Origin of the sequence: Pedobacter insulae (assembly GCF_900113525.1) — a bacterium.
Taxonomy (GTDB): Bacteria; Bacteroidota; Bacteroidia; order Sphingobacteriales; family Sphingobacteriaceae; genus Pedobacter; species Pedobacter insulae.
The window spans coordinates 1-57671 of sequence record NZ_FOPP01000001.1; the positions used below are offsets into that span (position 1 = coordinate 1).

Consider the following 57671-nt stretch of genomic DNA (forward strand, 5'->3'; position numbering starts at 1 on the left):
CGATGGTTCCATCGGGCCCCTCGTCTATCGTTAGGTTTTGAAAGGCAACGGCTCTTTTACTGGGAAGTTCTACAGGGAAAACGTACATCGTATGGCCATTTGCCTTAATCACTTTGATGCTGTCGGTAGCGATGCTGAAACCAAGGTAGGTTTGGTCAGTATGGATGGACATTTTTTTTGACTTCGAGGACAAAGCGGTCATGAACTCCTGCTTTAAATTGCCGAGCGCACTGAGGTTGGCTTTTTTCTGGAACTGGGCCAGGTTGATGATTTCAACTTTTGGGCCGTTTTTATAGTTGAGCATCTCCTTCTTGCGGGCGGGGTCTATTTCTTCCCCGCCGGAGATTTCCTTTTTACAGGAATAAACGAATAGAAATAGCGCAAAAGACATTAGGATTAACCTTAAACTAAATTTTGTAAGGGGGGGGGGTAAATAATTTATTCATAGAGCAGTTGTTGCGGGTTTGATAAAGATATAAAAACTACGAATAAAAACAAGACTTAAAGGAGCATAAAAATAGCTACTTTTACTTGTTGTGTATTAAGTTGATTAACCAATATTACATTATTACTGAAAATGGGAAAACTAGTAGAAGAATTTAATAACTATCGTACAAAAATGAACGATAGGATTATGGAAACATCCAATACCAATATCAAGCGCTTTTTTGCGCTAGATACCACGACTTATGCAGACGGGGCATTAGATGTGAAAACTAAGGAAATGTTGGGCTTAGTTGCTTCGATGGTATTAAGATGTGATGATTGCATTAAATATCATTTAGAGAAATGCTATACGGAAGGGGTTAATCAGGCCGAAATAAATGAAGTATTCATGATTGCCAACTTAGTAGGAGGGTCTATTGTCATTCCGCATTATCGAAGAGCAGTTGAATATTGGGATGAGCTTTCAGCAAGTTAATCCGACTAAATTTTTATAAAATATGAACCAAGACTTAGTACAACGCTGCCATTGGTGCGGATCAGACCCGCTTTATGTGAAATATCACGACGAAGAGTGGGGCAAACCTGTTTTTGACGATAAAGTTCTGTTTGAGTTTTTGATTTTAGAAGGGGCACAGGCAGGACTAAGTTGGATTACAATTTTACGGAGGCGGGAAGGGTATAGAAATGCTTTCGAAGATTTTAACGTGGAAAAGGTAGCGGCGCTAACACCTGATGATGTAGAACGGTTAATGCTTGACGAAGGAATTATCCGCAATCGTCTTAAAATTAATGCTGCAATTAAAAATGCACAGCTATTTATCGCTGTTCAAAAGGAATTCGGCTCTTTTGCCGATTTTATCTGGAGCTTTATCCCTAATAAAAAACCCATTATAAATGATTTCAAGAACGGGGGAACGCCTGCACGGACTGAAATTTCTGATACGATTGCCAAAGTCATGAAAAAGCGAGGCTTCAAATTCTTTGGAACCACCATTTGCTACGCTTTTATGCAAGCCACAGGGATGGTAAACGATCATGTAATTGGCTGTGTAGCCCGGTAGGACTTGCTACTTATGCGCTTCGGAATTGCCATATCATTTCTATACCCATCCTATACCTATCCTATAGTTCCGCTATACCTTTTCTATAGTGATTGTATAGCTGTAGGTATAGAAAAGCTATGCAAAAAGTATAGAAACACTATGCCAGGTACCTCGCAATCCCGAAGAGAGTCAATAGCAGTGTCATGCTCAAGCTGACATTTAGTGACAATCGATGACATTCGGTGCCAAAATGCTAATAATTCTCTTGATCTCGATAGATTTGTTAACAGGTACCCATCGATTGTTCTTTGAAAGTTGATTTAAAAATTTAAGGTTTACTGGCGTTGTAAGATTTAATAAATGCGATTAGATTAAGATCCGTAAACTCTTCGCTAGCTTTTATGCGTTCGGCAAGGTCTTCATCATTTGTTAACTTTTGTAATAGGATATTTTTTACAGCTGCAGTGTTTCCTAAAAGTACCTCTTGCATGGGACCGGACCCTGGTTTTTCGATAAAATAAAATACTTTGCCATTTGTAGGGCTAACGATCGGATCGTTATTGCTGCGGCCACCGCCACCCCCTATACTTATGCCTCCGCCTAAACCGCCACCAAAGCCTCCACTTCCCATACCAACACCGAAAGTTGGCCTCACTTTTACCCTTGCCGGCTGCGGTTGCTCGTTTGCTTTCTTATCACCAAGTGAATATAAATTTACTGTGCCAGCTTCAATTAATTTAAAAAAACGATTTTCTGCCTTTTTTTTCACTAGTATGGGTTTGCTTACATAGGTTTCGCCATTCCATACAAAGGATTGGATATCTTTTGCTTGGTATTGCACAATTGTTTGATCATCTTGCTGTAAGGCTACCGAACTGTAATTTGTACCTTTAATGATTCCACGCACAAAATTACCTTCACTTATTAAAACCGCATCCTGGGCGTAGGAACCAAAGAAAAGAAGAGAGAGAAAAATAAATAATAGTAACCGTTTCATATAAACAAATAACGGAAAATATTTGGTCTTGTTGTATATTTACATCTAACCCCGTTATAGGGCTTTGTAATTATTAAAATCTGTATAGTCGCATGAACAACAAAAAACTTTTTCTTTTAGATGGAATGGCACTTATTTATAGGGCGCATTTTGCATTGAGTAAAAATCCTCGTTTTACATCGAGTGGAGTAAATACCTCTGCTGTAATGGGCTTTGCCAATACCCTAATGGAGGTGCTTAAAAAGGAAAAACCCAGTCATATTGCCGTTGTATTTGATACCGAGGCCCCTACAGAACGGCATACAGATTTTGAAGCGTACAAAGCACATCGGGAAGCAATGCCTGAGGATTTAGCGACTGCCTTGCCTTATGTATTTCGATTAATTGAAGGCTTTAATATCCCGGTTATTACCGTAGATGGCTATGAGGCCGACGATATTATCGGGACTTTGGCAAAAGAAGGAGAAAAGGAAGGCTTTACAGTATTTTGCATGACCCCGGATAAAGATTTTGCCCAACTGGTGTCTGATAACATCTTCATTTATAAGCCGGCAAGAATGGGTAACGAGATGGAGATTTTAGGAGTTAAAGAGGTGTTGGCAAAATGGGAAATTGAACGGGTAGACCAGGTAATCGATATTTTAGGTCTTTGGGGGGATGCGGTAGATAATATCCCGGGTATTCCGGGTGTGGGAGAAAAAACAGCTAAATTGCTTATAAAGCAATATGGCAGTGTAGAGAATATTATTGCTAACTCACATGAGTTAAAAGGCAAGCAAAGAGAGAATATTGAAAACTTTGCCCAGCAAGGCCTGGTTTCTAAAAAATTGGCAACGATTATTTTAAATGTCCCGATTGCTTTTGACGAAGCAGCGCTGGTAGTTGAAGAGCCAAGCCGTGAATTGTTGGAGCCGCTGTTTGCAGAACTGGAATTTAGAACAATTGGAAAGCGTGTTTTTGGAGAAGACTTTAGTGTGAACGACGCGAAGACAAGCGCCAGTCAGCAAAAGGATTTATTCGGTAATAACGTGCCTGCTAAAGAAGTAACTAATGCACAGCCGTCTTTGTTCGATACACCAATTGACGCCAAAAATATTACCAATACCGCACATGAATATTTTTTAATTGACACCGCGGAAAAGAGGAAAGCACTAATCGACGTCTTACTAAAGCAAACGCGCATTTCATTCGATACTGAAACCACAGGGACTGATGCTAATCAGGCTGATTTAGTGGGATTGTCTTTTTCGATCAAGCCAGGAGAAGGTTATTACATTCCATTGCCCGAAGATAGAGCGATTACGCAAGGTATTTTAGAGGAATTTAGGGTGGTGTTGGAATCAGCGCATATTTTAAAGATTGGTCAGAATATTAAGTATGACATGTTGGTGCTCAAGTGGTACGATATTCAAGTAAAAGGGCAACTTTTTGACACGATGTTGGCGCACTATTTAATAGACCCGGATACCAGGCACAACATGGATGTATTATCGGAGAATTATTTAGGTTATACACCAATCTCGATCACAACCTTAATTGGTGCAAAAGGGAAGAACCAAGGGACTATGCGGGATGTGCCAGTAGAATTGGTAGTTGATTATGCGGCAGAAGACGCAGATATTACCCTTCAGCTTGCCAATGTTTTTGAACCGATGCTGAGCGAGCGAAACGCGAATAAACTTGCGGAAGAGATGGAGAACCCACTCATTTATGTCCTGGCAGAGATGGAGAAAGAAGGGGTTAAAATAGACATCGAAACATTAAATGCCTATTCTATCGAATTGCAGACCGAAATAAGCAAGGCGGAAGCTAGTGTTTATGAGAAAGCGGGATTAAAATTTAATTTGGCTTCCCCGAAACAACTTGGAGAAGTGCTTTTCGATCATTTGAAATTAGATCCTAAAGCAAAAAAAACAAAAACAGGTCAGTATCAAACCGGCGAAGATGTGTTGACTTTGCTAGCGCATAAAAGCGACATCGTTAAGGATATTCTTGATTTTAGGCAATTACAAAAGTTAAAGTCCACTTACGTGGATGCGCTCCCTTTGATGGTTAATCCTAAAACCGGTCGTGTGCATACCAGCTTTAATCAGGCCGTTGCCGCAACAGGGAGGTTGAGTTCTAATAATCCTAATCTTCAAAATATTCCCATTCGTACAGAACGTGGAAGAGAAGTTCGTAAAGCTTTTATTCCAAGGGATGAAGATCACGTATTACTATCCGCAGATTATTCGCAAATAGAACTGCGCATTATTGCGGAAATTAGTAACGAAGAAAATATGCTCGATGCCTTTAATAATGGTATAGACATTCACACGGCTACTGCAGCTAAAGTATATGGAATAGGAATTGAGGAAGTTGATGCAACACAGCGTAGAAATGCCAAAGCCGTAAATTTTGGCATTATATACGGACAATCGGCCTTTGGCTTATCTCAAAACCTAAATATCCCCAGAAAAGAAGCCGCAGAAATTATTGAGCAATATTTCACGCAGTATCCGGGTATAAAAAGATATATGAGCGATACCATGAATTTTGCCAGAGAAAATGGATTTGTTGAAACAATTATGGGCAGAAGAAGGTATTTAAGAGATATTAACTCAGCAAATATGACAGTTCGGGGCTTTGCAGAGCGGAATGCTATCAACGCACCTATTCAAGGATCGGCAGCCGATTTAATTAAAATTGCGATGATTAATATCCATAAGGACATGATTGCCCAAAAGTTAAACTCGAAAATGACCATGCAGGTGCACGATGAGCTTGTTTTCGACGTTTTAAAGACAGAAATTGATCAAATGAAAGCGATTATTACTCACCGAATGAAATCAGCCATTAAAACCCAGGTGCCGATTGAAATTGAGATTGGGCAGGGCAATAATTGGTTGGCCGCACATTAAAACATAGACACGATGAAAAGAACCTTTTTATTATTGTTTTTCTTGTTTAACCTGCATATAGCCTATGCACAACAGGTAGATAACTACCGGCAAGATACGACTACCTTGTATCAAAGAACCAAAGGTTTTTACTCCGATCCGATGCGCTCCAAGTGGAAGCAGGAACTGAAGCAAGAGGGTGACGCATGGGTGCTTAGCCTATATAATAGAAAGAAAGTGTTACAAGAGAAGATTACTTTTACAGATCAGAACCTAGAGGAACGAAGAGGACCCTATGCTTTTTATAAAAATGGCCATATAAAGGAAGAAGGCAATTATGACAAAGGCTATAAACACGGGGAATGGAAATATTATGACGCCAACGCGCAACTAGCTGAAAAAGTAACTTATAGTTGGGATAAATTACATGGAGCGAGTGTAACGTACTGGGATAATGGGCAGTTAAAGGCGAGTAAAAATTATGTAAAGGGAATAAAAGTGGGAGAGTGTAAATTTTACTATAAGGACGGAAAAATAGCGCTGAATGAGGTTTATGATGAAAATGGAAGCCTAGTAACGGGAGCTTATTTTGACGAGCATGGCAAGGCAGTTGGCGCAGCTTATGTAAACAAAGTGTTTGACTAAGTATTACGGGCAAGTAGTTACCCTATTATAATCTGCTTCGGTAAAAGGTATTGCGTCATTGCGAGGTACGAAGCAATCTCACATTAGATTGCTTCGTACCTCGCAATGACGGGTTGTTACAAACTAATCGTTTCGCCAATAGCCGGTAATAACAATTGTTTTTGTGCCCTTTTAAAACTTTCTATAGCCAGCTTTGAGTCAATTTCAATTACCGGAAAAGTATCATAGTGTACGCCAATAATTTTGCTGCAATTTATATAGTCTGCTGCAATAACGGCATCATCAATATCCATAGTATAGTTGCCGCCTATCGGTAAAATAGCATAGTCTAATTTATAAAGATCTGCCAGCAATTTCATTTCTAAAGTTAAGCCCGTATCTCCTGCAAAATAAATTTGTTTGTTGTCTAGCTCCAAAACAAATCCTGCAGGGTTTCCACCGTAGCTGCCATCTGGTAAGCCTGCAGAGTGGGTTGCCCAAACCATTCTTACCGTTCCAAAATCAAATTTAAATTTCCCGAAGTTCATCGGGTGAACGTTTTCGATGCCTTGCTTCGTTACCCAGGCAATTACTTCAGGAATAGCAATAATGGTTGCCTTGGTTTGTTTTGCCAAGCTAACTAAATCGCCCACATGATCACCGTGACCATGACTAACCAAAATGTAGTCGGCCTCGATTTTTGTAAGATCTATCTCCTTTGCCAAGGGGTTTTCCGAAATAAAAGGGTCAAACAATAATTTTGTGGTTTCAGTTTCTATCAGGAAACTGGATTGACCATAATAAGTATATTTCATTTTTTATCCTCCGAACATCCCGCCTAAACCACCAAGCATGTCTTTTGTAGCAGCCTGCATTTCAGTAGCACTAACCTGATCGGCCTGTGCCAGCGCCTTATTAACGGCTGTTAGTAAAAGTTCTTCCAACTCCTCTCTATCGGCCTGTTTGTAAAACTCTTCGTCAATCTCTATCGCTGTTATCGCCTTATTCCCTGTAGAAGTTACCTTGATTGCTCCGCCTTCTACTTCTCCAAAAACAGCTATAGTATCTAATCTCTTTTTTATCTCAGCGGCCATGCCTTGCGCGGCCATTAATTTATCGAACATAGTTTTTACTTTTAGATTTAATTAAACAAATTTATAAAATACTAAATCAATTATGTTTTTTTCTTGGCTTTGCTCTTTCGTACTGTTTCGGCCATGGGATGTCGTCTCCCAAATCGAATGCCGCATGGAGCGGAAAATAAGGGTCTCTCAAGAATTCTCTCGCCATAAATATTAAATCAGCTTCCCCATTTTGCAAAATGGCTTCGGCCTGTTGGGCATTGGTAATCAAGCCTACAGCACCAGTTAGTATTTTTGCTTCGGCTTTAATGGCAGTGGCAAATTGTACCTGATAACCCGCTGAAATAGGAATTTGTTGAGCTAAGGTTAAACCCCCGGAAGAAGTATCGATGAGATCGACACCCATGACCTTCAACAATTTGGCTAATTCGACAGACTCGGCGGCAGACCAGCCACCCTCTGCCCAATCGGTTGCCGAGATGCGCACAAAGAGCGGATTTTCTTTCGGCCAGACTTCTTGTACAGTCCCAACGGTTTCTAACAGCAGCCTAATCCTGTTTTCAAATGCCCCACCGTATTCGTCGGTTCTATGATTGCTAAGAGGTGATAAAAACTGATGCAGCAGATAGCCGTGTGCGGCATGGATTTCAACAACTTTAAAGCCAGCCTTAATGGCCCTTTGAGTGGCCAATTTAAAGTCGGCCTTTACTTTTGCAATACCTTTGCCATCTAAAGAAATTGGCGTTTTATCTGTAGGATTAAAGGGTTCGGCACTTGCTGATACCGGATCCCAACCCCCATTTGAGTTGTCGAGCTGTAATGGGTTTTGCCAGGGAATGTCAAAACTGGCTTTACGCCCGGCATGTGCTAATTGAATACCAGCAACCGAACCATTTTCATGGATAAAATCTGTGATCTCCTTTAATTTTAGGATATGCTCATCATCCCAAATACCTAAATCTGCAATAGAAATTCTTCCTTCAGGAGAAACGGCAGTAGCCTCCATCACCACGAGACCGGCACCGCCAACCGCACGGCTGCCCAAGTGAACTAAATGCCAGTTGTTGGCAAAACCATTAATTGCCGAATATTCACACATAGGTGAAACCGCAATTCGGTTCTTGAGCGTGATATTTTTTATAGACAACGGTGTAAAAAGTAAAGACATAGTTTAAAATTTTTACAAGTTAACATGCTCTTTTAAGATTTGTTCGAGATAATGGAAATCCAAACAAAACAATGACAAGACGCTAATTCATTTTGGCAGATTTCATTAGCGCCGCATTAAATTTTAAGATCAGTTTATATAGATTTTCATAAGCCGTAAGCGGTAAGGTTACAGCCTTGTCATCTACATCATGGTACGCACTAATCCCTCCCTGCGTATATAAAAAGAAAGCCGGAACGCCTTTCTCGGTGAAGAAGTAGTGGTCACTATTGGCAGCTTTGCCTCTTGGATTTATTTTAGATAAAAACTTATTTTCATCGTTTATCTCGTTTAAAAGTCTAAACGCACTTGGATACTGCGTTGCGTTAACAACCGTTGCGCCTGTATCACCAGTTCCTACCAGATCTAAATTAAGTAGAAACCTTATGTGAGACAGCTCAAACAATGGCTGCTCGGTGAAATATTTCGATCCTATCAGACCCGCCTCTTCGGCAGCAAAGCAGATAAAGGCAATGGTATAAGACTGCGGATTTTTTGCATAATGTTTGGCCAGATTTAACAGTAAAGAAACGCCGCTTGCATTGTCATTAGCTCCCGGAAAATAAACATCTTTTCCCATGCCCCCCAAATGATCATAGTGGGCGGTGACTACCAGTATTGAATCCGGATGTTCAGTTCCTTTAACCAACCCACAAACATTAGCGGCTTTAAATTGAGGGATGAATTCGTTTTCAATTGCGATCTCAAAATTCTTCGGAACTTCCTTAAGCGCGCCTTTTTGAATGTATACTTCCGTAAAATCTTCTACTTTGGTGGCTACAGACCAGGTAAGTTTGGGTTGGAACGTTAGGATTAGTTTTTGCTCCTGTGCCAGAAAATGTAAGCTATCTCTTTCAATCAATTCTCCCTTACCTTTCAGTCCCGTACTAGCTGGGTGAACAATAAAGTCTTTGCCCGGAGTGAGGGTTCTCCCATTTATCTTCAGCTTCATTTCATTCGGAAAGGAATTTACGGGGAAGGTAAATTGTTGTTTATTGACAGCAGTTAACCCCAGCGCTTTAAATTCTTTTTCCAGGAAATCGGCTGTTTTTGCCATGCCATTTTTCGTATACCCTCTTCCCCAAAAATCAGGAGAAGTTAAGGTGGCTAAAGTCTTTCGTGTATAGGCCAGATCTTGTGCGAAACTATAGCCGCTGTATAATAAGAAGAATAAAATAAGCACTTTTTTCATATAGGATGCAATATAGCAAAGCAGAATAAAAAAGCCGCAGCTACAAAATTACTTTTGCTGCTGCGGCACAGGTATCGGCTAGTATGTTAAAGTATCGGCTATTTTTAACCTTTAGAAAGGTAAGCTAAAATGACTTTTCTAACTCCTTCTTTGTTTTTGGCAGAATCCCATTTCTCTTTAACAGATTGGTTGCCTAATGCGAAAAATTGTTCGTATAATAATTTGTTGTCCACCTTTGAAGTCAGCTTGATGACATTGTTCTCTGCAAAAATCGTATCCCAGGTCTCCCGGGCATCTTTCCAGAATTTCTCTTGTTCTTTCCACCAAGTTTGCGCGTAGCCAAAAGATTTTGGATCAGTTTTAATAAACTCTTCCATTCCTTTCTCCATCGCTAATAATTTATCGCCACTTTCTGAACGGATGATTTTTTTATTATCTTGCTCAAACATCCAACCGGTTTTGGTTAAATAAAGTGTGTTGCCACGGTTAAGTACATTGTAATCGCTACGCTCAGAATATTCGCGGCGTGGTAAAGGCGAATCTGCATTGCTCTGCCACTGATGTTTACCATCTACATGTACCCAGGTGCCAATCGCTTGGTAACGTGGACTATCATCAACTTGAAAAACTTTTTGCGTCCACTTACCTTTTACATCGTTCGCCGATAACGTAACTTTTTTCCAGGTATCGTTTTTATCGTACGCCAAAATCTGCGTGTCTTCATAAGTCCAGTCTTCTCTCCAATGTTTAATAATCATACTGTCGCCCCTCATCACCAATAAATGCTGGATGACGATTTTTTTTGGAGAGTCTTCTAAGATTAGAGCCCATTCCTTAGCAGAAGAACGATGTTTTTCATGAAACTTATAATCGTCGTCAGGCGAAAAGGTCTCGGTATAATTAAAAGTTACTTTATAAAATCCCGCTAAAGCTTTGATAGCTTCTCGGTCTTGGTCAAATTTAGTTTGTGCATTTATATTTAATGCAGTGATGATTAAAGCGAGGAGTAAGGTTGTTTTTTTCATGCTCATATAGTTTAATGGTGTATATTAATTGTTTGTATGATGCTCAATAAGCTTTGTTTTAGCGTATTTCTTTTTTCTGCCAAGCCAGATGATAATTCCCGTAACCGGCATGCTTGCGGCAATTAGGCTGGCGATAAAAGCAAGAATCTTACCTGGCAATCCGGCTATTGCGCCAATATGGATGTCGTAATTCATTCTGATAAGCTTATCAGCGACACTGGCATTCGAAAGTTTTCCAAAAAGATGTGCCACTTCGATTTCTTTCAATGTGTGTTGGTCAAAATAGCGGTAATCGGCTTGCCAATAAGTAGAGGGGTCTGGATTTATGGCTATTTCGACAGCGCTTTTTGCATTTTCGGGGATATGAACATCGTAACTTCCTTTAAAGCCAGGCGCTGCTTTTACAAAGCGGGCCCAAAGCACATCCGCTGCCGGTGCATTCAGACTTAGAGGGGCTGTTCTTGTCGTATCTGAAAAAGTTTCTTCATACGCTGTCATGGATTTTCCACCTGAACTTAACCAATAGACGGATTTTGAAAACCATTGGAAGCCCATGATCATGCCCGTTAAAGCAATGAAAATAATGATGAAACTCATATAAAACCCCAAAACGTTATGCAGGTCATAGTTTAACCTGCGCCATTTTGATTTTAAGCGCACGCTGAAACGCTGTTTTCTGGCCGCTTTACTTTTTGGCCACCATAATATCAACCCTGATATTAACAGGAAAACAAAAATCATTGTTGCCGTAGTGAGTATGGGCTGACCGATTTCGGGGGGTAACCATAAATAGTAATGGCCCATAATTACAATCCTAAAGAAGTCATCATCCATGTTTTTGACCTTTAAGATTTCTCCGGTGTACTGATTTATGAAAACAATGAAATAATAAGCTGGTGAATCATGGTAGTACACTACCTGAGCTGTTCTGCCCGACTGATAATTGACGCTATGTGCAATTTTATGAGGTAACGCTTTGTCGGCAATAGCTTTTAACCTGGTTGGAGGCAATAGCGGCTTAGCTTCGACTTTGGTAAATCGATAATCCTGCACAGCATCTTCTATTTCTCTTTCAAAAGCTAATATACAACCCGTTATTCCTAAAAAAAACACCAATATACCAGAAGCTAAGCCAAGCCATAAGTGGATTCTGCCAGTCCAATATTTAAAGGTCCGTTTCTTTTTGATCGGTGGTTTTGGTGAGCCCATTTAATTAAAATTTGTAAGCGAGGCTTAACCTAAAGTTTCGTGGCGATTCTGCCTGCCATGAGTACACAGCTTGATTGTAATCGGGAGCATTCCAATAATTGGTATAAAATGCGCCGCTATATAGATATTTATCTAACAGGTTAAATGCATTTGCAGTAATCTTAAGCTTTTTATTTTCCCAGAATAGACCGGCATCAAGTTTGAAGAAATTCGGCAGATTTTCACTCGAGTTTTCACCACTATATGTGCCTACCGCTCTTCCAGCTAAATAGGTAAACCCTGTAGAGACACCAGTTCCTTTCAACGAACCATTTTGCAGGCTATAACTTAACCAGGCATTTGTGGTATGTTTGGCAAAGCCAGGTACAACCTGACCAACAAATACCCCCGTTACTCCATCGGCTACTGCGGTTACTTTCCCGTCAGTATAAGCATAGTTTGCAATGAGTTTCAGGTTTGAAGTTAACTCTCCTCTTACATCAAATTCAATTCCTTGTGCCCTTTTTTCGCCTATAATGATACTAAATGTTTCTCCTGCTTTATTGTACGGGTCTGAAGTAAGCTCATTTTGTTTCCGGATACGATAGGCTGAAAGTGTAGTGTTCCATTTTCCGCCAAACCAATCTTTCTTCAAGCCCACTTCATGGTTGGTACCAGTAATTGGGTTTGGCGTATTCCCATTGCGCAACAACCCACTTTGTGGGGTAAAGGCTTCATCATAAATTGCGTAAATGGCCGTATTCTTATCGATAGAAACACTTAAGCCAATCCTCGGTGTAAAATGTTTGGCTTTGTCTGAAGCTCCTCCCCAGGCAGATTGACTTACATAAGTATATCGTCCGGCGAGTGTTAACCTGGCTTTGTTAGCAAAAAATCCAAGTTCGTCTTGCAGGTATACACTCAAATATTTCTGATCCATTAAACCACCAGCAGCAATTGCCCTTGTTTCTAAACTTGTTTCTCGATCAAAATTTGGATAACCATTGGCCGGAAAACCATAGTTAGGGTTGTTCACATCGAAAGGTGAGTTTGGAAGGTCTAAATCATGTGACTGTCCCCAGTCGGCCATGTAGTTTTTCTTTCCGCCGTCGAAACCCCCTAAAATTCGATGGGCGACCCCTCCGGTTTGGGCTTTACCGTTCATAAAAAACTGGGCTAATTTCATGGTACTTTCTGCATCCCAAATGCCAACATTTCTAATCATAGTATTGTCGGTATTAATGCTTGAGGGCCAGGAACTGTAACCTGTTTGTAGGTATTTCGAATAGGCTGCCTGTGCGGTTGCTTTCCAGTTGCTATTAAAATTGTGTTGAATATTTAGAAATGCGCTATGATCATTGATCCTGGTTGGGTCGAGGCCCGGCTGGGTTAAAGTAAAGTTTCGAGGTAATGAAGCGTAGCCATTGGTATTAAAAATATAATAAGAACCTACTTCAGTCATCCTTGCGTTTTGCCAGGTATACTCTGCTGTTAGCTTGGTTTTGTTAGTTAACTGATAGCTTAACACGGGCGCAAAAGTATAACGGTCATTTTGCTCGTAAGGCCTAAAAGACCCTTTAGATTGTGCTGCGGCATTTAATCTGAATAATAATTTTCCGTCTTCAGTTAATTTACGATCTATATCTAAAGTCGCACGGTATAAGTCGTAACTCCCTGCGGTAATTTCTGCCGTACCCTTGTTAAAACCAGTTGGCTTTTTCGTAACTACATTATACATGCCACTTGGGTCGCCGTTTCCTAACATAAATCCAGCCGGACCTTTCACAAACTCGATATGATCTACCGTACTCATATCTTCTGTTAATGGACCCCAGTAAGAAGCAACAAAATTAAAACCATTACGCATCGCTTGAATTTGGGAACCCCGCATATTGATATTGGTATATAGATCGCCCCAGTGCTCTAGCCGTACTGTGCCACTTACATTTCTTAGCATCCCATCGCTCATGCTGATAATCTGTTGGTCTTTAATTGCCTCACCACTAACGATCTGAATGTTTTGTGAGGCTTCTAATAACGGCTCGTTAAGCCTTAAAGATGCGGAGGGTAAACTGATCTTGTATTTGTTCTTTTTGCCGGCAATGGTTACTTCTTGAAGTACTTCATTACTTTCTTTTAAATTAAAATCTACGATTTTTATTTCTCCGGCAGCAAGCGTTACCGATTTTACTTGTTCTGATATACCAATTGCGCTCGCTTTTAAATTGTGATTCCCAGCTTTAACTCTTGTAAATATGTATTCTCCTTGATCGTTTGATATTGCGGTTTGATTTTTATCAGTTAAGGCAACCGTTACATAAGCAGCTGGTTTACCATCAATGGTGAGTACTTTTCCTTTTATTGTGCCATTAAGCTGCGAGAATGCAGTGATGGAAATAAATAGTAGTAAGGAAGTGATGGATAATCGTAGTGGATTTCGCATGATATTTTTATTTGGATTAATTCTAAACAATCGCAAATTAACGACGTAATTCTTAATCATCCAAATTATTTTGAATAATTCTAAATAAGACGATGGTGGTTAGCTTATAAACTGATGCATTAGGATTATTTGATGAATTTGGAAGGTTATGTAAACTGAAAGCAATCTTTCTGTTAAAAAAGACATAAAAAAACACGATTATTATTGCACAACTCAATTTTTATTTAAACCTTTGCGGCTCAAGTAATTTAATACGGAATATCAATAAAAGAATGAGCAAACAAATTATCCATAAACTTTCTATTTTAGAAGCAAAGAATATTGCTGCTGAAAGCTTGTTTATTGAGCGCTTGCGACCCGTATTTTATATCACCACAGATCGGCAAAATTATACGCCGCGTATTTAGTACATCTTACTGATACCAACGAGGAATTGATCCTCTCTAAAAACCCAATTAACAAGAATATCTTAATTTTTCGTTAGAAAACGAATGAATATTGATGAATTTATCGTACAGGTCGCCATCCCAGAGCATCATGTCTTTGCGGAAGAGATTGTTACCGAAATGGCAGAATCTGCTAAAGCTCGTGGCACTGGTATTGCTAGGCGTTCGCCTGAATATATTGCTGGAAAAATGCAAGAAGGAAAAGCTGTTATAGCTTTTCACAAGGATGGCTCATGGGCTGGCTTTTGTTACATTGAAACATGGAGCCATGGTCAATTTGTAGCTAACTCTGGCTTAATTGTAAGTCCGAAATACAGAAAGGCTGGTTTAGCGCACGCAATTAAAGAGTCGATTTTTAAGCTTTCCAGAACATTGTATCCTAAAGCAAAAATATTTGGTTTAACTACGGGCTTAGCCGTCATGAAGATTAACTCTGATTTAGGTTATGAGCCTGTTACTTACTCTGAGCTTACCCAAGATGAGGATTTTTGGAAGGGATGCCAAAGTTGTGTAAACTTTGATATTTTAAAAAGTAAAGATCGTAAGAACTGTATGTGTACCGCAATGTTATACGATCCGGCCGAAAAGAAGCATGAAGCAGCTAAGGTTTTTGCGGAAGAATTGCAGAAAAAACCAGGGCTTTATGAACGCTTTATGCGAATTAAACAGCGATTGGTTCTTAAGCCAAAGTCTGGATTTAAGTCTATTGTACTATTATTTACCGTTTTATTTAAGTCATAATTTCATACCTATATTAAAGATGAAGAAGAAAGTTGTTTTAGCATTTAGTGGAGGATTGGACACCTCTTTTTGTTGCATTCACTTAGCGAAAGACCGCGGGTTAGAGGTTCACTCCGTAATTGTGAATACAGGTGGTTTTTCTCCGGAAGAGTTACAAGAGATCGAAAAACGAGCCTATGCTTTAGGAGTTGCTTCGCATGCTGTAGTAGATGAGACCGAAAATTATTATAAAGGATGTATTAAGTATCTGATTTTTGGGAATGTTTTAAAAAATGCTACCTACCCCCTATCAGTAAGTGCCGAACGTGTTAGTCAGGCCACCGCTATTGCCAATTATGTGAAGAAAATTGGTGCTGATTATGTTGCACATGGTAGCACAGGCGCAGGGAATGACCAAGTTCGGTTTGATATGATTTTTAATATTTTAATTCCCGAAGTAGAAATCATTACACCAATTAGAGATTTAAAATTATCCCGCGAAGCGGAAATAGCCTACTTAAGTGAACATGGGGTTCAGTATAGTGCTGAAAAAGCTAGATATTCTATCAATAAGGGACTTTGGGGAACTTCGGTAGGCGGTAAGGAAACCCTTACCTCTAATGAAACCCTACCGGAAAGCGCCTGGCCAACTCAGGTTGCTGAAACAACAGCTCGCAGAATTGAATTAACATTTAAAAAAGGTGAGTTAGTTGGGATTGATGGAAAAGAGTTAGATTCTGTAACTGCTATCCAAGAGTTACAGGCAATTGCCCAACCTTTTGGTATAGGTAGAGATATTCATGTTGGTGATACCATTATTGGGATTAAGGGACGTGTAGGTTTTGAAGCTGCCGCGCCAATTATCATCATCAAAGCACATCATACTTTAGAAAAGCATACGTTAACTAAGTGGCAGTTAAGTTGGAAAGAACAGCTATCATCATTTTATGGTAACTGGTTGCATGAAGGGCAATTTCACGACCCAATTATGCGCAACATTGAAGCTTTTTTAAGCGATACACAAAAGACGGTGAGCGGTAAAGTATTTGTAGAGCTATTGCCCTATCGTTTCCAAATTATTGGAATTGAATCGGACCACGATTTAATGAGCAATAAATTTGGTAGCTATGGCGAAATGAACAATGCTTGGAGTGGTGATGATGTAAAAGGGTTTTCTAAAATATTTGGCAATCAGGTAATGATTTGGCACAAAGTTAATGACGAGGTAGAAGGGTAAAGGTGGAAGGTTTAAAGTGGAAAGTTCAAGGTAAAGGGTAAAGATGGACAATAAAAAAATTAAAGCAGGAATTGTAGGTGGTGCAGGATATACTGGAGGAGAAATGCTCCGTATTTTATTAAACCACCCAAATGTTGACATCGCTTTCGTAAATAGTACCAGTAATGCTGGAAATTTAATTGCTGATGTACATACAGATTTGATTGGCGATACTGACCTCAAATTTACGGGCGATTTGCCTCAAGATATCGATGTATTATTTTTGTGTGTTGGACATGGTGATGCAAAGAAATTTTTAATAGCCAATCCAATAGCTGATCATATCAAAATCATTGATTTATCGCAAGACTTCAGGCTCTCAGCAAATGCTAGCTTTTCGACACCAAACTCTGAGTTGAAGGTTAAAGACTTTATTTATGGCCTTCCAGAGTTAAACCGTGAAGCCATTCAGTCGGCCAACAATATTGCTAACCCTGGCTGTTTTGCCACCTGTATTCAATTAGCACTGCTACCATTAGCTTCAAAAGGCTTAATTAATAACGAGGTTCATATCAACGCAACCACAGGTTCAACTGGTGCTGGACAGAGTTTGTCAAATACCTCTCACTTTAGTTGGAGAAATAATAACCTGTCTATTTATAAAGCATTCGAACATCAACATTTGAATGAAATTGGCGAAAGCTTAGTGCAGTTGGATCCTGATTTTAATAAGACATTGAATTTTATACCTCAAAGAGGTGATTTTACACGAGGTATTTTGGCGGCAATGTACTTGGAAAGCGAGCTAACTTTAGCTGAGGCAAAATCGATATATGAAAACTATTATGAAGGCCATCCTTTTACACATGTGAGCCAAAAGAATATCGATTTAAAGCAGATCGTTAACACCAATAAAGCATTAATCCACCTAGAGAAACATGGAAATAAGCTTTTTATCATTAGTATCATAGATAACCTATTAAAAGGTGCAAGTGGACAAGCGGTTCAAAATATGAATTTAATGTTTGGACTGGAGGAAACAGCGGGATTGAAGTTAAAAGCAACCTATTTTTAGATGGAAAATTTAGTATTAACAAAGCAACTTCGGCGGCGCACTTATTAAAACGAAATCATCGCAATGTTAATTGTATTTATTAAATTTTAGCGACTTAGTTCGCTCAACCCTCAACCTAAAAAAAATGAACTTATTCGACGTATACCCATTAAACGATATAGAAATAACTAAAGCAACCGGCCTTCATGTTTGGGATGCAAATGATCAACAATATTTAGATTTATATGGCGGTCATGCCGTAATCTCTATAGGTCACACTCATCCTCATTACGTAAAACGCCTCACTGATCAACTAAATAAAGTTGGTTTTTATTCAAACTCTGTTAAAATTCCATTGCAAGTTCAGCTAGCAGAAAAATTAGGGCAAGTTTCTGGTAAAATAGACTTCCAGTTATTTTTGTGTAATTCTGGTGCAGAGGCAAATGAGAATGCCTTAAAACTAGCTTCGTTTTACAACGGAAGAAAAAAAGTTATTGCCTTTAAAGGCGCATTTCACGGTCGTACTTCCTTAGCGGTTGCAGTTACTGATAACCCAAAGATTGTAGCACCGGTAAATGAAAATGAGAACATCATCTTTTTACCTCACAACAACGAAGTTGCTTTAGAAGAGACATTTAAGGCTCAGGGCGATGAAATAGCGGCAGTAATTATTGAAGGAATCCAAGGAGTGGGAGGCATTAAAGAGGCTTCGAAAAGCTTTCTGCAAAAAATCCGTTCACTTTGTGATGAATATAATGCTGTGTACATTGCAGATAGCGTACAATGCGGCTATGGTCGTACCGGCTTGTTTTATTCGCACGATTATGCCGGTGTAGAGGCCGATGTGTACACCATGGCAAAAGGCATGGGAAATGGTTTTCCGGTAGCGGGTATCGCTATTGCTCCCAAATTTAAGGCTTGGCATGGGGAATTAGGCACCACTTTTGGCGGTAATCACTTAGCTTGTGCAGCAGCGTTGGCTGTTTTGGAAATCATGGATCAAGATAACCTCATGAAAAATGCGGAGAAAGTTGGCAACTACTTAGTTGAAGAACTCAAGAAGTTTGAACAGGTAAAAGAGGTGCGCGGACGTGGTTTGATGATTGGCATCGAATTGCCTGAGGAATTAGCACATGTAAAAAAAGAATTGCTATTCACCCATCATATTTTTACCGGCGAAGCAAAACCAAATGTGATCCGTTTACTGCCTGCTTTAAACATAACCAAGGCACAGGCCGATGAATTTTTAAGTGCTTTTGAGAAAACTTTGAATAAATAGGAGCTTTTATATTAAAACATACCGTATGAAACTTTTCACTTCAGTACACGATGTTCCGAGCATCAAACAGTTTGTAAACGATGCGCTTGCATTAAAAGCAAATCCTTATGCGCACCAAGGTTTAGGTAAAAATAAAACCTTAGGCTTAGTTTTCATGAATCCAAGCCTGCGTACCCGCTTAAGCACTCAAAAAGCGGCCTTAAACTTGGGTATGAATGTAATGGTAATGAACCTCGATAAAGAGGGATGGGCTTTAGAAACTCAGGATGGTGTAGTAATGAATGGTTCAACAGTTGAGCATATTCGTGAAGCAGCAGCAGTAATGGGCCAGTATTGTGATATTTTAGGCCTTCGTTCTTTTCCAAAATTGAACAATAGAGAGGAAGATTATAATGAAGATTTTTTCACTAAATTCGTAAAATATTGTGCCATTCCGGTGGTAAGTTTAGAAAGCGCTACGCGTCATCCTTTGCAAAGTTTTGCAGATATCATCACTATTCATGAAACATGGGATTCGTTAAAAGTAGGCGCTAACGTAAAGCCGAAAGTTGTTTTGGCCTGGGCGCCACATGTAAAGGCTTTGCCACAAGCGGTACCCAATTCATTCGCAGAATGGATGTGTAAGGCGCAGGCAGAAGGAATGATAGATTTTACGGTAGCACAGCCGGAAGGATATGAACTCTCTGAAAACTTTACTCCAGGGGCCGAAATAACATATAATTTGGAAGAAGCTTTAGCTGGCGCTGATTACGTTTATGTAAAAAACTGGAGTAGCTATAAGGAGTATGGGAAGGTATTAACCTATCCAGATGGTTGGATGATGAACAATGAAAAGCTGAAAATAACTAACAATGCCAAAGTTATGCATTGCCTTCCGGTTCGCCGTGATTTAGAGCTGTCGTCTGAGATATTAGATGGCCCTAATTCTTTGGTAATCCATGAAGCAGGCAATCGCTTATGGTCTGCCCAGGCGGTATTGAAAGCGATGTTGGAAGAATTATAGAACTCATACGTCATTGCGAGCGTAGCGAAGCAATCTTAACCCTATGGTTTTCGCTTTAAGTTTGCTTCGCTGCGCTCGCAATGACGAAAATAACAAAAGAAATGAAACCACTTACCATTATCAAAATCGGCGGGAATGTAATCGACAATTCCGAAAATCTACATCAGTTTTTGTTAGATTTTACGGCTTTGCCGGGTGATAAGATTTTGGTACATGGTGGCGGGAAAATTGCGACAGAGCTCGGAAAATCTCTCGGAATAGAAGCAAAAATGGTTGATGGCAGACGTATTACTGATATCGAAACCCTGAGAGTAGTAACCATGGTTTACGCTGGCCTGATCAATAAAAATATGGTTGCCCAATTACAGGCGAAGGGCTGTAATGCGATAGGCCTGAGTGGTGCTGATGGAAATGTGATCAAAGCCCGTAAACGAGCTGTTAAGACAATAGATTATGGCTATGTGGGTGATCTGGATGAAAATTCAGTCAACACCACAACTTTATCCAGTTTGCTTGATGGCGGTTTGACGCCTGTGCTATGTGCTATTACGCATGATGGTGACACTCAGTTATTGAATACAAATGCAGATACGATTGCATCAGCTGTTGCCGTTGCCATGGCCGCCCACTACGAGACTATCTTGGTTTATTGTTTCGAAAAGAAGGGCGTGCTAAAAGATGTTGATATTGAAGATTCGGTAGTAAGAGAGATCAAAGCAGATGACTTCGAAAGTCTGCAAGCCGAGGGCATTGTAGCGGGAGGAATGATTCCCAAATTACACAACGCTTTTGAGGCAATTAAAAAAGGGGTTTCCGCGGTTTACATCGGAAAGGCCGACGAGCTCCCCATGTTGGGTGTCAGAGAATTTGGTACTAAATTGCTCGCTTAGCAGCTAGGTGAGCAATAGGATAAATTAATCTCACTTTAACAAAAAAATCATGTCGAATAAAATAACCATCATAGGGTCTGGAAATATCGGCCTATCTTTAGCTAATGGATTAGTTAAAAAAGAATATAGTAAACCATCAGATATTACGCTTACCAGGCGTAATCTAAAATTAATGAGCGAGGAGGTAGCTGCGGGATTTAACGTTAGCGATAACAATATCGTCGCTATTTACGATGCAGCAATAGTGGTGTTAGCAGTTTTGCCTCAACAACTCAAAAAAGTATTGGAAGAAATAGCTTCCTCCATTGAGCCAGAAAAACAATTGATAATATCGGTCGTTTCTGGTGTTACTTGCGCCGATATACGCAAAGAGTTAGGGAATAATGTGCAGGTAATTAGAGCAATGCCAAACACCGCAATCGCTATTGGTCAAAGCATGACCTGTATTGCAAGTGATAATGCAAACGAAGAAAATATGAAAGAAGTAACCGCACTGTTTGAAACAGTAGGCGCCGTTGTTACTATCAATGAGGACTTAATGACTTCAGCAACCGCTCTTTGTGCCTGCGGTATCGCTTTCTTTTTGAGAAGCATTAGGGCAGCTTCACAAGGCGGAGTGGAAATAGGTTTCCATGCCCATGATGCTTTAAAGATGGCTGTGCAAACTGCAAAAGGCGCTGCAGATCTGTTGTTGATAAGCCAAAGTCACCCCGAAGGAGAGATTGATAAGGTAACTTCTCCGAAAGGCTGTACAATTGCTGGTTTGAATGAAATGGAGCACAATGGCTTTAGCTCAGCATTTATCAAAGGAATTAAATTATCTGCGCTTAAAGCAGGTGGATTATACAAAGAAGGTTAATGCCAGTGTTATGATCGAAAAATTAATCCAAGAAAGTACTGATCTTCTTAGAGAACTCATCAGAACACCTTCCTTTAGTAAAGAAGAGCAAGTAACCGGAAATAAAATTGAGCTTTTTCTGCAACAACATGGCGTTAAAACTAACCGGAAACTCAATAATATTTGGGCCTACAATAAATTTTATGATCCATCAAAACCAACGGTATTATTAAACTCACATCATGATACGGTAAAGCCTAATTCAGGTTATACACGCAACCCGTTTTCACCAGATATTGTAGAGGATAAGTTGTTTGGTTTGGGAAGCAATGATGCCGGTGGCTGTTTAGTTTCGCTCATCGCTACATTCTTATACTTCTATCCCCAAGAAAATTTAAGCTATAATTTTTGCCTTGCAGCAACTGCCGAAGAAGAGATTTCTGGAAATGATGGCTTAGAATTGGTTATCCCAGATTTGGGCGAATTGAAATTTGCTATCGTCGGAGAACCTACAGAAATGCATTTAGCAATTGCCGAAAAAGGGCTGTTGGTTATTGATTGCGTAGCTCACGGGAAAGCAGGCCATGCTGCAAGAGAAGAAGGTGACAACGCCATTTACAAAGCTTTAAAAGATATTGAATGGTTTAGAACTTTCCAGTTTCCAAAAGTTTCGGAAGTATTCGGTCCGGTAAAGATGAGCGTTACCATTATCAATGCTGGTTCTCAGCATAATGTGGTTCCAGCAGCCTGTAATTTTACTGTTGATGTTCGGGTTACCGATTCTTATACCAATGAAGAAGTGGTAGACATGATCAGACAAAATGTAAGCTGTGATGTTAACCCAAGATCTGTTCGCTTAAAGCCCTCTAAAATTGATAAGAATCATCCAATTGTTCAATCTGGAATTGCCTTAGGCAAAAACACCTATGGTTCACCTACCACGTCTGATCAAGCACTGTTATCCATTCCCTCCTTAAAATGTGGTCCGGGCTTCTCGGGCAGGTCTCATATGGCAGATGAATTTCTATATGTTGCAGAAATTAGACAAGGCATTGAAGGTTATATTGCTATGCTAAAACCGGTTGTTAACGGCAAATAGAAAATTAACTCAGGGCAATAAAAATATCAACCTCTGCATTCTCACTATTTTGCGCTTTTTCACCATACACTTCAAAGTCGGTGGTAAAAGCCCTAGATAAGGGTGCGTCCCAGATCTTTAACCATTCATTGTAAACTACACCGCTAGCCAAGTTACCTTTTGCAATAAATTTGGTATAGTCAGCTTCCTCCACTGTTTTACCTATCAAGTTTTTGGGGATGTCGTGTAAGTTTGCTACACTGCAACCTAATAGCGTTGTGTATGGCTTGATATGATCTTTTTCATAATCTGTATACAAGCAATAAATAGCTGAACTTACTTTGTTTGGAATCTGGTCCAGGATGTTTTCTTTCATAAAAGTTTCCCAAAGTTTTGGGATGTCGATGCTAGATTGACCGTTTTCATTGGTAGTTCTTATCGCAAGGCCGACTACATAAAATTCTTTAAGTTTAGTGTTCATATGCTAAGGGATTTAATTAATTATGCCCAAAGATAGAAGCCCTTGTGACAAGGGTATGTCAGGGGTTGGCAAAACTTTTTGCTCGGCAAATCTCAAAGTATTCTGGTAAGGTCATTTTGTGAGGCACAAATGTTTCGTCCAAAATTTCTAGACTTTCAATTCTATCTAACCGAAAGGTTCTGTGCTCTTTGCGCAGACGACAAATTGCTATTAAAAGCCAGTTTTCTTGGGTATTATATAGGGCAAAGGGCTCAATTATTCTTTGTGTTGTTTCATTGGTGTCAAGCGAATTATAGGTTAGCTTAACTAGCTTATAGCTGGTTAGCGCTAGTTGTAAAGCAGATAGGTAGTTGCTAGTTTGCGTAGTTTCCAAGAGTGGCCTAAATTCCATTCTAGCAGCTAGCATGTTAGCTTTTTCCTGCGTGCTTTTTCGTAATACTGATTTAATCTTTGAAATGGCGCCTACATATTCTCTTACAAAAGACGCGTCCTTATTTTTGATAACCAGTTGCTCTGCTGTAACTAATGCATTAGCTTCACTTTCGGTAAAAGATATTGGAGGCATTCTATAGCCGTCTAACAACGAATAGCCTTTCCCCTCGTCCGTGAAAATGGGGATACCGCCTTGTTCCAAAGCTCTGATGTCTCTGTAAATTGTTCGTATACTAACGTTATGTTTCTTTGCTAATTCAGCGGCAGTAATTAACTTCTTTGTTTGCAATTGCGTTAAAATAGCCGTTAATCTCGAAAGTCTTTTAGTATCGTTGTGCTCCATAAGCTAAAATCTTATTACAAAATCCTTTCATCCCAATGAAAATCTTCTTGGTACAATACCTTTACTTTTAAAGAGAACAAGGGGTGTTCTGTATTAATAATATAATTATACTCCTGAGGAATTATTGCCGATGGCACTCTTAGAACTAACGTTTCTTTATCTTCATACCAATCTGATCCAATCTTTTGAAGCGCCGGATATGCGGCTAGTTTATTCCATTTTCCAGGCAAATCAGAAATGAGCACGTGTTTAATCTCTTCTTCAGCAATGTCAATCACTATAATTTGATAACTTGTTTTAGGCATAATGCCCGATCGATGTGCAACCATTTCTAAGGTTGCTAATGATCTGCTTTCGGCGGCATAGATTACGTATTGCCCTTTTCTATTCCACCTATTTTCTATCCCAGAAGCTGATAAATTAGCGTGTACTGTTCTGCAAATTTTGAATATTTTCATTGCTAAACATTGTCTCCGTATTCAATAGCAGTTAATCTATCGTCAATAAATTTGATGCCCATTATGGTGTCAAGGTAGTTTTTGGGCTCATTCCCATCAAAAAATACATTTTTCGTATTGAGCCATTGATCAAAATTCTCTTTATGCTCGAATACACTTGTGCCATGTTCATAGAGAGATAAGATCAGTACGATGTGTTCTTTTAAATTATCTTTAAAAGTTGTTTCGGGCTTTCTGTAAGCTCTTAATGTTTTAACACTAATATTAAGCCAGTCTGAAATCACTTCATCACTAAAGGTGGTTAATTCTTTTAAATAGTTTAAATAGCTCCAATCAATGGTGTGATTACGGATATAAAAGAATATATCAGCGTAATTCCGAATGTTTGGAATGTTCTTTATTTTTTTTAATTGGACTGCTTGAGAAACCATACTCAAATATAGGAAAAATTACCGAACAAAACAGGTAATTTTACCTGTTTTGTTTTTTGAACAAAAAAAAGCGAGTTTTTTAACTCGCTTTTTTCCATCGCAATGAGGTTGATAAGGAGTTTATTTACTTTTCTTAAAAAGCGCGCACTTCTAGATGTTTCTCCATATCCAAACGGTTAACACCCTTGCTCCACCATTCTGGGGCAGGCTTACCTTTTAACATATAGTCAAAATATTCCATCATCCTCACCGCATAATCTTTACGGTTTGGAGCTTTAGCAATTCCGTGATTTTCGCCACGATAAGTAATCATCACTACCGGTTTATTGAGCCTTCTTAAACCATTGTAATACTCAACTCCTTGTGTAAAATCAACCGCGCCATCCTTATCATTGTGTAATAATAACAGTGGCGTTTGCACTTTTTTAATGTGATAAATAGGGGAGTTCCGCGCAAAAGCATCCCAGTTATCCCAATACCCAGGGGTTAATCTACCCTGACTGGCTTCAAATATTGCTTGATTAGTACCGCCACTGTTCCAATAAATTAAACTATACATACTAATCATATTTGTTAAAGGCGCACCAGCAGCGGCCGCTTTAAATATATTAGTTTGAGTAATCAGGAATGAAGTTTGATAACCGCCCCATGAGTGGCCATGGATCGCTACATTCTTCTCATCAACTATACCGGTAGCAATCGCTGCTTTAACAGCAGGTACTACGCAGGCGACAGCAGACATGCCCGGATCATTTAATTTATATTTAATGTCTGGTTCTAAAACTGCATAACCGTTACTTAAATACATCGCCTTATTAAATCCACCACCTGGGAAGCTTGGCATTGAATAATTATTTAAACCATCTGTTAAGCGCTCGTAAATATAAGTTATCGTTGGATACGCTTTCCCAGCTACATAATTAGCCGGCAGGTATAGTGCTGCCTGTAAGCTATCACCATGTGCGCTTACATAATTGATCAATTTAACACCCGATGTCCAAGCATACTTAGCCTGGTCTGGTGTGTTCTTGTTAACCTGTTTTGGAGAAGCTAGATTAGCAGTAGTGCTAGCATAATAAGTGGGTGATTCCTGAGAATTACTTTTGGTGTAAACATATACCTGACCTTTTTCTGCTTTGGCGAAACTTCCATATGAATTATCGTCCATAAACAATATGTCAATTTTATTCTTTCCTGCAGGTAGCAATCCAATACCCGACTTTTTGTCTTTTACATTAAATACTCCAAAGTATTGGTCTTTGCTTAAATCCGTTCCTTTTTCATCTTGATAAATTCTATATCTTCCGGCAACTTCAGTTTTTTTGCTTTTCCAATTGTCTGATAAAGCAATCACAGTTTTTCCATCTGCAGCAATTTTCCATAAATCATAATTATCCATGATCAAGGCAAATTTCGAATCGGCAGACCAACCTAAATTTTGGGTTGATGGTTTAGTGATGTTATGGTCATCTAATTCATTAACGAAAGAAGACTTAATACTACCGGTTAGGTTCGCGGTTGTGCCTGTTTCTAAATTGATGCTATAGAACACACCATCAACATAATAGCTGGCCAATTTGCCGTTTGGAGCAATATTCAAACGCCCGCCATTACTAGCGTACATCTTTTCAAACAGACGCTTTTTTGCACCGGTTTTAAGATCAATCAGGTAAATGTCGGTATAGCTCTGACCATCCAGATTTCCCATCAACTCATAATTAGAATTGTCATAGCCAATGGCATATAATTGTTTGGGAGCCACCATAACCGAGCGCATATTGCTGTCTGCCAACTGCGTAAACTTTCGGTCTGCAACACGGTACGAGCTGGTATAGTTAAACATCTTGTCTCTCATTTCCTGAGTTTGCTGGGCAGACTGCAGACGTTTATCTTGCCAGTTCCAAATAATCATATCCGGTTTTTCAATATCTTCTTTCTTTGGTTCAACCTTAGTCTTATTGGTGGTATCCGTTTTCTTATCTTCTTTTTTGTTTAATTTATTAATGCCGAAGAATAGGGTAGTCTGATCATCCGACCAATATGGGCTGCCATTGGTGTTTAATCCCATCCCTTTTGGAAAATTGTCATCTTCCAGGCCGTTATAGATAACCTTATTGGTCAAGTCGCCATTAATCTTCCTAATGCCGATGATACTGAAGACTTCATCTTTATATTTTTCGTTTTTATTTGATTTTAATAAGGCGAAGGCAGTCCCATTTTCGTTCCAGTTTATACTTTTATATTTAGCTTTATCATTATCCAAAGCAGTGGTTATACCAGTTTTCATGTCACGCAAGAAAATTCCATTTCCATTCTGGCCGTTTGCATCTACGGTATAGGCTAACAGATCGCCACCTTTATTAAAGGCAAATTCAGTGACATTTCCTAAGTTAAAGCTCTTTTTGGTGCTTAAGTTATACAATAAAACATCTGTTCCCTTAGCAGCAGTGGGGTCTTTTGGGGCAGATTCTAGGGGCATAAACTGAATCGCAATCCATGAGGGAGAATCACCCGAGAAACTGAAACTCTTTACTCTTTCAAAAACCGTTTGCTTATTGTCAGCCAGAGCAACTAGCGTTAACTTATCATATAAAGGCTTGTTGGCTTTTCTGGCAGCTTTAGCTTCAACATCTTTTGCAGAAACTTTGAAAGCAGCATATTTCGAGTCTTTTGAGAACAAAAGAGGGCCTGCGCTTGCTCCAATTGCATAAGAATAGTTTAAAGTATCGAGGGTTTTTCGAATAGTCATTTTTAAATCACCTTCAGTTGGGCCACTGGCCCACGCCATCCATTGTCCATCTGGCGATAAGGAGTTCCCCCGATTGTAGTTCCATTTTGAAACATCTTTCCAGGTTAAGGCTGGTTTTTGTTGCGCAAAAGTATTGCTCACAAACGGCACAAGAAATGCCAATAAAACAAATTTTAAATTCTTCATCATAAAGGGTTTGGTTTTGCTAAATTAAGGTATCCTAAAGGATTTATTTGTATTTTTGCAGCGGAATTATAGAAAAAGAAGGTTGAAATGAAGATTTGGCAAAAAAATATTGAAGTCGACAAAGGAATAGAAGTATTTACGGTAGGTAGGGATAGAGAGTTGGACTTGCAAATGGCGGCTTTTGATGTGCTGGGCTCTTTGGCTCACGTAGAGATGTTGACCAGTATTAATTTGCTAAGTAAGGAAGAGTTAAGCCAGGTTCAAGCTGCATTAAAAGAAATATATAAGGAGATTTTACTGGGTAATTTCACGATAGATGATCGTGTGGAAGATGTGCATTCTCAGGTAGAATGGCTTTTAACCCAGCGCATTGGCGAAGCGGGGAAAAAGATCCATAGTGGACGTTCCAGAAATGACCAGGTTTTAGTAGACCTTAAACTCTATTTCCGGTCGTGCATTCAAGAAATGGTTGAAAATACGACCACTCTTTTTAATCAATTAATTACTTTAAGTAATACGCACAGCGATAAGTTATTGCCAGGCTATACCCACCTGCAAATTGCTATGCCCTCTTCCTTCGGACTTTGGTTTGGCGCTTATGCCGAAAGCTTAGTGGATGACATGGAATTGATGCTAGCGGCCTATAAAATTTGCAATAAAAATCCATTGGGCTCTGCCGCGGGTTATGGCTCCTCATTTCCGTTAAACCGAACTTTAACGACTGAATTATTAGGCTTTGATCAACTTAATTATAATGTTGTATATGCCCAAATGGGCAGGGGGAAAACCGAAAGAGTGTTGGGTCAGGCAATGTCGTCCATTGCGGCAACTTTGGCGAAGATGGCTATGGACATCTGTCTTTTCATCAATCAGAACTTCGGTTTCATCAGTTTTCCTGATGAGCTAACAACAGGTTCGAGTATCATGCCACATAAGAAAAATCCCGACGTGTTTGAGTTAATTCGTTCTCGTTGTAATAAAATTCAGGCTTTGCCAAATGAAATTGCGATGATGACTACCAATTTACCATCAGGCTATCATCGCGATTTACAACTGCTAAAGGAAAATCTTTTCCCGGCAATCACCTCCCTCAATGAGTGTTTAGAAATGTGCACTTTCATGCTGCAAAATATTACAGTAAAGGATCATATATTAGACGATAAAAAATATGATTACCTGTTTAGTGTAGATGTGGTAAATGAACTAGCTTTAAGGGGTACACCCTTTAGAGAAGCCTATAAAATTGTTGGAGAAACAATAGATAATGGAACATTCTCTCCAAATAAAACACTTAAACATACTCACGAAGGAAGTATTGGTAACTTATGTAATCCAGCAATTGAGAACATGATGTCTGCTATATTGGCGCAGTTTCAATTTCAAAAGATGAATGATGCCATTGAAAAATTAGTTAAGTAAAAATCGTCATTGCGAGGCACGAAGCAATCTAGTAAAGAGATTGCTTCGTGCCTCGCAATGACGAAAGTATATGATTTTAAAACCCAAAATATACTATGAACATATCTGTATTAGCAAACACTCTAATTGGTTCTGAGATAATTAAAATCGGGAACGAGGTTAATGAAATGAAGCGAAAAGGTGCTCAAATTGCCAACCTAACTATTGGCGACTTTGATTCTGCTATTTTTCCGATTCCTGAAGCGTTAGAAGAAGCAATTGTAACAGCTTACCGCGAAGGACATACGAATTACCCGCCAGCAGATGGTATTTTAGCATTGCGCGAAACCATTGTAGAGGTATTGGATGATCGCTACGAATTAGCTTATACGGTTGATGATATATTAGTTGCAGGCGGTTCCCGTCCTTTAATTTATGCTCTTTATTTAGCGTTGGTTGATCCGGGTGATAAGGTGTTGTATCCAGCGCCATCCTGGAACAATAATCACTATTGCCACCTTTCGTCAGCAAATGGTGTTACCATTGAAACTACGGTAGAAAATAATTTTATGCCCACTGCAGCTCAATTGAAGCCGCATTTAAAAGGAGCAACCCTATTGGCTCTATGCTCTCCTTTAAATCCAACAGGCACCATGTTCAGTAAACAGCAGCTGGAAGAAATCTGTGATATCGTAATTGAAGAAAACAAATCCCGCGCAGCAGATGAAAAGCCGCTTTATATCATGTACGATCAGATTTATTCACTCTTAACTTTTGGAAAAGAGCATGTAAATCCAGTTAGCTTACGCCCAGCATTAAAGGATTATGTAATTTATATCGATGGGATCTCTAAATGTTTATCCGCCACAGGCGTTCGGGTAGGTTGGGCATTTGGACCCGCCAATATTATCAGTAAAATGAAAGCTCTTTTGGGCCATATCGGTGCTTGGGCCCCTAAAGCAGAACAGGTTGCTGTAGCAGGGTATTTTAAAGATAAGGGGCTTGTAGACCAGTATTTAGCAGGTTTTAAAACACAGGTACAAGCAAGTCTGGACGAGCTTTATAATGGCTTTCAAAAGCTGAAAAGCGAAGGTTTTGCAGTTGATGCCGTGGTGCCTATGGGCGCAATTTATCTTACTTTAAAAATCGATTATATTGGTAAAACTACGCCGTCGGGCGAAGTGCTAAAGAACAGTGCAGATGTAAACTTTTATCTGATCAAAGAAGCGCAAACGGCAATTGTACCGTTTTCTGCTTTTGGAAACGAAGAAAGCATGCCTTGGTTTAGAGCTTCAATCGGAGGATGTTCCTTAGCAGATATTAAAAATATGATTCCACGAATTGCTGCTGCGCTCGGGAAATTATCTATTTAAACTCGCTCGTTTTATGGAACTCAATATCCGGATAGTCCCGCATGGTCATATTGATCATAAATTCGTTATCCGCTAAATAAACTGGATTGCCGTCTTTGTCTTCACCAATATGTTGTTGCTTGCGCTTTAAAAACTCTTCTAGCTTTTTAGGGTCTTTGGAGGTTACCCAATTTGAACGTGTATAGCTTAACATCCTAAAATGCGCCTTTGCTCCATATTCATGCTCAAGCCTAAACGCAATAACCTCAAATTGTAGATCCCCAACTGCACCAATTACTTTCCGGTTACCGGGTTGCATCACAAATAATTGTGCAACTCCCTCCTCGGTTAATTGTTGTAAGCCCTTTTCCAATTGCTTGGTTTTTAGCGGGTCTCTATTCTCCACCTCCTTAAAAATTTCTGGAGAAAAGCTGGGAATGCCTTTAAACTGGAGTTTTTCTCCTTCAGTTAACGTATCTCCAATCTTAAAAGTGCCACTATCATATAAACCAACTACATCTCCTGGCCAGGCCTCTTCCACAATACTCTTCTCATTGGCCATGAAATCCATCGGATTAGAAAATTTAATCTTCTTATTGTTTCTGGTATGAAAATAAAATTTATTACGCTCAAACTTGCCTGAACAAATTCTCAAAAAGGCAATCCTATCGCGGTGGTTGGGATCCAAGTTAGCGTGAATTTTAAACACAAAGCCGCTAAAGTTTTTTTCGGTCGCTAATACTTCTCTTTGCTCTGCGTCTCTACTTTTGGGACTTGGAGCTATATTAATGAAGGTATCCAATAATTCTTTAATCCCGAAGTTATTAATGGCGCTACCAAAAAATACAGGGGCGAGCAAACCTTCAAGATACATCTCTTTGTCGACCGCACCATAAACCCCCTCTACCAATTCTAAATCATCTTTAAGTGCATTTAATGCAGGTGCAGGCAAAAATTTACCTAGTTTTTCGTCAGCTAAGCTGCTTACTTCAATAACAGGAGTACTGATTTTTGTTTTATCGGGTTCAAATAGGTTTAAGTGCTTATTGTAAATACTATATACGCCCTTAAAAGTATGTCCCTGCCCAATTGGCCAGCTTAACGGACATAAACTAATATTTAATTTATTTTCAATTTCATCTAAAAGATCAAAGGCATCTTTACCCTCGCGATCCATTTTATTTACAAAAATAATTACGGGCGTATTTCTCATTCTGCAAACCGACATCAACTTTTCAGTTTGCTCCTCTACCCCCTTTACACAGTCGACCACCAAGATTACGCTGTCAACCGCAGATAATGTGCGGTAGGTATCTTCAGCGAAGTCTTTGTGACCTGGCGTATCTAAAATGTTAATGCGTTTCCCATTGTATTCAAATCCCATAACCGATGTTGCAACAGAAATACCACGCTGCTTCTCAATCTCCATAAAATCTGAGGTGCTGCTTTGGTTCGCTTTGTTCCGTTTCACGGCGCCGGCAGTATTAATTGCACCTCCAAAAAGTAAAAACTTTTCAGTTAAAGTTGTTTTTCCGGCATCGGGGTGGCTAATAATGGCAAATGTTTTTCTTTTTTCTATTTCAGGATAAACCATGGATTGGGGATAATTCGCAAAGATAAGGATATTTTAAACAAAAAAAGCCAGCTCTTCAGCTGACTTCTTTTGCTAGAATATTAATTTAGCCTCTTCCGCCTCTTCCACCACGACTTTCATTTCCTCTACTGCTTCGGGCTTCTCCGCCGCCACTACTTCTTTGTGGAGGTGGTGATGAACGTTCAACACGCTCAACACGTTGCGGTTGTGGGCGTTCTGCTCTTTCAACACGTTGCGGTTGAGGTCTGCTTTGTTGAACTCTTTCTGCCCTTTCCTGAGGTTGAGGACGCTCTACACGTTGCGGAGTTTCTCTGCTAGGCTCTACTCGTTGCTGCGGAATATCTCTGTTACGTTCCATTCTTTCCTGAGGTTGAGGTCTTTCCACTCGCTGAGGGGTTTCTCTGCCACGTTCTACTCTTTGCTGCGGAATATCTCTGCTACGTTCTGTTCTTTCCTGAGGTTGAGGTCTTTCTACGCGTTGTGATTGCGATGGAGTTCCTCGTTCAAAACTTCCATTTTGGTTTCCATCTCTGGAAGGACGGGTTGACATATTGCTGTTGTTATCCCTACTGACTACACCTCTGTTAATGCTACCTTGTACAGCATTTCTTGGAGCAGCATTTGCATTTGCCGAACCTCTTACTGGACGAGGGTTATAAATGTTAACGGTATTGTTGTCAATTCTACTTGCACCAGGTCTCGAACTTCTATTTACATTGTAGACAGTTACGTTCTGATTAGTAGCACGTCTTACCTCTTCAGCTCTTGGTCCGGTATAATAGGTTCTATTATTACGAACGTAGGTATTGTTGATAATTACAGTGTTTTGAATATAAATTCTATTTCTGTTACCATAATAACGCGGATAGCTGCTGTAATAAATATTGTTATAAGGAATAAAGTTCCAGCACATATCAGGGATCCTATATCCACCTCGGCCAATGTTAATGCCAATGCTGATGCTAGGTCCCAGTGGAGCCCAGCCATAGTATCCACCGCCGCTTCTCCAGCTTACCCATGCCGGTCCCCAAACTGTATCAGGAATCCAAACCCAGTGGTTGTATCGGTTGTAAACCCAACGGCCATAGTGAAACGGAGCCCAGCCCCAATCGTAATTGGAAACCCAGGTGTTACCATATTCGGTCATCGCCCATCGCCCATTTGAGTAGTAAGGCCTAAATTCATCTTGGTCTACATCTGGACGCCAAACGTAGCCATATTGTGGATCTTGGATCCATTGTCCGTATGGCGACAATTCATCATAAAATGATTGTAAGGATACATCCTCATTTTGAGCCATTACGTTCTGTGTGGTCCCGGTAACTAGGAGCAAGAGCCCTAGCAAAACTGCCGGTAATTTCATCATGGTTTTCATTTTGTGTGTGTTTTAAATTTATTAAATTAACCTAACGCTTTGTGTATATCAATTTGAACACCATTTTTTAAAATGGTTTAAACAATTATTGGTTATTCTTTGTTAATATTCTCTTAAAACGCATTTCTGGGTAATTAAGTGTTATAGTACTCTATTTTGGAGTGCTTATTAATGTGCAAAAAAGCAGTCATACGGAACTAAATTTGCTACATGTTAGTAGTTAGTATATAGTACTCAGTAGTTAGATATGACGTGGCACTTACCAGTATCAGAACAAAGAAGGCCAAACGAATCTGTGAAATCTCATCATTTGTGAAATCAAACGCCAAGCGTAACGCAATGTGCAAGAAGCAAAGCAAAACAATACCAATAAAACCGTACTTTTGTGTCATACCTATTTTTTTTATGCAAAGAGGCACCCTTTTTTTAGTCCCTGTACCATTGGCAGACAATGCTGGACGGAAATCTTTTACTCCATTTTTAGTTGACACCATCAACACCATCAAAACCTACATTGTTGAAAACGAAAAGACGGCGCGTAAATTTTTAAAGGAAGCAGGTCTTCAAGCACCTCAAAGTGATTTAGTTATTCATGATTTTGGAAAACATAAACGTGGCAATAGTCTGGTCCCTTATTTTAAGGAATTAATGTCGGGCGTAGACGTAGGCTTGATGAGTGAGGCAGGTTGCCCTGGAGTAGCCGACCCAGGCGCGGAAATTGTTGCCGAAGCGCATAAAAGAGGGATTAAAGTTGTGCCTTTAGTGGGGCCTAATTCAATGCTCCAAGCTTTAATGGCCTCGGGTTTTAGCGGACAAAGCTTTGCTTTTCATGGATATTTACCAATTGATAAAATTGAACGTGCAAAACGAATTAAAGAGCTGGAAGCACTATCGGGGAAAAATAGACAAACTCAACTGTTTATGGAAACGCCATTCCGAAATAATCACCTCTTGGAAGACGTTATAAAAAATTGTCACGGTAGCACGCAGCTTTGTATAGCCTGTAACATTAACGGAGAAGAAGAATTTATTAAAACAATGCCCATTGGGGCATGGAAAGGTGAGAAAATAGATTTGCATAAAAAACCGACCGTGTTCCTGCTTTTTAAACAAGGTTAACTTCTCAACTATATAATGCTTTGCTTTCTATAAATGCTAATACCGGATCTGGTACAAAGAACTGAATACTCTTTTTTTCTTTCAACGCCTTTCTGATAAAGGTAGCTGAAATTTCCATGAGCGGGGTGGTGGTAAAAACTATGGATGGATGCCCTTCCCACTCCTTTGTCACAATTCCTGGACGAGGATATACATATATCTGATAGTTTTTAAGTAAAACCTCATAGTTTTTCCACTTTTTAAGTGAAACCAGGTTGTCTGAACCCATGATCAATGCGAATTCCTTTTCGGGGTATTTTTCCTTTAAATAGGTTAGCGTATCTATGGTATAAGAAGGTTTAGGTAAATTTAATTCGATGTCACTTACTTTAATGTTCAACGTGTTTTCAGTAGCCAGTTTGGCCATTTCAAGTCGATCATATATGTTTCCTAAACTTGCTTTTTCCTTCAGTGGGTTTTGCGGGGAAACAACAAACCAAACCTCATCTAATGCGGTATGGTTTGCCATATAATTCGCAATAATTAAATGCCCAATGTGAATGGGATTAAATGAACCGAAGAAAAGACCAACTTTCAATTGTAATTTATTTATTCAAAAACTCCATAACTAGTACCTCGGCTTCTGCACAGGCAATTTCAAGATCGTAATTTTTCAAGACAACATCAAATTTATCAGCGTATGCTAATTCCTTTTCGGCTTTTTCAAAACGTTCTTGAAGCTTTTCCACGCTGTCGGTACCGCGGCCAGTTAAACGCTCTTTCAGTACTGCCAATGATGGAGGTTGGACGAAAATAGCCAAAGCATCTTCCTCATATTTACGTTTCAGTCGCAGCCCACCTTCTACGTCAATGTCAAAAATTACATGTTTACCCTCATTCCATATTCGTTGAATTTCTGAGCGTAAGGTGCCATAAAATGTTCCATTGTAAACTTCTTCAAATTCTACGAATTCTTGATGAGCAACTTTGTGTAAAAAGTCTTCTTTGCTAATAAAGTAGTAATCAGCATTATTTTGTTCGCTGCCTCTCAATTCTCTTGTAGTAGCTGATATGGAGAAACTGAGGTTAGGGAACTTCTGTAATAAGTGTTTAACGATAGTCGTTTTACCTGCTCCAGAGGGCGCTGAGAATATAATGAGTTTGCCTTGTTTCATTTTTTTGGGCTTAGAGCTTCTTATAATACGTTAAGTAGTTGTTCTTTAATTTTTTCTAATTCTTCTTTCATGCCCACTACCAATTGTTGTATTTGAGCATCGTTCGCTTTTGCACCCATCGTGTTAATTTCTCTGCCAATTTCTTGAGAAATGAAGCCGAGTTTTTTACCATTTGCATCTTTACTTTTTAAGGTCTCCACAAAGTAATCACAATGACTTCTCAAACGTGTTTTTTCTTCTGTAATGTCTAGTTTGTCAATATAATAGATCAGCTCCTGCTCTAAACGGTTTTGATCAATATTAATTTTTCCAACCGTTTCCTCTAAAAATTGCGCTAATTTAGCTTTGATTTGAGGAACACGCAAAGGCGCTAATTCATCAATACGCGCAAAGAAGCTCAGAATGTTTTGAATTCGAAGTTCTAAGTCTTTTCTTAAGACCGCACCTTCATCAGCTCTAAATTCGTTAAAATTAGCAAGAGCTTTCATAAATGTTTGGTGAAGAACCTCCCAATCATTCTCATTAACTTCTTCTTCTGTATAAGTAATTACTTCAGGAAAATTTAATGCGGTCTGCAATAAGTTCTGTGCATTTGCTCCTAATGTGGCATTAATTTCCTCTAGCTGTTTATAATATCTTGTCAGAAGCGTGGTATTGATAGTTGCCCCTTTTTGATTCTCATCGCTACGCTCAACGTTAATAGAAACATTTACTTTTCCTCGCTCTATCTCTTTGCTGCAGGTATTGCGCAAGAGCACTTCTTTATCAGAATAAGCGCGCGGAAGCTTAAGGCTTAATTCTAAAAACTTTGAGTTTAGAGATTTTATTTCTACTGCAATTTTTACATTGCCATGGTCTGTAGCAGCCAAGCCAAAGCCTGTCATCGATTTTATCATGTGCAAAGATATAAAAATTAGCTAATTAGCTAATTGATCAATTGGCTAATTAATAACCTTTCAACAAAACCTCTTCCATCATAGCATATATCTTTCGTTTCAATAGATCTACCTCTTCAATTCTATAGCCTGCTACCTCAACTGCTGGAAGAAAAACAGTGGTGATCAATCCAGGCCGCGCGCTTAGGGGCTCTACTCTCGATAATAATTTCCTGTTGTTTAAAATTACAAAAGGCTGTAATGGGGTTTGTGTTTCAATGGCGATTCTAAAAGCCCCATCATAAAAATCGCCCAATGGCTTTGCAGTTTTGTTCATCGTACCCTCGGGAAATAGCAAGATAGATTGGCCAGCATTAATTGCTGCTTTGAGGGTTAGTACAGATCGCTCTCTACTTTCTTTATTGCTTCGGTCTAACATGATGACCATCCGTTTATAGATCCAACCAAAAATAGGAATGCTAGCCATTTCAATTTTGCCTAAGGCACTAAACGACTGTGGTACGCTAATACAAACAGCAATCGCGTCTAAATAAGATCCATGGTTTCCAACGTAAATATGGGGTGTGGAACGGTTAACCAGTACCGCATTTTTTGTATTGACCCAATAGAATGAAAGCAAACTAAAACCCCATGCCCAACATCGTAAAAAGAATAGACCCAATCTTTTTCCCGTTAAGGGCTTGCATAAGGTTGTTACAGCTAAAACGAAGGGTAAGGCAATAAACATGAGGGCAATAAAAATCATCCCAGCATATAATAAATATAAAGCAGATAAAACTTTAGCCATTTATTAACGTTTTTTAACTACCTACATGAGTTAACATTCCTTAAGTTTACAAAATTATTATTTCATACCCTAATGAAGCAGCTTGGTTTATTTCTATTGGTACTTTTGGCGGCAGTCTACATCCCCTGTGCTAGGCTCCAAGCTCAAGATTTTAAGGTAAATGGTGTTGTGATGGAAAAGGAATCTAAATTTAGAATTGCTTTAGCTTCCATCAGCAATAAGAGAAATGGCTATAGTGTTGGAAGCAACGACTTAGGTTTGTTTACGATTACTGCGAGTATAGGTGATACTTTGCTCATTATCAAGAGGGGCTACAATGATCAGCAAATGGTGGTTAATTCGCCGAAAGATTTAATCATTTACTTAAATAGGGGGATCACCTTAAACGAGGTGGTCATAAATGGCGAAAGCAAAAAGCAGTCTTTGGATGCCATTAAACGAGATTTTAAAAATAAAGGGTCATTTTATGCGGGAAAGCCTTCTTTTCTTTCGTTTTTATTTACGCCAATCACAGCTATTTACGAACTGGTAGGAAGAACACCCAAAAATGCCCGGCGATTTAATAATTATTATATTACAGAAATGCAGCAGACACATATTGATGCGTTTTTCAATAAATCGATTATCTCTACCAATACAGGCTTAACGGGTAAGGAGCTCGATAACTTTATGATTAATTACCGTCCTGAATACGAGCAGTCTAAAAACTGGAATACGTATGATGGGTTAAAGTGGATTAAGGAATCGTATAAGAAATATGCAGACACCGCAGGGAAACCTGTTAAATAGTTGCTACTTAAATTGCCAGCGACTCACAAGCCTTTTCGGCAGCCAATTTCTCTGCGTTCTTTTTGTTATAGTCCCTTCCAATTCCCTGATTTTCGCCGTCTACAATCGCATGAATAGTAAAGAGCTTAGCGCTTTCTCCTTCGCCATTTTCTACCATGTCGAAAGAAATGTCCTTTCCATGTCTCTGGCACCATTCAATTAATTTGCTCTTGAAATTGGTTTCTGTCATTTCCAGAGTATGGATATCAATATAGGGTTTAACAATCCGTTTTAATAGAAAATTACGGGTAAAATTGTAACCTTTGTCGAGATAGATTGCGCCAATTAAGGCTTCAAACGCGTCACCTAGCATCGAGTGGTGCTTCGTTTGCACATTTACTGTTTTCTGGTCGAATACAATCAGTAGTTCGAAGCCCATTTTTCGGGCTAGTTGATTTAAGTTGGCCCGGTTAACAATTTTAGAGCGCATTTCCGTTAAAAACCCTTCCTCTTTATAAGGATAGCTTTTAAAAAGTAATTCAGCTATGACCGAACCTAAAATTGCGTCACCTAAAAATTCCAGCCGTTCATTGCTACTTCTGCTGCCATTTTTTAAGATCATTGCCGCAGAGCGATGCCGAAAAGCCATCCTATACAAAGTCACATTCCCAGGTATAAACCCTAAGATATTTTTAAGTTTTTTTACAAACTCTTTGTCGCTAGATAGGTAAAGCTTATATAAATTAAACAATGGCTTAGAGATAAACTTATGTTACTCCTCGTATTTTTTAAAAATAACAGAAGCATTATGTCCGCCGAAACCAAATGTATTGCTTTGGGCAGCACGGATAACGCGTTTTTGAGCTTTGTTAAATGTAAAGTTTAATTTAGGATCAAATTCTGGGTCATCGTTAAAATGATTTATTGTAGGAGGAACAATGTTATTTTTCACAGCTAGAATTGTTGCAATAGCTTCAATTGCGCCAGCAGCACCTAATAAGTGGCCAGTCATTGATTTGGTAGAACTGATGTTTAATTTGTAGGCATCTTCCCCAAACAAATCAACAATTGCTCTACTTTCGCTAACATCTCCAAGCGGAGTAGATGTACCGTGGACATTGATGTAATCAATATCGGCAGTAGTCATTTTAGCATCTCTCAATGCATTTGTCATGACCAATCGCGCACCTAATCCCTGCGGATGTGGAGCAGTAATGTGATTGGCATCAGCACTCATACCGCCACCTACAATTTCTGCGTAGATTTTGGCACCACGTGCTTTAGCATGCTCCAATTCTTCTAAAATAATTGTTCCTGCACCTTCGCCGGCTACAAATCCTTCGCGATCCCTATCGAATGGACGGGAGGCAGTTTTTGGATCATCATTTCTTGTTGAAAGTGCATGCATGGCGTTAAAACCGCCAATCCCCGCCTCGTTAATAATAGCTTCTGAACCACCGGTAATGATGATGTCGGCTATATCCAAACGAATATAGTTGAAAGCATCAATCATTGCATTAGTGGCCGATGCACATGCCGAGACAGTTGAAAAGTTTGGACCTCTCAAACCATATTTCATTGAAATGTGGCCAGGAGCAATATCGATAATTACTTTAGGGATAAAAAATGGGTTGATACGCGGAGTACCATCGCCTAAAAAGAAATTTTTCATTTCCTCTTGAAACGTTTTGAAACCGCCTATTCCTGATCCCCAGATTACACCTGCACGGTTGGTATCAATTTTTTCCCAGTCATAACCGCCGTCTGCTACAGCTTCCGCTGTTGAAACCAAGGCATATTGAACAAATGGATCTAGCTTGCGAGCTTCTTTTTTATCCAAGTGATCCTCGGGATTAAAGTTTTTTAGCTCACAGGCAAATTTCGTTTTGAACTTTTCAGTATCAAATCCTGTAATTGGCCCAGCGCCACTCACCCCATTAATCAATCCCTCCCAAAACTCTTGGGTTGTATTTCCAATTGGAGTGAGTGCCCCCAAACCTGTAACTACTACTCTTTTCAATTCCATTTATACGTATTGTACGGAAGCGTATTTTTACTTAACGTTTTTTTCTAAATAAGCAACTGCTTGACCAACTGTACCGATGGTTTCAGCCTGATCATCAGGGATTGCAACATTGAATTCTTTTTCAAATTCCATAATCAACTCTACAGTATCCAAAGAATCCGCACCTAAGTCATTCGTGAAAGACGCTTCTGGCGTAACTTCGCTTTCATCAACACCTAGTTTTTCTACGATAATAGCCTTAACTCTTGAAGCAATATCAGACATAATTTTATAATTTAATGGTTAAATAATTCTGTGCAAAGAAAAATAAATTCTAACACTTTTCAAATGTTTTTATTTCTCAATCAATTTTAATGTTTTTATTTCAAACTTAATGTAAAATTAGTTTTATAATTTTGTATTTCATCTTTTATTTTAAATTTTTAATTGTCAGATGGAGCTTGATGTGGTAAATAACGACTATTTATTAACCACAGTCGGTTCCAAATAAATATTCAGTGTTGAACAAAACTTATTTAAAACTTTCGTTAGACCTTGATTTTGTACTCATTGCAATTACTTCTTCTTTAAAGGATTACATGCTTTGCCACAAAATAAATAAGAACCTAGCGTTCGACTTCGAAAAAATCGATGATCATGAGATTTATTATAATATCGATGAAGATCCATTAGCATTCTCCCGATATCATTTTTTTGTGGAAGAAGGGGAAATGGATTACTATTTAGTGGGAAATCGCAACAGTGAAGGGTTTTTAGTCCCGGAAATGAACAAGGTTGATTTTTTTATGATCATTCAACAATTTATCGCTAAAGATGAATTAGATTTTATGTTAAGTGGGCTTAATAAACTTCCTGATATACAGGTAGCTGCGCAAATTAATCCTGCCAAACTAAAATCTAAGGAGAACTTGATTATGTAAATTTTATATTGTTCGTGTATTAAATACACTATATTTGAATCTTAATCAAACCAACAAAAGAATAAAATATCAGATAAAACAAGCTCCATTTTTAAAATAAGTCGTGCTTTTTCGTTTTATCCTAAAATAAAAAATATAAATGAAACCATTTCATTCAAGAACAAAAATCGTGGCTACTTTAGGCCCGGCATCGGCTAAACCAGAAGTTTTATATAGTATGTTTAATGCCGGTTTGGATGTTTGTCGGCTAAACTTTTCTCATGGCTCTCAAGCCGATCATCAGGAGGTTTTAGATACGATCAGAAGTATAAATAAAAAATACAAATACAATGTAGGCATTTTAGCCGATTTACAAGGTCCGAAAATTAGAATTGGCACTGTTAAAGATGGGGGCATTCATTTAGTTAACGGAAGCCGCACGGTCATTACTACCAAAGAGTGCGTTGGAAACGAGGAAAGAATTTATATCACTTATGAAAATTTCCCTCAAGACGTTAAAGCCGGAGAAGTTATCCTTTTGGATGATGGGAAGCTACAAATGAGAGTTATAGAAACTAATTACAAAGATGAGGTTATCTGTGAAATAGTTCACGGGGGTATTTTAACGTCTCGGAAAGGCGTAAACCTGCCTAACACCAAGGTTTCCATTCCCTCACTAACCGTAGAAGACCGCAAAAACCTTGAGTTTGTGCTTCAAAATGATGTGGAGTGGATTGGATTATCTTTTGTCCGGAATGCTGAAGATATTACAGAGCTAAAAGACATCATCAGAGAAAGAGGTAAATCTGCCAGAGTGGTTGCCAAGATCGAAAAGCCGGAAGCAATTGCAAATATTGACGAAATTATAGCTGTTTCTGATGCGATTATGGTAGCTCGTGGCGACCTGGGCGTTGAGATGCCAATGGAAGAAGTTCCACTATTGCAAAAGATGATTGTGAAGAAATGTCGCGCAGCCTCGAAACCTGTTATCATAGCTACCCAAATGCTGGAAAGTATGATCACAACTCCTCGTCCAACGCGTGCGGAGGTAAATGACGTGGCCAACTCGGTATTAGATGGAGCAGATGCAGTAATGTTAAGCGGAGAAACTTCAGTAGGCGAATTTCCACTGATCGTTATCGAAACAATGCAAAAAATTATTAGCAATATTGAAGATAATAGTTACCCTTTTCATCCAGAAAAGTTTTTGAAGCACAATTCTGAAAGCTTTTTAAGTGATGCCGTTTGCGATTCGGCTTGTTCATTGGCTATGCAAACCAATGCCGTAGGTATTGTATCAATGACTTTGAGTGGATACACCGCATTTGAAATTTCTGCGCATAGACCTAAAGCACCAATTTTTATCTTTACAAGTAATGAAACTTTGTTAAATACCTTAAGTTTAATTTGGGGAGTAAGAGGGTTTTATTACGACAAGTTTGAGAGTACAGATGATACAATTACGGAGGTTAATGATTTCTTAAAGAAGAAAAAATTAATAAAAAAAGGAGATGTGTTAATCAATACTGCTGCTATTCCAATGGAAATTAAGGGTAAAACGAACATGCTTAAAATTACCTTAATCGACTAGGTTAACCGGAGAGGTGTCCGAGTGGTCGAAGGAGCACGCCTGGAAAGTGTGTATGCCTCAAAAGGGTATCGAGGGTTCGAATCCCTCTCTCTCCGCTATCAAAATGCCACCCCTTAGGGTGGCATTTTTTGATTCATCTAGCTTAGCATTCTATCACGTCTTCTTGTCAAAATTTCCTATCCGAATCCTCCCTTTTTTAACCCCCATCGGTTCACATATGTAAGATAACTACATGAAGATTACATAACCGTTAACAGGGGATTAACTCCCTATGAAATCCTTGTTGAACCTCTAGAGAACGTTAACAGTTTAAAACACGGTATATAGTCTTCCCCATTGTCTAGTAACTCGAGGAGTTTCAGGATTTCGTAATCGTCTGAAAAATTTCGTAATCGTCTGAAAAATAATGATAACAACACGGAGACGCCAACTGAATCTTTATCGCTACTGTAAGGGCTGGTCTTTTTGTTGAACGTGATCAGCTAGGGCATATCCTTTTCTTCCTTCTTCTTTATTTTTCTTATCAATTATCAGCAGTACAATGAGCGAAATGATGGGGATGAGAAAAGAAATAAAAAACCAAAACCAAAAACTTCTGCCTTGGCTTGAAGCGAGTACACCAGCTACCAGTTGAGGGATAAGCATAAAACATAAAACAAGTAATTCAGGCATACTGCAAAGATATAACTTATGTTAATCTCTGTTAAAAATTTTATAGTCACGTAGTTAAAGTTTAAATTACTGGCATGTTTCTAATAAGAATCCCGGCGATATGCTTGCTGTTAAGCTGGCCGACTTTACTTCAGGCTCAAAATTTCAATGGGGTGGTAAAAGATGTGTTTAGCAGGGCGCCTATTGAGAACGCATTCATTATCACACCTGAAATTACCGTTTCTACAAACAGCAAAGGAGAATTTGTATTGAGTAACATGAAATTGGGGGATCGAATTGCCGTTAGAATTATGGGCTATGAAACTACTGAAGTTGTTATTTCTACCTTACCAGATACCCTTCAGATATATTTAAGACAAAGTGCTATAACGTTAGAGCAGGTAATGATCAAAACCAACAGAAATTATAAATTGGATTCGTTAAACATTAGAAAAGAATATGCCAATACTTTTGCTTACAAAGGACCTAGTTTTTCTGACGCGTTTATTCTGAGGGATCCGAGCTATAATTCCCCTTTTGGATTTAGTAATCCTCGGTCAACAGCTTCTCTTGTAAGTTTAAATATTTTACAGGTATTTAATTTTTTAGGAAAGAAAAATAAAGATCGCACCAAACTAAAGAAAGTGTTGTTGCGCGACGAAGAGTTAAACTATATTGATCATACTTTTTCGAGGGTGAAAGTTCAATCAATTACGGGTTTAGAAGGAGAGCAATTAACCAAATTCATAAGGCAATACCGTCCAAGTATTTTAAGCTTAAAGAAGATGACGGACTATGAACTTACCTTGTATATTAAAAAAAGCTATGAAGAATTCAGCAAAATAAAAACCCCCGTAAACTAATTTACGAGGGCCCTTTTAATACCAAGACGTTATTTAGAAACCATAACCCAGAGATAAAGCAAATCCGTTAAATCTTGCTTTATCTTGGTTAAGATTGTCCTTTGTAAAAGACTGAAAATCCATGTTGTACCTTGCATTCAAGTTTACCTTAGGTGAGATCTTATAACCCATTCCTACAATACCTCCTGCAACAGACGATCTAAAGTTATCTTTATCAGTAACGGTAGTGGTTAAGACATCATTTACATAGAGTTCGCTAGTCTGATTCGTTAAAAATGAAGCTTGCGCACCAAGCTGAATGCTAAATGCCGGTGAGGCATTAAATGATAGCATGACTGGAACTTCAATATATCCGGCCTTTAGCTTAATTTCCCCACTATTTCCTGAGTCAGAGCCTTCAACACGACCTCCTTTTTGTGAGTATAAAACCTCGGGCATGAATGACAATTTCTCGCTTAATGGGAGCTCCAGGAAAAAACCTGCCTGCCATCCCGGAACATATTTTGAGGTGTACTCAGTTCCAAGAAATTCATATTTCCCCATCATTGTCATATTCCCGCCAGCTTTAACGCCAAATTTGGCATCCATAGATTGTGCTTTCGCATTTAGGCCTATAAAAGATAATGTTAATCCCAGGCCAATTATAAATAGCTTTCTCATATTTCCTTTATTTTATAGTAAAGAACCGCCTCGTTACAGGCGGCCTCAGCTTCTTTATATTAGTTTAGAATTTAATTCCTAAACCAACTTGAAACACTTGATTTTTAAATTCTGGTGTCTGTGAACTTCCATTTTCATTGTTTTTTTGAAAATCCAGTGCATAACGACCATTTAAGCCTACTCTATTACTGAAGTCATATCTAAAACCAATCAAACCACCTACTAAACTCTTTTTGAAACGGTCTGAATCATCTTCGATAATTTTTTGTTCAACAGTACCAAAACCATTTTCAAACTTATTAGTTGTCGACATTAAGAATGAAACTTGAGGACCAGCAACCAGGTTAAGTCCACCACCCAATCTAATACTTGCTAAGATTGGAATATCAATAAAGTGGGTAGTTTGGGTAAACTCTCCAACTGCCGAACTAGATTTATAACCTTTGGTTGAATATAAAGCTTCGGGTGTAAAGGCGAGGTTTTCCAATAACTTAATATCTAATGTGATACCTGCATGATAACCTACCAAATAATCGGTTTTGAAATCATTGTCTCCATCATCCTTAATAATATTAGAGAAGTTGGCGCCGGCTTTAACACCAAATTTGATGGGTTTATCTGTTGATTGTGCATTAGCAATTCCTGTACTTAACAGGGCAATCGCTAGAATAAATATTCTTTTCATAATTTTCAAATTTAATAAAGCCAATTCCTTTAGTTTGGCTTTTTTTCTACAATAGATTTTCCTGTTATATCGAATAAATGTGCCAAGACAAACTTCCGTTCTTTAAAAATATAAATTTGGGAGGCTTTTAACTGAAAATGAAGCTTTTATTAGCGCCGAGTTAGCGAATGTAAAAATTAGGAGTAGTTTAAAGTGAGGAGCACAAAGTGTATCAAATTTAATACAACTTATGGCTAAACACAGATAAAATGCTAGAATTTGATTAATATTGAAGCTTGATTGGAATGAAAAAGCACACCTATGAAAAAAACACTTTTTACAATAAGTATTGGCCTATTAATCGCTTTAACGGCAAATGCACAACAACCGTCTTATATTCAAATGCTAGAACAACAACCTAAATGGGTTGACTCTGTGTTTAAGAAATTAAATAAAAAGCAAAAAATCGCACAGATGTTTTTTGTGGCCGCTTATACTAATAAGAGCAAAAGATTTACCGACTCGATTGGAAAAGTAATCAGAAGAGAAAAAATTGGCGGATTGGTTTTCTTCCAAGGTGGTCCTGTCCGACAAGCAATTTTAACTAATCAGTATCAAAAACGAGCAAGAGTGCCGCTTCTTATTGCCTCAGATGGCGAATGGGGCTTGGGCATGCGCTTGGATAGCACAATTTCTTATCCATATCAAATGGCATTGGGTGCGGTGCAGAATAAAGAGCTCATTTATAAAATGGGATTAGCAGTGGCCAAAGATTTTAAGCGGATTGGAATGCATATGAATTTAGCGCCCGATGTTGATGTAAACAACAATGCTAAAAACCCAGTTATAAACTATCGCTCTTTTGGAGAAAATAAGTATAATGTAACAGAGAAGGCAAGTGCTTATATGAAAGGCATGCAAGATGGTGGTTTGTTGGTAAGCATTAAACATTATCCCGGACATGGCGATACCGATGTAGATTCGCATTATGATTTACCTCAGCTTAAATTTACAAGGGAACGGTTAGACAGTTTGGAAATGTATCCTTTTAAAGAGCTAATTAAGCAGGGCGCCGCTGGCGTAATGATAGCGCACATGAATATTCCGGCATTAGATCCTACCCCAAATATGCCTTCCACTTTGTCGAAACCAATTGTAACAGGGATTTTAAAGGAACAGCAGAATTTTAAAGGCATCATAATTTCTGATGCAATGGGCATGAAAGGTGTCGTTAAGCACTTTAAAGATGGGGAAGCCGATGTGATGGGGATCATTGCTGGTAATGATGTTTTAGAGCTTTCGGAGAATAGTAAAAGAGCGGTGAAGATGGTTCGTCAGGCTATAAAAGATAAGCGACTAACAATGGAGAGAATTGATGAGAGTGTAAAGAAAATTTTAACCGCTAAATACTGGGCAGGACTAAATGTTAAACAGACAATTAATGAAGACAATGTTTGGGAAGATGTAAACCGGACCGAAAGTTATGCTTTATTACAACAATTGGCTGATGCCAGTATGACTTTGTTAAAAGGAAGAGATTTTATTCAAACATTAACACCGAATAAAAGAACTTTCATGATTGATATAGGTTTAACGGAAAGCAGTAAATTTCAGCGTGAACTAGCCACGGTTTATAAAAATTCAATTGCTTTTCAGCTAGGAAAAGCGGCTACTGCTGCAGACATTGCCAAAGTATTATCACAAATCACACCCGACGACCAAGTGGTAATTGCCATTCATGATACACGCACCCGCCCAGGTAACAACATACCATTGAGTGCTGATTTGAAGGTAATGATCACAAATATGGCTACGAAGGACGCTGCATTCGTACTGTTTGCCAATCCTTACAACTTGGCTTCTATGCCTGGGATAGAAAACGCAAAAGCCTTGCTAGTTGCCTACCAAAAGGAAGAATTTATGCAAAAATCCGCTGCTTCGGTGTTAAAAAAGGAATTGATCCCCACTGGGAAATTACCGATAACGGCAAACCAATTCTTTAAATACGGAGCAGGCTTGTAATTTCACCCTACACTTTGACAATCTCTAAAGATTGTCAAAGTGGTCAAACTAGTATTTATTATGCTCTGGCTGCAAAGCCGCGTAATTCCAGTTTTTTAGGAATTCAGTAATCTTTTTAACACTGTGACCATTGCCTTCTTCTAAGTATGCGGAGTTTTGGGTGTGGATTAATTTGCCATCTCCATCCAATACTAAAAACACAGGAAATCCAAAACGACCGGGATAATTCAATTTTTTTAAAACGGCTTCATTTTTATTTTCGGGACTGTAGTTTACTAGCACGGTCTCATAATTATCATGTAAGAGTTTTTTAAGCTCTGGCGTGGCATCTACAAGGTCATGAAAACGAATACACCATACGCACCAGTTGCCGCCAACTTGAATAAAAACGTGCTTCTTTTCTTTTTTTGCTTTCGCAACAGCAGCGTCGATATCACTTTGTGCGTTCGCTTTTGGGTTATAAATGTTAACTGCTGGTTTTGTTGCGGTTTGTGCAAAACTGGCGATGCTTAACGAAAATAGTAGTAGGATTAATGTCGTTTTCATAAAGTAAAAATAAAAAAGAACTAGTTTACAATAGACAAGTAAATATCGTAAAAATTAATACAAAAGTAGTTTAACACGGAGGCTTATTTTTATGATTTATCACTTTATATAGCTATAATTGCTTTTACGTACATGCCAATGTCAGTTTCTATTTCAAATAAAGCTACTTTTGATCGTGTATTTTTAGAATACCATAAGCCTCTTTGTCTTTTTTCAATGAGATATCTAAAATCTATAGAGGATTCGGAGGAAGTTGTACAATCTGTTTTTTTAAAGCTTTATGAAAAGGACGTCAAACTCTCTAGTGATGATGAAATGCGCCTCTTTTTGTATAAATCGGTTTACAATGCCTGTTTAAATTTTTTGAGGGCGAAAGTTAGAAAGGAAACAAGAGATAAAGCGTATTTTTCGGCATTGCCACTCAAAGCACCCCCTCCTCTGTATGATATTCTGCAGGCTGAACTAGTATCGATTCTTCAAAAAGAGTTAGCATATTTACCTAAAATACAGGCAGATGTTATTAGGATGTGTTATTTTGAGGAGTTATCTAATGAGGAGGTTGCCAAGGTATTGAAGTTATCACTGCAAACCGTAAAAAATTACAAAAACCTAGGATTAAAAAAAATAAGGAACAAATTTCCCAAAGGTTCTCAGTTATATGGCGTAGTAAGTATATTATTAAATTTAATTTAATTAGGTACTTTTTTTATTCGGTGGTGTTATCGTAATAAAACACCTACAATGTCTCTAACTCAACAGAATTTAAATCATATCATTCAATTATTTGAAAAGCTACAAAATCTATCTATCTCAAAAGACGAATATGATGAGTTAAAACGGTGGTCATTGTTATCGGAAGAAAACAAACAAATTTGGGTTAATTTTCATGACGAAGAGCTTATAGCAAACGACCGCATCAAGTGGGAATTGTTTGATAGTGAACTTGCCTTAAGCAATATAAAACGAACCGCTAAAAGAAGATTATTCTATAGATATGCTGCTGCAGCGGCCATGCTATTTATGGTGTTTTCATTCTCTTTTTATTTTATGACTAGGTATAGCCGCACAGCGACGGAAGAAAATGTCGTTGCCGTTAATGATATATTACCCAATGATAACAATGCAGTTTTAAGATTTTCTGATGATGAAACCATTGTGCTGGATAAGAAACAAAATGGAATACAAATCGCAAAAAATAGTATTTCTTATCAAAACGGTAATTTACTTAAACAAGTAGCGCATCAAAAAGCACCTAGACAAGTTAGCTTAAGTGTGCCAAGAGGCAGCAAGTATGAAATTACGCTTGACGACGGCACAAAGATCTGGGTGAATGCTGAAACGGAATTAAGGTTCCCAGAGACCTTCAGGGGCTCCAAAACTAGGGAGGTAACGTTATCAGGCGAAGCCTATTTTGAAGTAGCCCATGATGCTACAAAGCCTTTTCGTGTAAAAATGTCAAATGAATTGATAGAAGTTCTAGGTACTTCTTTCAATCTTTCAAATTACCAATCAGATGATTTTACCAAGGCAACCTTACTTACAGGTAAAATTGCTTTAACACTAAATCAATCCTTAGCTAGCAGTAAAACCATTCTTTTGCCCGGCCAGCAAGCTTTATATCACAAGGAGCAGCAGAAGCTGGACATCTTGAACGTAGATGGTAAAAAGGAGTTAGCCTGGAAGAATGGAGATTTTGTATTTGAAAATGAACACATTTTAACCATCATGAAACAGGTAGAAAGATGGTATGATATCGAAGTTATTTATAAGGGAGACTTTAAACAAAGCTATTTTTCTGGAATTGTTTCCAGGTCACAGTCTTTATCGGCTGTTTTAGAGATGTTAGCTACTACCGAAAAACTCAAATTTAAAATTGATAAAGGAAGAAGGGAGGTGATCTTGAGCGCGAACTAATACCTAAAAATAACCAAACTATCATCATCCGATGATGCATCAACTGAACCAATAAACAAACCAATTAAAACTATTTAAATGATTAAACTAATCCATAAGACTATTCGTAGCCTACCTATATTTTTTATGGTTGCAGTATTAACAGTAACTTTTAATACAGCGTATGCCCATAGCCAAGTTATTACGATGCAAAAAAAAGGAATAAACTTAAATGAACTGTTTAAGGAACTACATGCAAAATATAACTACGATTTCTTTTACGAAGAAGGATTGCTTGATAATTCTAAGCGATTTGATATTTCTGTAGCCAATAGTACAATAAATGATGTTTTAAACAAAACTGTATTACCCTTTTCGTTAGAGTATCAGATTAATAAGAACATTGTTGTAATTAAAGCCAGTTTGAAATATCAACAAAGCTCTATTCATGGTAGAGTTTTGGATGAGGAAAAAAAGCCATTACCTGGCGCTACCGTTCTGCATGTAAATAGCAAGCAGAAGGGAACGACAGACAATAATGGGAACTTTAGGTTGGCGAATGTAAAGATTGAAGGGAAAATTATCATCAGTTATATCGGCTATGAACCTGTTGAAGTAAATGCTGCTGCTAATCTGGGCGACATCATACTAAAAATAGCCAGCTCTGATCTGCAAGAAGTAGAGATTAATGTGGGCTATGGCTTGCGTAAAGTGATAGATTTAACAGGATCAGTAAGCAGGGTAACAGCAGCAGAATTAGAAGGCGCTCCACCGCATGCAGATATTGCTTCGATGTTACAGGGTAAAGCTGCCGGTGTAAATGTAATGGTAGCCAATGGTGCTCCAGGTTCACCGGTATCGGTAATGATACGAGGAACCACTTCATTAATTGGTAATAGTCAGCCTTTATGGATCATTGACGGAGTACCGCAATATACATCTGTTGGAACCCAAGGCACCCAGAATTCGGAAATAGGGCAAATGCTGTACGATTACAATGTGAATGATATTGAATCTATTGATATATTAAAGGATGCTTCGGCAACTGCGATCTACGGTTCGAGAGCGGCGAACGGCGTAATCATTGTAACCACCAAATCTGGCAGGAAATATGGGAAACCCCAAATAGATGTGTCGTATAATCAAGGTGTACAAACGCAAAGGGATAGTTTTAGAACACTTACCAGCGATGAGTATAAAGCCGTAATTACGGATGCGACTAGAAACTATTTCGCAACTGGGGGAATTGCTACTACTTCTGGAGCTATTGCAACGGTATTAGATGCAAGTAAAGTTGTTCCGGGTACGGAGGTAGACTACATGTCTGCCCCATTTTTGTCGACAGCTTTTTTTAACGGACAAACTAACTGGTGGGATGAACTAACAGGAAGTGCGGTAGAACGAAAATTAGACATCTCGTTGAGAGGTTCTTCCGAAGCCTCTAATTATTATGTAGCTATAGGTATTCCACAACAAGATGGAATTGTAAACGGCAGTAGAAGAAGAGGCTTTACGGGAAGGTTCAACTTCGATTCTAAAGTAGCGAACAATTTTTTGATGGGGTTTACGCTAAATGGTTCTAATTCAAAACTTGATAACAAGGATAATATGGTGGCTAAGATTTGGGATTTTAGACCAGATTTTCCAATGTATGGAGCAGACGGCAAAATTTTTGATCCTGGGGTTAACGAAGAAAATCCTCTAACCACGCTTAAAAATAGAGATCTGAGTGTGCGAAAAGGGGTTAACGGCTCTGCTTTTCTGCAGTTTACGCCGATTAAATCATTAGTGTTCAAATCAGCTATCTCGATTAATTACAACCAAACCATTACGGATAGATTTGTAAGAGCAGGCTCGGCTAATATTACCCATAATGGCCAGGCAAATATCTCTCAAAACGAAACGAATAATTGGGTATTTGAAAATACGGTTAGGTATAACAAGCTGTTTAATAAAACACATGATGTGGAAGTATTAGGCGGGTTCTCAATGGAGCGAGGGGCTTACAGCGCATTTACGGCTGGGATTCAAAATTTCCCAGACCAGGATATTATGACGAATTTAACGAGTGGTACCACACCGCTAAAGCCAACGTCGACTAAAACCTCGACGGCCTTGGTATCTGCGTTTACCCGGGCCAATTATAAGTTTAAAGATAGATACTTGGCTACATTTACCTTTAGGGCAGATGGTTCGTCTAGATTTGGTCCTGATACACGTTGGGGCATATTCCCTTCTGGCGCATTGGCATGGATTGTAACCAACGAAGGCTTTATGAAAAACCTCAATCAAGATGTATTTAGTCTTTTAAAACTAAGAGGGTCTTATGGTATTTCTGGTTCTCAAGTATTGGGCAATAATGATTGGAGAACGCTATATACTGCCGCACAATTTGAAGAGTTGCCAGGTTTTACCCCTTTTCAATTAGGAAATAATGGCTTGGTATGGGAACAGACGTTAACTAAAGAAGCAGCTTTAGATTACGGCTTCTTTAAAAGCAAAATTACCGGCTCGATTGGCGTATATGACAAAAAAACCCAAGATATTATCTACAATAAGAACATCCCTTCTAGCAGTGCCTTTATAAGTGTTAAAGAGAACGTTGCCACGATACAAAATAGAGGGGTAGAGTTTTTTATAGATTATAACGTTTACAGAAAAGGTAATACGAATGTGTCGGTTAATTTTAACCTTGCGCATAATGTTTCAAAAGTAAATAAAATAAATGGGGTCGATAAATTTATCGATCTATATGGTGGAAATGCATTAGCCATCCGGATGCAAGAGGGACATCCCTTAGGAGAATGGTTCGGGTACAAATGGAGTGGGCGCTATTACCAGTCTATGGAAGAGTATAACCTACTATCAACCCAAAACCCGACTACAGGTGCTAAAATTTGGTATCAAAACGGTTTGAATAGTGTAAGACCGGGGGATTTGAAGTATGATGATGTAGATGGGGATGGTGTAGTAACCGACAAAGACCGAGTTCCCTTAGGAACATTTCAGCCAAAGTATTTTGGAGGTTTTGCAGCCAACTTTAGAAAGGGTGGTGTAAGCTTAAACATGAATTTTACCTATAGTACGGGAAGTTTGAGATACTGGTGGGGAAATACGCAAAACTGGTATGGTGTAGGCCTTTTTCTGAAAAACTATCCAGAATATGTTTTAGACAGCTGGAGCACCACAAACAGAACGTCGCAATGGCCTAGAATGTCTTATGGACAAGGCTCTTCAAATACATTCTCTGATTTTTGGTTATCAAAAGCTGATTATTTGAGATTATCTATGGTAAGAGTAAACTATAGGTTTCCAGATAAATGGATCCAAAGTAAAATTAATGGGGGTTTAGACCTTTCTGTATCTGCCTCTAACCTACTTACGCTTACCAACTATAATGGTATAGACCCAGAGGGTAATTTTAGGCTTGCTGGTGGCGCAACAGGAACAGGTACTGATTATGGAACCTATCCATCAATCAGAACATTTAACTTTAGTATTAGATATTCATTACGTTAAAAAATAAAGCAATGAAAAAGAAAATATACCTATTAATAGGAACACTCGCTATGTGTTTAAGTAGCTGTGAAAAATTCATTACACAAGATCCGCAATATTTATTAACACCAGAAGTTGCGGTAACGGATGAAGCTTCGGCCAAAGCCCTGCTTAATGGCGCTTATGCAAGAATAAATACGAACGATTGGACGGCTCGCTTTACCGGAGGCTTTAGCTCTATGCTGGGAGTTGCAACTTATAATAGTTCGGCCTATAGTTTCAACATGCAGTCTACTGGCGATAATGAAGCGTTATGGAAAGCATTCTACGTTGCTGCTAATAGCGCTAATGCAGCGATTGCGGGCATTACGCCATTAGCAGATAGTAAATTTTCTAATCCACAGGCCAAGAAACAATTTATTGGCGAAGCGCATGGGATAAGGGCCTTTGCACATTTATATAACATGTGGTTTTTTGGAAGATGGTTTGACCAACCCGAATCGCAGTTTGGCATTATCTACCGTAGTGAACTATCCGTGTTAGGAAACGTTTATCAGCCTCGCTTAACGGTTAAAGAAAGTTATGACAAGTTGATTGCCGACTTGGATTTTACCATTGCCAACGCTGCTGATTTTTATAGTAACAAGCGTGTTTCGAAACAATTGGCGAAGGCTTTAAAAGCTAAGTTGCTGTTAAACCGCGGATGGGCTAACGATTATGCTAGTGCATTAGTGCTGGTTAATGAAGCCATTACCGAAAGTATGGCAAAAGGCGTAGCGCTTGAGCCTTCGCTTACTCAATTGTACGCGAACAGCTGGGACTCTAAAGAGCTCTTGTTTTGTCGCTATCGCGAGAAAACGGATGACGTGATAGCTGGTTACAATTTTACCTATGGCTACAATTATGCAACTATGGGGTTAAATAATGTGCCAGGTAACGCTGTGTTTGCTTCGGATCCTCGCCACGCCGAAGGATGGGGTAACGTAAAATCACCGATACAAAATAACAACACCTTGAAATGGGCACCTAAAAAGCTGGCCAGATTGGGCAGACAGGTTGGAGGCGATAATGATAAATACACCGCCTATTACTTAAGACTTACCGAGCTTTATCTAATGAAGGCAGAATTGTTGCAGAAAACAGGTGCTAGCTTTGCGCAGGCAATGGAGCCTATTAATTTGGTGCGTGCCCGCTCTGGTTTAACAGCTTTATCGGTTAGCACGAAGGTTGATTTTGAGAAAACGTTGTTCAATGAAATTCTTCAGGAACTAAATTTAGAAAATGAGGCCGACTGGATGTCATCACTACGCTTAAAAAATGCTGCGGGTACCTATCTGTTGCAAGATTTTAGAGGCTCAGCAGTCGTTTTAGACCCAAACAGGTTTGTTTGGCCAATACCAACCTCAGAAATGAAATTTAACAGACTTATTTCCCAAAATCCAGGTTACGAAAACTTAAGTTATTAATCATGAAACGAATATATATCGCCATTCTTATGGTATTCATTATAGGTGTATCTTGTAAAAAAGACATCGATTTAGATGACACTATATTTTTACCGACAGATTTGTTATTTGAAGACCTTCAGGTAGGCAGGTTTAGTCATGTTATCCCTACAGTGGACTTTACAACTTCTATTGCAACATTTAATGTTGAAAATGAAGTAAATGATTGGAGTGGCTTTGCCATCTCGAGCAGAAACCATAGAAACTTTGTGAAGTTAGCTACTTCCGTAGATTCTACACGATTTAGCGTATGGACTCTACAGCCACATGCAGGTGGAAACTTTCTCGTGGTGAGACCAAAAGAAGATAATGCATTCATGACCTTATCAAGACCGATAGAAATTGATAAAATACTGGTGGCCAATACTACTCAGGTATACCAAACGATTACGTATGGCATCGGGAATGCAACCGTTGGAAATACCTTTGCGCCTGGAACCACTGTAATGAATACAACGAGAAAAGATAACCTGAAAATCATTATTAAAGGTTACTTAGGTACTACAGCTACTGGTACGGTTGAATTTCTGTTAGCAGATAGAAGATCGGATGCCTCGTTAAGAACTTTTACGGTGAATGATTGGATGCCCGTTTCTCTGACTGCCCTTGGGAAAGTAGATAAAGTGGTATTCAATTTAGAATCTACCGACAAAACTGCTGGTGTAATGAACACCCCCAATTACTTCTGTTTAGACGGAATAAGATTTAAAGAAAATATTAATTAAAACTAAGAATATGTTAACTGGATTATTAAGAAAACGAGCACTGCTATTGTTTATAGCATGCAGTCTTGGCGCCGTTGCAATGGCGCAAAACCGTAAGGTAGATTTAAAAGAAAATCTGCCATTTGATGAGGTACTAACGATGGCAAAAGAAAAGAATAAATATATATTTCTTGATTTTGGATCCATTACGTGCAAGCCTTGTCTGTATATCAAAAAGGAAGTGCTTACTTTAGATAGTGTAGCCGATTTTATCAATGAGCGCTTTGTAAGTGTTGATTATAATGTGGGAAAAGAAAAGGAAAGATTAAGCAAGTTATATCAAGTAAAAGGCGAGCCTGTACTTTTAATCTTAGACCAAAATGGAGTACTTATGCATCGCATGGCTGGAAAAATGGAAGGCAATCAGATTATGGCCCGCTTTAAGCAAGGACTTGACATTAAAAACAATTTCGTGTCACTTACTAATACCTACACTGCTGGAAATAGAAAGCCAGAGTTTATTATGCAATACCTAGAAGCACTTTACGCGGCAGCAGAAACTGAGACCATGAATAAGGTAACGCTTGAATATTTGCAAGGCCCAGTTGAACGTATTAAAGATCCTGGGATATGGTCAGTATTTTATAAATACAATCAAGATTTGGCTAGTCGGGAAGTGATGTACATGTTTGAGAACAAAGAAGAGTTTTATAAATTGTTTGGTAAGGACAAGGTAGATGCGAAGATCAATAAGTTGTTTTCCGAGAAATCTATTTTTTATCTGTACGGACACAAACCGCCTATTGAAGATCCTAAATATACCATTATCTTAAATGCGCTGCGCAAAACAGATCATCCTAAAGCAAGCGAGTGGTTATGTTACCTGGTGCCGGCGCAGTACAAGTATAAGGATTGGCATAAACTAGGGCAGGAAATAGATAATATTTACTCGTTTAATATATTGAAAGGGAAAGCAGGCACTAGTTTTAAGGATATGATGCTTACCCAGTATTCCATGTACTGCGATGAAAATACAGCGTTGAAGTATCCGATTCGTTGGGCCAATGACCTTATTGCTACAGCAGCCACTGAAGCGGAAAAGAAAAAATATGAAGGTATTAAGGCTAATTTTATGAAAAGAGAAAAAGAGCCTAATAAAGAAAAATTAGACTGGAGTAAGTCAGACTAATCATTTCAGCATAATTTTTTGTTTAGGAAGAGGTTGTATCATTGAAAGAAATGAACAACCTCTTTTTATTTGATCCGCATTGCATATTTGATTTCAATTTGTATTTTCACAACATACTTAAAATGAAGAATAAGAACTAATCTGCTATTCTTGATACTTTTATGCCATGGGATATCTGAATATACATACGCACTGTGCAGAGCAGAAAGAAAGTGTATTGAGTGTGCAGAGTTTGTCGCTAACAGACAATGTATTTCTCACGATACCTAAAACCAAGCCCATTTCTGTAGGCTTGCATCCTTGGTATGCAAAATTGGTGCAGCTGGAGGGGTACTTAAAGTATTTGAATGTTGTTGCAAGGCAAGAGAACATTAAGATGATTGGCGAATGCGGGTTGGATGCGCTAAGAGGTGAGCACATGGAAGACCAAATAACTATTTTAAAGGCACAGATACAGCTTGCTGAAGAATTAAATAAACCTTTAATCTTGCATTGTGTAAAAGCCTTTGCTGAATTGATTGCATTAAAGGAAGAAATGCGGGTTAAAGTACCAATGATCATCCACGGGTTTAACAAAAATCTGATATTAGGTGAACAGTTATTAGCTAAGGGTTTTTTGCTTTCATTTGGCGCTGGGGTGTTAAAAGACAATTCGGGCGCAGCTAGGCTAGTTCAGGAAACAGACAATTTCTTCTTAGAAACCGACGATAGTGAGCTTCCCATTGAAGAAATCTATGCCCACGTCGCTAATTTAAAAAATTGTAGTGTGGAAGTCTTGAAAGCACG

Annotated in this window: 55 protein-coding genes and 1 tRNA gene (1 of these 56 running past the window's edge); 29 read left to right on the plus strand and 27 right to left on the minus strand. The window is 38.7% G+C overall.

What is annotated here, in order from left to right:
* On the minus strand, window positions 1-391 hold a 391-nt coding region (locus BM207_RS00005), incomplete at its 3' end, for a hypothetical protein (protein ID WP_143095891.1).
* A 186-nt stretch (window positions 392-577) separates the two neighbouring features.
* Here BM207_RS00005 and BM207_RS00010 point away from each other — a divergent pair.
* Together BM207_RS00010 and BM207_RS00015 are read left to right on the plus strand one after the other, a co-directional pair.
* Window positions 578-922, plus strand: a complete 345-nt coding sequence (locus BM207_RS00010; RefSeq protein ID WP_090991509.1) for a carboxymuconolactone decarboxylase family protein — start codon at window positions 578-580, stop codon at window positions 920-922.
* A gap of 22 nt (window positions 923-944) precedes the next feature.
* A complete protein-coding gene (locus BM207_RS00015; protein ID WP_090991510.1) occupies window positions 945-1508 on the plus strand; it encodes a DNA-3-methyladenine glycosylase I in 564 nt (187 codons plus the stop codon).
* A 310-nt stretch (window positions 1509-1818) separates the two neighbouring features.
* Here the strand turns inward: BM207_RS00015 and BM207_RS00020 are convergent, their stop codons facing one another.
* Window positions 1819-2487, minus strand: coding sequence for a hypothetical protein (locus tag BM207_RS00020; protein ID WP_090991511.1), 669 nt, complete (start codon window positions 2485-2487; stop codon window positions 1819-1821).
* A 92-nt stretch (window positions 2488-2579) separates the two neighbouring features.
* Between BM207_RS00020 and polA the strand changes: the two genes are divergently transcribed.
* Both polA and BM207_RS00030 read left to right on the plus strand, forming a co-directional pair.
* The gene (gene polA, locus BM207_RS00025) at window positions 2580-5387 is read left to right on the plus strand and encodes a DNA polymerase I (protein WP_090991512.1); all 2808 of its coding nucleotides are present in this window, start codon (window positions 2580-2582) and stop codon (window positions 5385-5387) included.
* 12 nt (window positions 5388-5399) lie between these two features.
* Window positions 5400-6011 carry a toxin-antitoxin system YwqK family antitoxin gene (locus BM207_RS00030; protein ID WP_090991513.1) on the plus strand — a complete coding sequence of 204 codons (612 nt, stop codon included), beginning with the start codon at window positions 5400-5402 and terminating at the stop codon, window positions 6009-6011.
* A gap of 116 nt (window positions 6012-6127) precedes the next feature.
* Here BM207_RS00030 and BM207_RS00035 read toward each other — a convergent pair whose 3' ends face one another.
* The 7 genes from BM207_RS00035 to BM207_RS00065 all read right to left on the minus strand — a co-directional run bounded on the left by BM207_RS00035 (window position 6128) and on the right by BM207_RS00065 (window position 14187).
* Window positions 6128-6805, minus strand: a complete 678-nt coding sequence (locus BM207_RS00035; protein WP_090991514.1) for a metal-dependent hydrolase — start codon at window positions 6803-6805, stop codon at window positions 6128-6130.
* A 3-nt stretch (window positions 6806-6808) separates the two neighbouring features.
* Window positions 6809-7114, minus strand: a complete 306-nt coding sequence (locus BM207_RS00040; RefSeq protein ID WP_090991515.1) for a YbaB/EbfC family nucleoid-associated protein — start codon at window positions 7112-7114, stop codon at window positions 6809-6811.
* 46 nt (window positions 7115-7160) lie between these two features.
* A complete protein-coding gene (locus tag BM207_RS00045) occupies window positions 7161-8240 on the minus strand; it encodes an NADH:flavin oxidoreductase/NADH oxidase (RefSeq protein ID WP_090991516.1) in 1080 nt (359 codons plus the stop codon).
* A gap of 82 nt (window positions 8241-8322) precedes the next feature.
* Window positions 8323-9471, minus strand: a complete 1149-nt coding sequence (locus tag BM207_RS00050; RefSeq protein WP_090991517.1) for a M28 family metallopeptidase — start codon at window positions 9469-9471, stop codon at window positions 8323-8325.
* A 104-nt stretch (window positions 9472-9575) separates the two neighbouring features.
* Window positions 9576-10496, minus strand: coding sequence for a DUF6607 family protein (locus tag BM207_RS00055; RefSeq protein WP_143095892.1), 921 nt, complete (start codon window positions 10494-10496; stop codon window positions 9576-9578).
* A gap of 24 nt (window positions 10497-10520) precedes the next feature.
* Window positions 10521-11705, minus strand: coding sequence for a PepSY-associated TM helix domain-containing protein (locus tag BM207_RS00060; RefSeq protein WP_090991519.1), 1185 nt, complete (start codon window positions 11703-11705; stop codon window positions 10521-10523).
* Between the two features lie 4 nt (window positions 11706-11709).
* Complete coding sequence (locus BM207_RS00065) at window positions 11710-14187, minus strand: TonB-dependent siderophore receptor (protein ID WP_245767988.1); 2478 nt, start codon at window positions 14185-14187, stop codon at window positions 11710-11712.
* Window positions 14188-14399: 212 nt separating this feature from the next.
* Between BM207_RS00065 and BM207_RS19340 the strand changes: the two genes are divergently transcribed.
* The 9 genes from BM207_RS19340 to BM207_RS00105 all read left to right on the plus strand — a co-directional run bounded on the left by BM207_RS19340 (window position 14400) and on the right by BM207_RS00105 (window position 22672).
* On the plus strand, window positions 14400-14534 hold the full coding sequence (locus tag BM207_RS19340) for a hypothetical protein (RefSeq protein WP_262497186.1): 135 nt from the start codon (window positions 14400-14402) through the stop codon (window positions 14532-14534).
* 84 nt (window positions 14535-14618) lie between these two features.
* A complete protein-coding gene (locus BM207_RS00070; protein WP_090991521.1) occupies window positions 14619-15314 on the plus strand; it encodes an N-acetyltransferase in 696 nt (231 codons plus the stop codon).
* A 19-nt stretch (window positions 15315-15333) separates the two neighbouring features.
* A complete protein-coding gene (locus BM207_RS00075) occupies window positions 15334-16530 on the plus strand; it encodes an argininosuccinate synthase (protein ID WP_090991522.1) in 1197 nt (398 codons plus the stop codon).
* 43 nt (window positions 16531-16573) lie between these two features.
* A complete protein-coding gene (gene argC / locus BM207_RS00080; protein ID WP_090991523.1) occupies window positions 16574-17584 on the plus strand; it encodes an N-acetyl-gamma-glutamyl-phosphate reductase in 1011 nt (336 codons plus the stop codon).
* Window positions 17585-17708: 124 nt separating this feature from the next.
* Window positions 17709-18842 (plus strand): aspartate aminotransferase family protein, encoded by a 1134-nt coding sequence (locus BM207_RS00085; RefSeq protein WP_090991524.1) that lies wholly within the window; start codon window positions 17709-17711, stop codon window positions 18840-18842.
* Between the two features lie 25 nt (window positions 18843-18867).
* Window positions 18868-19845 carry a Rossmann-fold NAD(P)-binding domain-containing protein gene (locus tag BM207_RS00090; protein WP_090991525.1) on the plus strand — a complete coding sequence of 326 codons (978 nt, stop codon included), beginning with the start codon at window positions 18868-18870 and terminating at the stop codon, window positions 19843-19845.
* 80 nt (window positions 19846-19925) lie between these two features.
* Window positions 19926-20735, plus strand: a complete 810-nt coding sequence (gene argB / locus BM207_RS00095) for an acetylglutamate kinase (RefSeq protein ID WP_245767989.1) — start codon at window positions 19926-19928, stop codon at window positions 20733-20735.
* Between the two features lie 49 nt (window positions 20736-20784).
* Window positions 20785-21594: a pyrroline-5-carboxylate reductase gene (proC, locus tag BM207_RS00100; RefSeq protein WP_090991526.1), complete on the plus strand. Its 810-nt coding sequence runs from the start codon at window positions 20785-20787 to the stop codon at window positions 21592-21594.
* A 10-nt stretch (window positions 21595-21604) separates the two neighbouring features.
* The gene (locus tag BM207_RS00105; RefSeq protein ID WP_090992040.1) at window positions 21605-22672 is read left to right on the plus strand and encodes a M20 family metallo-hydrolase; all 1068 of its coding nucleotides are present in this window, start codon (window positions 21605-21607) and stop codon (window positions 22670-22672) included.
* Between the two features lie 4 nt (window positions 22673-22676).
* Here the strand turns inward: BM207_RS00105 and BM207_RS00110 are convergent, their stop codons facing one another.
* The 5 genes from BM207_RS00110 to BM207_RS00130 form a co-directional block, all read right to left on the minus strand.
* A complete protein-coding gene (locus BM207_RS00110; RefSeq protein WP_090991527.1) occupies window positions 22677-23132 on the minus strand; it encodes a GyrI-like domain-containing protein in 456 nt (151 codons plus the stop codon).
* Window positions 23133-23190: 58 nt separating this feature from the next.
* Window positions 23191-23907 (minus strand): helix-turn-helix transcriptional regulator, encoded by a 717-nt coding sequence (locus BM207_RS00115; RefSeq protein WP_090991528.1) that lies wholly within the window; start codon window positions 23905-23907, stop codon window positions 23191-23193.
* 14 nt (window positions 23908-23921) lie between these two features.
* A complete protein-coding gene (locus BM207_RS00120; protein WP_090991529.1) occupies window positions 23922-24365 on the minus strand; it encodes an RES family NAD+ phosphorylase in 444 nt (147 codons plus the stop codon).
* 2 nt (window positions 24366-24367) lie between these two features.
* On the minus strand, window positions 24368-24796 hold the full coding sequence (locus BM207_RS00125) for an antitoxin Xre/MbcA/ParS toxin-binding domain-containing protein (protein WP_090991530.1): 429 nt from the start codon (window positions 24794-24796) through the stop codon (window positions 24368-24370).
* 133 nt (window positions 24797-24929) lie between these two features.
* The gene (locus BM207_RS00130) at window positions 24930-27734 is read right to left on the minus strand and encodes a prolyl oligopeptidase family serine peptidase (protein ID WP_218155006.1); all 2805 of its coding nucleotides are present in this window, start codon (window positions 27732-27734) and stop codon (window positions 24930-24932) included.
* An 84-nt stretch (window positions 27735-27818) separates the two neighbouring features.
* Between BM207_RS00130 and argH the strand changes: the two genes are divergently transcribed.
* Together argH and BM207_RS00140 are read left to right on the plus strand one after the other, a co-directional pair.
* Window positions 27819-29150 carry an argininosuccinate lyase gene (gene argH, locus BM207_RS00135; RefSeq protein WP_090991532.1) on the plus strand — a complete coding sequence of 444 codons (1332 nt, stop codon included), beginning with the start codon at window positions 27819-27821 and terminating at the stop codon, window positions 29148-29150.
* Between the two features lie 95 nt (window positions 29151-29245).
* Window positions 29246-30502 (plus strand): pyridoxal phosphate-dependent aminotransferase, encoded by a 1257-nt coding sequence (locus BM207_RS00140; protein WP_090991533.1) that lies wholly within the window; start codon window positions 29246-29248, stop codon window positions 30500-30502.
* On the opposite strand, the gene BM207_RS00145 is transcribed toward BM207_RS00140, so the two are convergent.
* Both BM207_RS00145 and BM207_RS00150 read right to left on the minus strand, forming a co-directional pair.
* Window positions 30495-32075 carry a peptide chain release factor 3 gene (locus BM207_RS00145; protein ID WP_090991534.1) on the minus strand — a complete coding sequence of 527 codons (1581 nt, stop codon included), beginning with the start codon at window positions 32073-32075 and terminating at the stop codon, window positions 30495-30497. The two genes, BM207_RS00140 and BM207_RS00145, sit on opposite strands and share 8 nt — an antisense overlap.
* Window positions 32076-32160: 85 nt before the next feature.
* Complete coding sequence (locus tag BM207_RS00150) at window positions 32161-33441, minus strand: DUF6600 domain-containing protein (protein WP_245767990.1); 1281 nt, start codon at window positions 33439-33441, stop codon at window positions 32161-32163.
* 414 nt (window positions 33442-33855) lie between these two features.
* Between BM207_RS00150 and BM207_RS00155 the strand changes: the two genes are divergently transcribed.
* Window positions 33856-34569, plus strand: a complete 714-nt coding sequence (locus BM207_RS00155; protein ID WP_090991536.1) for an SAM-dependent methyltransferase — start codon at window positions 33856-33858, stop codon at window positions 34567-34569.
* A gap of 4 nt (window positions 34570-34573) precedes the next feature.
* Here BM207_RS00155 and nadD read toward each other — a convergent pair whose 3' ends face one another.
* The 4 genes from nadD to BM207_RS00175 all read right to left on the minus strand — a co-directional run bounded on the left by nadD (window position 34574) and on the right by BM207_RS00175 (window position 37406).
* Complete coding sequence (gene nadD / locus BM207_RS00160) at window positions 34574-35146, minus strand: nicotinate (nicotinamide) nucleotide adenylyltransferase (protein WP_090991537.1); 573 nt, start codon at window positions 35144-35146, stop codon at window positions 34574-34576.
* Window positions 35147-35153: 7 nt separating this feature from the next.
* Window positions 35154-35723 (minus strand): guanylate kinase, encoded by a 570-nt coding sequence (gene gmk, locus BM207_RS00165; RefSeq protein WP_090991538.1) that lies wholly within the window; start codon window positions 35721-35723, stop codon window positions 35154-35156.
* 20 nt (window positions 35724-35743) lie between these two features.
* Complete coding sequence (locus BM207_RS00170; RefSeq protein ID WP_090991539.1) at window positions 35744-36607, minus strand: YicC/YloC family endoribonuclease; 864 nt, start codon at window positions 36605-36607, stop codon at window positions 35744-35746.
* Between the two features lie 61 nt (window positions 36608-36668).
* Complete coding sequence (locus tag BM207_RS00175) at window positions 36669-37406, minus strand: lysophospholipid acyltransferase family protein (RefSeq protein ID WP_090991540.1); 738 nt, start codon at window positions 37404-37406, stop codon at window positions 36669-36671.
* 72 nt (window positions 37407-37478) lie between these two features.
* Between BM207_RS00175 and BM207_RS00180 the strand changes: the two genes are divergently transcribed.
* The gene (locus BM207_RS00180) at window positions 37479-38195 is read left to right on the plus strand and encodes a hypothetical protein (protein WP_090991541.1); all 717 of its coding nucleotides are present in this window, start codon (window positions 37479-37481) and stop codon (window positions 38193-38195) included.
* 7 nt (window positions 38196-38202) lie between these two features.
* Here the strand turns inward: BM207_RS00180 and rnc are convergent, their stop codons facing one another.
* The 3 genes from rnc to BM207_RS00195 are packed head-to-tail and all read right to left on the minus strand — an operon-like array spanning window position 38203 to window position 40464.
* Window positions 38203-38925: a ribonuclease III gene (gene rnc, locus BM207_RS00185; RefSeq protein ID WP_245767991.1), complete on the minus strand. Its 723-nt coding sequence runs from the start codon at window positions 38923-38925 to the stop codon at window positions 38203-38205.
* 21 nt (window positions 38926-38946) lie between these two features.
* Window positions 38947-40200, minus strand: coding sequence for a beta-ketoacyl-ACP synthase II (gene fabF, locus BM207_RS00190; protein ID WP_090991543.1), 1254 nt, complete (start codon window positions 40198-40200; stop codon window positions 38947-38949).
* Window positions 40201-40227: 27 nt separating this feature from the next.
* Window positions 40228-40464, minus strand: a complete 237-nt coding sequence (locus tag BM207_RS00195; protein WP_031266521.1) for an acyl carrier protein — start codon at window positions 40462-40464, stop codon at window positions 40228-40230.
* A 233-nt stretch (window positions 40465-40697) separates the two neighbouring features.
* Between BM207_RS00195 and BM207_RS00200 the strand changes: the two genes are divergently transcribed.
* From BM207_RS00200 to BM207_RS00210, 3 genes are all read left to right on the plus strand, one after another.
* Window positions 40698-41120: an IPExxxVDY family protein gene (locus tag BM207_RS00200; RefSeq protein WP_245767992.1), complete on the plus strand. Its 423-nt coding sequence runs from the start codon at window positions 40698-40700 to the stop codon at window positions 41118-41120.
* Between the two features lie 139 nt (window positions 41121-41259).
* On the plus strand, window positions 41260-42690 hold the full coding sequence (gene pyk, locus BM207_RS00205; protein ID WP_090991544.1) for a pyruvate kinase: 1431 nt from the start codon (window positions 41260-41262) through the stop codon (window positions 42688-42690).
* Between the two features lie 7 nt (window positions 42691-42697).
* Window positions 42698-42785: transfer RNA gene (locus tag BM207_RS00210), tRNA-Ser, on the plus strand.
* A 349-nt stretch (window positions 42786-43134) separates the two neighbouring features.
* Here BM207_RS00210 and BM207_RS00215 read toward each other — a convergent pair.
* A complete protein-coding gene (locus BM207_RS00215) occupies window positions 43135-43362 on the minus strand; it encodes a hypothetical protein (protein WP_090991545.1) in 228 nt (75 codons plus the stop codon).
* Between the two features lie 74 nt (window positions 43363-43436).
* Between BM207_RS00215 and BM207_RS00220 the strand changes: the two genes are divergently transcribed.
* Window positions 43437-44204 carry a carboxypeptidase-like regulatory domain-containing protein gene (locus BM207_RS00220; RefSeq protein ID WP_090991546.1) on the plus strand — a complete coding sequence of 256 codons (768 nt, stop codon included), beginning with the start codon at window positions 43437-43439 and terminating at the stop codon, window positions 44202-44204.
* A 33-nt stretch (window positions 44205-44237) separates the two neighbouring features.
* Here the strand turns inward: BM207_RS00220 and BM207_RS00225 are convergent, their stop codons facing one another.
* Window positions 44238-44864: a porin family protein gene (locus tag BM207_RS00225; RefSeq protein WP_090991547.1), complete on the minus strand. Its 627-nt coding sequence runs from the start codon at window positions 44862-44864 to the stop codon at window positions 44238-44240.
* 64 nt (window positions 44865-44928) lie between these two features.
* The gene (locus BM207_RS00230) at window positions 44929-45549 is read right to left on the minus strand and encodes a porin family protein (protein WP_090991548.1); all 621 of its coding nucleotides are present in this window, start codon (window positions 45547-45549) and stop codon (window positions 44929-44931) included.
* A gap of 300 nt (window positions 45550-45849) precedes the next feature.
* On the opposite strand from BM207_RS00230, the gene BM207_RS00235 reads away from it, so the two are divergent.
* Window positions 45850-47550, plus strand: coding sequence for a glycoside hydrolase family 3 protein (locus BM207_RS00235; protein WP_090991549.1), 1701 nt, complete (start codon window positions 45850-45852; stop codon window positions 47548-47550).
* Between the two features lie 48 nt (window positions 47551-47598).
* Here the strand turns inward: BM207_RS00235 and BM207_RS00240 are convergent, their stop codons facing one another.
* A complete protein-coding gene (locus tag BM207_RS00240; protein ID WP_090991550.1) occupies window positions 47599-48096 on the minus strand; it encodes a thioredoxin family protein in 498 nt (165 codons plus the stop codon).
* Between the two features lie 138 nt (window positions 48097-48234).
* Between BM207_RS00240 and BM207_RS00245 the strand changes: the two genes are divergently transcribed.
* From BM207_RS00245 to BM207_RS00275, 7 genes are all read left to right on the plus strand, one after another.
* On the plus strand, window positions 48235-48789 hold the full coding sequence (locus BM207_RS00245; RefSeq protein WP_177217022.1) for an RNA polymerase sigma factor: 555 nt from the start codon (window positions 48235-48237) through the stop codon (window positions 48787-48789).
* A gap of 48 nt (window positions 48790-48837) precedes the next feature.
* Window positions 48838-50010: a FecR family protein gene (locus tag BM207_RS00250; RefSeq protein ID WP_090991552.1), complete on the plus strand. Its 1173-nt coding sequence runs from the start codon at window positions 48838-48840 to the stop codon at window positions 50008-50010.
* A gap of 78 nt (window positions 50011-50088) precedes the next feature.
* Complete coding sequence (locus tag BM207_RS00255) at window positions 50089-53508, plus strand: SusC/RagA family TonB-linked outer membrane protein (RefSeq protein ID WP_090991553.1); 3420 nt, start codon at window positions 50089-50091, stop codon at window positions 53506-53508.
* A gap of 11 nt (window positions 53509-53519) precedes the next feature.
* Window positions 53520-54953, plus strand: coding sequence for a RagB/SusD family nutrient uptake outer membrane protein (locus BM207_RS00260; RefSeq protein WP_090991554.1), 1434 nt, complete (start codon window positions 53520-53522; stop codon window positions 54951-54953).
* Window positions 54954-54955: 2 nt separating this feature from the next.
* Window positions 54956-55717 (plus strand): DUF4465 domain-containing protein, encoded by a 762-nt coding sequence (locus BM207_RS00265; protein WP_090991555.1) that lies wholly within the window; start codon window positions 54956-54958, stop codon window positions 55715-55717.
* 10 nt (window positions 55718-55727) lie between these two features.
* Entirely contained in the window at window positions 55728-56885 is a 1158-nt protein-coding gene (locus tag BM207_RS00270; protein ID WP_090991556.1) for a thioredoxin family protein, read from the plus strand.
* A gap of 166 nt (window positions 56886-57051) precedes the next feature.
* Window positions 57052-57671, plus strand: partial view of a TatD family hydrolase gene (locus BM207_RS00275; protein WP_090991557.1) — the 5' portion only. The gene runs 43 nt beyond the window's last position; 620 of the gene's 663 nt are visible here — the first part of the coding sequence; the start codon lies at window positions 57052-57054; its stop codon lies beyond the right edge, outside the window.

What these genes read in the sequence shown, in the direction of transcription:
- BM207_RS00040 (WP_090991515.1), bottom strand. Translation starts at nt 7,114, where the DNA reads ATGTTCGATAAATTAATGGCCGCGCAAGGCATGGCCGCTGAGATAAAA.
- BM207_RS00260 (WP_090991554.1), top strand. Translation starts at nt 53,520, where the DNA reads ATGAAAAAGAAAATATACCTATTAATAGGAACACTCGCTATGTGTTTA.
- BM207_RS00075 (WP_090991522.1), top strand. Translation starts at nt 15,334, where the DNA reads ATGAAGAAGAAAGTTGTTTTAGCATTTAGTGGAGGATTGGACACCTCT.
- argC (WP_090991523.1), top strand. Translation starts at nt 16,574, where the DNA reads ATGGACAATAAAAAAATTAAAGCAGGAATTGTAGGTGGTGCAGGATAT.
- BM207_RS00170 (WP_090991539.1), bottom strand. Translation starts at nt 36,607, where the DNA reads ATGACAGGCTTTGGCTTGGCTGCTACAGACCATGGCAATGTAAAAATT.
- BM207_RS00090 (WP_090991525.1), top strand. Translation starts at nt 18,868, where the DNA reads ATGAAACTTTTCACTTCAGTACACGATGTTCCGAGCATCAAACAGTTT.
- BM207_RS00125 (WP_090991530.1), bottom strand. Translation starts at nt 24,796, where the DNA reads ATGGTTTCTCAAGCAGTCCAATTAAAAAAAATAAAGAACATTCCAAAC.
- argB (WP_245767989.1), top strand. Translation starts at nt 19,926, where the DNA reads ATGACGAAAATAACAAAAGAAATGAAACCACTTACCATTATCAAAATC.
- BM207_RS00020 (WP_090991511.1), bottom strand. Translation starts at nt 2,487, where the DNA reads ATGAAACGGTTACTATTATTTATTTTTCTCTCTCTTCTTTTCTTTGGT.
- pyk (WP_090991544.1), top strand. Translation starts at nt 41,260, where the DNA reads ATGAAACCATTTCATTCAAGAACAAAAATCGTGGCTACTTTAGGCCCG.
- BM207_RS00270 (WP_090991556.1), top strand. Translation starts at nt 55,728, where the DNA reads ATGTTAACTGGATTATTAAGAAAACGAGCACTGCTATTGTTTATAGCA.
- BM207_RS00240 (WP_090991550.1), bottom strand. Translation starts at nt 48,096, where the DNA reads ATGAAAACGACATTAATCCTACTACTATTTTCGTTAAGCATCGCCAGT.
- BM207_RS00255 (WP_090991553.1), top strand. Translation starts at nt 50,089, where the DNA reads ATGATTAAACTAATCCATAAGACTATTCGTAGCCTACCTATATTTTTT.
- BM207_RS00250 (WP_090991552.1), top strand. Translation starts at nt 48,838, where the DNA reads ATGTCTCTAACTCAACAGAATTTAAATCATATCATTCAATTATTTGAA.
- gmk (WP_090991538.1), bottom strand. Translation starts at nt 35,723, where the DNA reads ATGAAACAAGGCAAACTCATTATATTCTCAGCGCCCTCTGGAGCAGGT.
- BM207_RS00105 (WP_090992040.1), top strand. Translation starts at nt 21,605, where the DNA reads ATGATCGAAAAATTAATCCAAGAAAGTACTGATCTTCTTAGAGAACTC.
- BM207_RS00145 (WP_090991534.1), bottom strand. Translation starts at nt 32,075, where the DNA reads ATGGTTTATCCTGAAATAGAAAAAAGAAAAACATTTGCCATTATTAGC.
- BM207_RS00050 (WP_090991517.1), bottom strand. Translation starts at nt 9,471, where the DNA reads ATGAAAAAAGTGCTTATTTTATTCTTCTTATTATACAGCGGCTATAGT.
- BM207_RS00220 (WP_090991546.1), top strand. Translation starts at nt 43,437, where the DNA reads ATGTTTCTAATAAGAATCCCGGCGATATGCTTGCTGTTAAGCTGGCCG.
- proC (WP_090991526.1), top strand. Translation starts at nt 20,785, where the DNA reads ATGTCGAATAAAATAACCATCATAGGGTCTGGAAATATCGGCCTATCT.
- BM207_RS00155 (WP_090991536.1), top strand. Translation starts at nt 33,856, where the DNA reads ATGCAAAGAGGCACCCTTTTTTTAGTCCCTGTACCATTGGCAGACAAT.
- BM207_RS00140 (WP_090991533.1), top strand. Translation starts at nt 29,246, where the DNA reads ATGAACATATCTGTATTAGCAAACACTCTAATTGGTTCTGAGATAATT.
- BM207_RS00130 (WP_218155006.1), bottom strand. Translation starts at nt 27,734, where the DNA reads ATGATGAAGAATTTAAAATTTGTTTTATTGGCATTTCTTGTGCCGTTT.
- BM207_RS00015 (WP_090991510.1), top strand. Translation starts at nt 945, where the DNA reads ATGAACCAAGACTTAGTACAACGCTGCCATTGGTGCGGATCAGACCCG.
- BM207_RS00265 (WP_090991555.1), top strand. Translation starts at nt 54,956, where the DNA reads ATGAAACGAATATATATCGCCATTCTTATGGTATTCATTATAGGTGTA.
- BM207_RS00085 (WP_090991524.1), top strand. Translation starts at nt 17,709, where the DNA reads ATGAACTTATTCGACGTATACCCATTAAACGATATAGAAATAACTAAA.
- BM207_RS00030 (WP_090991513.1), top strand. Translation starts at nt 5,400, where the DNA reads ATGAAAAGAACCTTTTTATTATTGTTTTTCTTGTTTAACCTGCATATA.
- fabF (WP_090991543.1), bottom strand. Translation starts at nt 40,200, where the DNA reads ATGGAATTGAAAAGAGTAGTAGTTACAGGTTTGGGGGCACTCACTCCA.
- BM207_RS00070 (WP_090991521.1), top strand. Translation starts at nt 14,619, where the DNA reads ATGAATATTGATGAATTTATCGTACAGGTCGCCATCCCAGAGCATCAT.
- BM207_RS00215 (WP_090991545.1), bottom strand. Translation starts at nt 43,362, where the DNA reads ATGCCTGAATTACTTGTTTTATGTTTTATGCTTATCCCTCAACTGGTA.
- BM207_RS00115 (WP_090991528.1), bottom strand. Translation starts at nt 23,907, where the DNA reads ATGGAGCACAACGATACTAAAAGACTTTCGAGATTAACGGCTATTTTA.
- BM207_RS00055 (WP_143095892.1), bottom strand. Translation starts at nt 10,496, where the DNA reads ATGAAAAAAACAACCTTACTCCTCGCTTTAATCATCACTGCATTAAAT.
- argH (WP_090991532.1), top strand. Translation starts at nt 27,819, where the DNA reads ATGAAGATTTGGCAAAAAAATATTGAAGTCGACAAAGGAATAGAAGTA.
- BM207_RS00235 (WP_090991549.1), top strand. Translation starts at nt 45,850, where the DNA reads ATGAAAAAAACACTTTTTACAATAAGTATTGGCCTATTAATCGCTTTA.
- BM207_RS00060 (WP_090991519.1), bottom strand. Translation starts at nt 11,705, where the DNA reads ATGGGCTCACCAAAACCACCGATCAAAAAGAAACGGACCTTTAAATAT.
- BM207_RS00180 (WP_090991541.1), top strand. Translation starts at nt 37,479, where the DNA reads ATGAAGCAGCTTGGTTTATTTCTATTGGTACTTTTGGCGGCAGTCTAC.
- BM207_RS00120 (WP_090991529.1), bottom strand. Translation starts at nt 24,365, where the DNA reads ATGAAAATATTCAAAATTTGCAGAACAGTACACGCTAATTTATCAGCT.
- BM207_RS00195 (WP_031266521.1), bottom strand. Translation starts at nt 40,464, where the DNA reads ATGTCTGATATTGCTTCAAGAGTTAAGGCTATTATCGTAGAAAAACTA.
- BM207_RS00175 (WP_090991540.1), bottom strand. Translation starts at nt 37,406, where the DNA reads ATGGCTAAAGTTTTATCTGCTTTATATTTATTATATGCTGGGATGATT.
- BM207_RS00035 (WP_090991514.1), bottom strand. Translation starts at nt 6,805, where the DNA reads ATGAAATATACTTATTATGGTCAATCCAGTTTCCTGATAGAAACTGAA.
- BM207_RS00010 (WP_090991509.1), top strand. Translation starts at nt 578, where the DNA reads ATGGGAAAACTAGTAGAAGAATTTAATAACTATCGTACAAAAATGAAC.
- BM207_RS00225 (WP_090991547.1), bottom strand. Translation starts at nt 44,864, where the DNA reads ATGAGAAAGCTATTTATAATTGGCCTGGGATTAACATTATCTTTTATA.
- BM207_RS00065 (WP_245767988.1), bottom strand. Translation starts at nt 14,187, where the DNA reads ATGATTAAGAATTACGTCGTTAATTTGCGATTGTTTAGAATTAATCCA.
- BM207_RS00045 (WP_090991516.1), bottom strand. Translation starts at nt 8,240, where the DNA reads ATGTCTTTACTTTTTACACCGTTGTCTATAAAAAATATCACGCTCAAG.
- BM207_RS00230 (WP_090991548.1), bottom strand. Translation starts at nt 45,549, where the DNA reads ATGAAAAGAATATTTATTCTAGCGATTGCCCTGTTAAGTACAGGAATT.
- polA (WP_090991512.1), top strand. Translation starts at nt 2,580, where the DNA reads ATGAACAACAAAAAACTTTTTCTTTTAGATGGAATGGCACTTATTTAT.
- BM207_RS00245 (WP_177217022.1), top strand. Translation starts at nt 48,235, where the DNA reads ATGTCAGTTTCTATTTCAAATAAAGCTACTTTTGATCGTGTATTTTTA.
- BM207_RS19340 (WP_262497186.1), top strand. Translation starts at nt 14,400, where the DNA reads ATGAGCAAACAAATTATCCATAAACTTTCTATTTTAGAAGCAAAGAAT.
- BM207_RS00150 (WP_245767990.1), bottom strand. Translation starts at nt 33,441, where the DNA reads ATGATGAAATTACCGGCAGTTTTGCTAGGGCTCTTGCTCCTAGTTACC.
- BM207_RS00110 (WP_090991527.1), bottom strand. Translation starts at nt 23,132, where the DNA reads ATGAACACTAAACTTAAAGAATTTTATGTAGTCGGCCTTGCGATAAGA.